The following is a 57,671-nucleotide window of genomic DNA, read 5'->3' as shown; positions in this document are numbered from 1 at the left end:
GCCGCGACATTCCGTGGCTGGTGGATCTCTACCAGCAGGGCCGGCTGAAGCTCGACGAACTGATCTCGGGCCGCTGGCGCCTCGACCAGATCAACGAAGCCATCGCCGACACCAGGTCAGGCGGCGCGCGGCGCAACGTGATCCTGCTGACCTGATGACGGCCCGCCCGCCCCTTCCTCTTGCCAGAAATATCCCCGCCGGAGGCTCCCGCGGCCGCCCCCCGGCGCGGCGGCTCGGACAGGGGCGCGGCGCATGAAACTCTCCGATCTCGACATCATCGTGACCGCGCCACCCGCGCCGGGCTGGGGCGGGCGCTACTGGATCTTCGTCAGGCTGACCACCGCCTGCGGCATCACCGGCTGGGGCGAATGTTATGCCAGCACGGTCGGCCCGGACGCGATGCGGGCGGTGATCGCGGACGTGTTCGCCCGCCACATGCAGGGCGAAAACCCCGAAAACGTCGAGCTGATGTTCCGCCGGGCCTATTCCAGCGGCTTCACCCAGCGCCCCGACCTCACGGTGATGGGCGCCTTCTCGGGGCTTGAAATCGCCTGCTGGGACATCCTCGGCAAGGCCCGGGACCGTCCGGTCTGGGCGCTGCTCGGCGGGCGGATGAATGACCGCATCCGCGCCTATACCTATCTCTACCCCCTGCCCCATCACGACAGCGCCGCCTTCTGGACCTCGCCCGCGATGGCCGCCGAGGCCGCCACCGCGCGCGTGGCCGACGGCTATACGGCGGTGAAGTTCGACCCGGCGGGCCCCTACACGATCCGGGGCGGCCATATGCCGGGGCGGCGCGACATCGCGCTTTCCGCCGATTTCTGCCGCACCATCCGCGATGCGGTGGGCGACCGGGCCGACCTGCTGTTCGGCACCCATGGCCAGTTCACCCCGGCGGGCGCGATCCGGCTGGCCAAAGCACTGGCGCCCCATGACCCGCTGTGGTTCGAGGAGCCCGTCCCCCCCGACGATATCGCGGGCATGGCGCGGGTGGCCCGCGCCACCTCGATCCCGGTTGCCACCGGCGAACGGCTGACCACGCTGGCCGAATTCGCCGCCATCCTGCGGGCGGGCGCCGCCGAGATCCTGCAACCGGCCCTGGGGCGCGCCGGCGGGCTGTGGCAGGCCCGAAAGATCGCCGCCCTGGCCGAGGCGGCGGGGGCGCAGCTGGCGCCGCATCTCTACGCGGGGCCGGTCGAATGGGCCGCGAACATCCATCTCGGCATCGCCATCCCGAACATCCTGATGGCCGAAACCATCGAGACCCCGTTCCACGATGCGCTGATCGGCGGCGCCATCCGCGTCGAGAACGGGTTCGTCGCGGCACCGACGGCGCCCGGCCTGGGCATCGAACTGGACGAGACCCTGGCCCGCGCCCATCCGTTCGGCGGCACGGGGCTGCATCTGGAAATGCAGGAGGCACCCTGCGACTACGAAACCGGAAATGCGTTCCAGGGCGGCGCCCCCGCGCGGTGAACCTTCGGGAATTGCGGGGAAATCCGCCAGTCCGGAAATCCGTACTGGTCGGCGTTTTCGGGACGGTGCTAAATAGTGTACCAAATTCGATGGTCTGGTAGGCATATGAACGATTCACCGTCTTTCCAGTGCGCCGTGGGCACACCGTCCGAAATGAGGGCCTGCGCCAGGGACGCCGCCGCGTTTCTGAAAACGCTCGCCCATGAAGGGCGGCTGATGATCCTGTGTTACCTGTATGACGGCGAAAGATCGGTCGGCGAACTCGAAGCCCTGCTGGGATTGCGGCAGGCGGCCGTAAGCCAGCTGCTGGCCCGGCTGCGCGACGCGGATCTGGTGCGGACGCGCCGCGAGGGCAAGACGATATTCTATTCGCTCGCCGATCCGGCCGTGGCACAGGTCATCGACCTGCTCCATGCGCTCTACGGCTCCAGATCGCTGCGGGATCAGTCCGACAGGTAACCCGCCACGACCTGCAACAGCCGGAACGCGGTGCCGGCATCGCTGCCCGCCACGGCCAGGAATTCGTCGGCCCCCAGCCGCAGGCACCGCAGGTCGGTTTCGGCGATCAGGCTCAGCGCCCGTTTCTCGCCCCGGATCAGGCTCAGCTCACCCACCAGCGCCCCGGGACCGACCGTCGAGATCCGCTCGCCCCGCGCCCCGTCCGCGGCGGGGCGATAGATCCCCGCCTCGCCCTCGATCAGCAGGTAGGCGCCATCGCGCGGCGCGTCGCCCTTGCGGAATATGACCTCGCCCGCCGGGGCATCGAACCAGCGGGCGCCAAAGGCCAGCAGGCGCAATTGCCGCCGGCCCAGCGTCGCGAACAGCTCGCACCGTTCCAGCGCCCTCAGCTTTTGCGCCAGGTCGGCCCCCGCCGCGCTGTCCGGCGGGGTATCCGCGGCCGCAGCCCCGCCCTGCAGGCGACCGCGGCGCAGCTCGAAAAAGGCGTCGTAATCCTCGGGGCAGGCGATGGTTTCGTCGAGGCGGATAAAGGTCGTGTCCGGCAACAGCGCCCGCAGCCGTTTCAGCGCGGCATCGCGGTCGGCGCTCTCGCGCCCGGCCAGAACCCGGTTCAGCACCAGGATGTCGGGGCGCCGGATCGCGGCGCGGGCCAGGGCCAGCGGCTCGGCCAGCGCCACCGGCAGCCCGGCACCGCCACGGTGCAGGTCCATGTCCAGCGCCAGCCCGCCCACCGCGTTGCGCAGACCGTGTTCCCCCAGCACCCGCCCCACCAGCGCGCGCACCGCGTCGGCACTGCCGGTCGCGACATCGCGCACCCGCCCGAACAGCAGGTTTTCCATCACCGTCAGCCCCGGCGCGTAGGTCCCGAAATCCAGCGGGTCGAACAGCGCCGACAATTCACGCTGCATGACGCCCGCGTGGCTTTTGCGGATCTCCAGAACCCGCGCCATGATCTCTTCGGGAAAGGCGGGGCCGATCTGCTGCGCCGAGTATCGGAAGGGCAGGAACAGCAGGACCGCGATGTCATCGGGCGTCAGTTTCTTGTCGTCCCCCGCGCGCACCCGCGCCACCAGCGCCAGTGCGGCCCGGTAGGTTTCCGGGTCGAGCCCGAGCCGGCGGAACAGCAGATGGTCGGTGCCGTCGCGACCAAAGGTCTGGTGCAGAACGTCGATCAGGTCGCAGGCCAGCGCGATCAGGTCGCGGTCGAGCCCGGTTTCGCGCAGCCGGGCGAGAAAACCGGTCTGCCCCGCCAGCATCGCGGGTGACAGCCGGTGGCGGGGCACCGCGAACAGCAGGTTTTCCGACACCGGCAGGGCGAGGTTGTAGCGGTCGTCGCGGAAGAACAGCACCTGCCGGTCCAGTTTCGCGTCGGCCACCGCCTGCTGCATCTCGCCGCGCAGGCCCACCAGCCGCGCGACAAGATCGGGATGCGCGGCGGCCTCCGGGCGCATGGACAGCCCGCGATCGAACAGGGCGCCGCCAGCGCCGATGCCGTCGATCAGCCGCAGCGCCCAGCCATCCAGTTCGGCCATGGTGTCGAACCCGGCCAGCGTCGGGTCGGTCCAGTCAGCGGCGGTATCGTCGGCACTGTTGCCGGCGCGGCGCGCCTCGGCGGCGCGGGCCGGATCGCCGGGTGTTGCATCGGCCGGATACCTGCGCAGCGGCATCAGCAGGTTGTCGCGGAAACTGCCGCCGAACAACAGCGGCCGTGGCCCGGCATAGCCGATGCGCGCCGCGATCACCGCCTGCGGCACCTCCGCCAGATCCTGCCCGCCGATCAGCAACTGCCCCGCCGCCGGCGGCACCTCGCGGGTCAGCAGCGCGGCCAGCGCCAGGCGGTCTTCCTCGTCGGCCGAGGCCACGGCGACCGTCGTTCCCGCCGTCACCGCCACGTCGAGCCCGTCGAGCACGGTATTGCCGTCGAGATCGCGCACGGTCACGCCGCGCAGTTCGATGTCGCCGTCCAGCCGCTGCGGCGGGCCGCCGGTTTCCGCGAACCGGTCGGCCCCGGCCAGCCCCGGCGGCGCGAACCGGTCGGTGATCACCTGCCAGCGCATCCGCATTTCCTGGGTCTGGTTGTACCAGGCCAGCAGTTCCTTCCACGGGCTGGACAGGTCCTTGTAGGCGGCCAGCGCCGCGACCAGCGCGCCCAGCGACACCGCCCCCCTCAGCACGAGATAGCCGCCCACCGAGAAAAAGAAGAACGGTGTCAGCTGGGTGATGAAATTGTTGAGGAACTTCATGAAGAATTTCTTGCGGTAGATATCGAACCGGATCTCGTAGAGATGCCCCAGCCGGTCCGATATCTGCGCCAGGCGGTGCCGCCAGCCGCCATGCACCCGCAGCGCCGCCGCACCGGCGGCGGTTTCGCCGATCTCGCCGGCCAGTTGGCGCACCTGCCCGATGCGCTGCTTGTTCAGCCGGTTGATCCGCCGTTGCAGGCGCGGGATCAGCCAGGCCTGCAACGGGATCAGCGCACAGGCGGCCAGGCCGAACCAGACGCTCTGGACGAACAGGAACCCCAGGATGGTCAGCATCTGCCCCGCCTGCAGCACCGGCTGGCTGACCGCATCGCCCATCAGCCCGCCCATCGGTTCGGATTCGGCGGTGATCATCGACACCAGTTCGCCTTCGCTGACGCGCTCCAGGTAGGGCGCCGGAAAGCGCAGGATGCGCATGATCAGCAGGTAGCGGAACCGCCGCAGCAGGCGTTCGGCCAAAACCCCCTTGCGGGTGTTGATGCGCATCTTGAGCAGCCCGTGCACGAGCACCGCCAACAGGAACAGCCCGCAGAGCAGCCACAGGAAATGTTCCCGCGACAGGTCGTGGCCCAGCACCGCGACCGTCGCGTCGGGCGCGCCGATGGCATCGTTGATGATCCGCTTGGGCAGTTCCAGCGTCAGGTAGAGCAAAGGGAACAGGGTCGCGGTCAGAACCAGCAATGCAATCTGATCGCGTTTCGAATGCTTCCAGATGAAACCGAACAGCGTTGAGTCCATTGTTCAAATCCGGTAGCGAAAATGCCCTGCCCGCGCCCCAAATCCCCCGGAACGCGGCAGAAACAGCCTAGCAGCCCCGGACCGCGCACGGCAAACCCTTTCCATTTGCAGGCCGCGGCGGTTGTCCCTAGACTTTCCCCAAGACCTTTGCATTGAGAGTTTTCACAGATGGGTTCCGGCGTTTTCGCTGTCGTGCTGCTGATCGGCCTGTTTCAGGTCAAACACCTGATCGCCGATTTTTTCCTGCAGACGCCGCGCATGTTGTGCCGCCGCGCGATCTATCTGCATCCGGGCCGGGCCGAACATGCCGGGCTGCACGGGATCGGCAGCGCGATCGTGCTGGCGCTGTTCGGAACGCCGGTCGGGCTGATACTGGGCATCGTCCTGGCGGAATGGGTGGTGCATTACCATGTGGACTGGGCCAAGGGCCGCTTTGTCGAAACCCGCAAGCTGACGCCGGCCTCGGCGCTTTACTGGTATGCCACCGGCACCGATCAGGCCCTGCACCAGCTGACCTACCTGGCCATCGCGGCGGTCTGGGCGGCCTGCTGTCTCTGAGGGTCGACCCGGTCGCATCCGGGCCGTTCAAACTGCCGGCCCGCCGGGCGATACTCCGGCCTCAGACCGCGGCGCTCGGACGCGCCCTGACCCGCCCATACCAATCCAGCGTGGCGCCGTGCTCGGCGGGGATCGACACGCGGACCACGCGGGCGAACTCGATGAACACGAAGGCCGAGATATCGGCCAGCGAAAACCGGTCCAGCGCCAGGTAGGGGCTGTCCTGCAACCGCTGCTCCAGCATGTCGAGGAACAGCCCGATCCGCGCCATCCCGCGTTCCGCCAGTTCAGGGATCTGGTCGAAATCCGCCGGGCCGGGCAAGGCGCGGCCCTTCATGTGGCGGTTGGAGTTGCGAAACGCCTCGGCCACCGGCATCGCGCCCTGCTGTTCGGCAATCGCGTTCCAGTTCAGCACCTGTGCCCGTTCTTCCGGCCCCTCGCCCATCAGCGGCGGGTCGGGGAACATCTCTTCGAGATAAAGCGCGATGGCCACGTTTTCCGTCAGCACGTTGCCCGCCCCGGTCACCAGCACCGGGAGCGTGGCGCGCGGGTTCACCGCGCGAAACTCGGGCGTCAGCTGCTCGCCCTTGGCGATCGAGATGTCGCGGGTTTCGATCTGCACCCCCTTTTCGGCGATGAACATGCGCGCGCGGCGCGGATTCGGCGCGGTGGAACAGTCGTAAAACAGCATGTCGGTCTCTCCGTTATTGTCGCCCCCGGCGGCGCCTGTCGCCCGCCGATCCCGGTCACCCGGCAAGCTCGGCCGCAACCGCGCGCGCGATCACCCGTTCCTCGTCGGTCGGGATCACCAGGATCTCGGTGGCGCCGGTGCCGATGCGGGTTGCGCTGGCGTCGTTGGCGGCCGGGTCCAGATCCAGCCCGAGAAACCCCATCCCCTCGATCACGCGGGCGCGGACCGGGGCGGCATTCTCGCCGATACCGCCGGTAAACACCACGCCGTCCAGCCCGCCCAGCACCGCCGCCATCGCGCCCAGTTCGCGGCGGATACGGAACACATAGTAATCGATCGCTTCGCCCGCGCGCGGGTCGTCGCTGCGCAGCAGGGTGCGCATGTCGTGGCTGATCCCTGACAGCCCCTTCAACCCGCTGTCGTGATAGAGCATCCGGGCGATTTCGTCCCGGCCCAGCCCCTGATCCATCAGGTAGAGCAGGACGCCGGGATCGAGCTGCCCGCAGCGGGTTCCCATCGGCAGGCCGTCGAGCGCGGAAAATCCCATGCTCGAGCCGACCGAATGCCCGCCTTGCACCGCACACATGGACGCCCCGTTGCCCAGATGCGCGATCACCACCCGCCCGGCCGCCAATGCGGGCCAGTCGCGCCGCAACACGCCGGTGATATAGTCGTAGCTCAGCCCGTGAAACCCGTAGCGGCGCACGCCTTCGTCATAGAATTTGCGCGGCAGGGCAAAGGCGTCGTTGACGAACGGGTGGCCCTTGTGGAACCCGGTGTCGAAACAGCCGACCTGCACCGCGTCGGGAAAGGCGGCCTGCGACGCGGCGACGGCGGCGAGGTTCTGCGGCTGGTGCAGCGGCGCCAGCGGCACCAGCGTCCGAAGCTGCGCCAGCGTCTCGGGCGTAAGCAGCATCGGCGCGCCGAAGCTCTTGCCGCCATGCACGATGCGATGCCCGACACCGGCGACGCGGCGCCCGGCCAGCACCGGCCCGGCCGCCTCCAGGATCACCGCCATCGCGGTTTCATGATCCGCCGGCCCGATCTCTGCCGGCGACTGCCCGGCCAGTTCGAGACGTGCCAGCGGGCCGAGATTTTCCACCTGCCCCGACATCAGCAGGTCGGGCTCGGGCGCGGTGTCGTAGATCCCGAACTTGATCGACGAACTGCCCGCGTTCAGGGTCAGGATCGCGGTCATGCCGGGCGCGTCCCGGCCACCCGCGCCGCGTGCAGCGCCGCCACCGCGCAGGAGACCAGCCGGGATTTTTCGTCATCGGCGCGGCTGGTCAGGATGATCGGGCATTTCGCCCCCATCACTACGCCGCTGCTCTGGGCATGGGCGAGGAAGGTCAGTTCCTTGGCCAGCATGTTGCCCGCCTCCATGTTGGGCGCCACGAGGATCTCGGCGCGGCCCGCCACCAGCGACCGGATGCCCTTGGTCGCCGCGGCGCCCAGGTCCACGGCGTTGTCCATCGCCAGCGGCCCGTCCACCAGCCCGCCGGTGATCTGGCCGCGCTCGGCCATCTTCGACAGCACCGCCGCGTCCAGCGTCGAGGGGATCGCGGGGTTCACCGTCTCGATCGCCGAAAGCACGCCGACCTTGGGTTCGGCCAGCCCCAGCGAATGCGCCAGTTCGATCGCGTTGCGGATGATGTCGGCCTTGGTCTGCAGGTCGGGCGAGATGTTGATCGCGGCGTCGGTGACCATCAGCAGGTGATCCAGCCCCGGCACATCCATCACGAAGACATGACTCAGCCGGCGACCGCCGCGGCGCAGGCCGCCGTCGCGCCTGACCACCTCGCCCAGCAGGATATCGGTGTGCAGATGCCCCTTCATCACCGCCGCCGCCTGCCCCGCGAGCACCATCTTCACCGCCTCCTGCGCGGCCAGCCGGTGATCACGGATATCGAGCAGCCGATAGGGCGAGATATCCAGCCCTTCGGCCTGTGCGGCCTCGGCGATGCGGTCGGCATGACCGATCAGCACCGGGTCGATCAGCGTGCGCCGCGCCGCCAGCACCGCGCCGGCCAGCGCGTCGGGCGATTCCGGCGCCACCACGGCGGTGGGGAGCGCCGGCAGCGGTTCGGCGGCATCCAGCAGCCGGTCGAAATGCTCGTGGCTGCGCAGGGTCAGGCCCGGCACCTCGCCGGCGCGGACGGCCACCGGAACCCGCGGCGCGATGACCTCGGCCTCGCCCTCGACCACGCGCGTGCCATCGGCGTTTTCGACCCAGGTGTCGAACCGCACCAGCCCGTCCTCGCCGATCGCCGCGATCCGCACCGTCGCGGTCAGCACGTCGCCGGGATGGGCACGACCGACGAAGCGCAGCGTCTGCGACCGGTAGAGCGTGCCGGGGCCGGGCAGGTCACAGCCCAGCACCGCCGAGATCAGCGAGGCGACCCACATGCCGGGGGCGACCGCCTCGGGCGTGCCGTCGCCATCGCCATCCTCCTTCGGCAGGTGCATCGGGTTGAAATTGCCCGAAGCGTTGGCAAAGACGTAGAAATCGGATGCGGCGCAGGTCCGGCTCTGGCTGGCGGTCATCGCGACCTCGAGCCGGTCCAGCGGGACGTTTTGCAACAGATCGTTCATGGGCCGTCCCCCCTGGTTCAGCGGCGATAGATGAAACACCGCCCCGGCACCGCCCCGGCGGGCAGTTCCTGTTCGGCCAGGCCCGTGAAATACATCCGGTCCGACGACACCATCAGCCCGCCCACGGCCAGCAGCGGCTCGACCAGCGGCGAGATCTGCCGCGCGAAGGCATCGTTCTTGGCCAGGTTGTGCCCGCCCAGATCGGCGTGGATCAGGCTCGCCGTCGCGCCGAACCGACCCAGCGCGGCAGGCAGCGTTTCGGTCACGTCGCCGAGGATCGTGAAATCGTCGCCGGGCGTCGAATCGGGATGCGACGCAACCGCGCGTTCGAACACATAGATCGGGCGGCCGGCGATCTTTTCGCGCATGTGATGATAGGTGCGCCCGTTGCCCAGGCCCAGTTCATAGACCGGCCCCGGCAGCGCCGCGGTCTGCGCAATGGCGTAATCGAGGCAGGCGCGCTGCGACACCATCCGGTCGATGAAGACATCCAGTCGGCTCATGCGCGGCATCCTTTCCCTGCGGCCTGCGTGCATCCCGTCATGCCAAGAAAGCCGGGGCAAGTATAGGCCCGTGAACCGTAACGGTTTCACAACCGGAGTTTCGGTTTGACGAACCCCGCACGGCCAAGCGAAAGTTGCGCCAGGAGGGCGCGGGAATGTCACGCGACGGCAACGGGATCACGGGCGGCGATGCGCCGCTGCTGACGGTCGAGAACCTGAGCATCGGGTTCGGCGCGGCCGATCCGGTCGTGCGCGGCGTGTCGTTTACCCTGCGGCCGGGCGAGACGCTGGCGCTGGTCGGCGAAAGCGGGTCGGGCAAGACCGTCACCTGCCGCGCGATCCTGCGCATCTTGCCGCGCACCGCGCGTATCCGGTCCGGCCGGGTCCTGCTTGGCGGGCGGGCGGGCGGCGTCGAGCTGACCGGCCTGCGCGAACGGCGCATGCGCGATATCCGCGGCGACGCGGTGTCGATGATCTTCCAGGAACCGATGCGGTCGCTGTCGCCGCTGCACAGGATCGGCAACCAGGTGTCCGAAGTGCTCTGGCTGCATCGCGGCGCCAGCGGGAAAGAGGCAAAGCGCAAGGTTCTGGACACTTTCGAACGGGTCGGGTTCCCCGACCCGGAGCGCGCCTTCCGATCCTATCCGTTCGAACTGTCCGGGGGGATGCGGCAGCGCGCGATGATCGCCATGGCGACGGTGTCGGAACCCGACCTGCTGATCGCGGACGAACCCACCACCGCGCTGGACGTGACCACGCAGGCGCAGGTCCTGGGGCTGATGGGCGACCTGCAACGCGAAACCGGCATGGCGATGATCCTGGTGACGCATGACCTGGGCGTGGTGGCCAACATGGCCGAACAGGTGGTGGTGATGCACAAGGGCCGGGTGATGGAATCGGGCAGCGCCGCCGCGCTGCTGGGCGCCCCGGCGCATCCCTATACCCGGCAGCTGTTCGATGCCGCACCGGCGATACCGGCCCAGACCGGGCTGGCACCGCCGCTGGCCCGCGACGACCTGATCCTGCAGATGAAATCGGTCAGCAAGACCTACAGGCTGCGCGGCGGGTCGGCCTGGTCGCCGGACATGCTGATCCATGCCTGCCGCGGGGTGGACCTGAGCCTGCCGCGCGGCAAGACGCTCGCCATCGTCGGCGAAAGCGGTTCGGGCAAGACCACGGCGGCGCGGATCGCATTGGGGGCGGAACCGCCCGATCCGGGCGGCGAGGTGCTGTTCGGAGCCGAACCGGGGGCCGAGCCGCTGCCGGTCCACACCATGACCCGCGCCCAGCGCACCGCGTTCCAGAAACAGGCACAGATGGTGTTCCAGGACCCCTATTCGTCGCTCAGCCCGCGAATGCGCATCCTCGATGCGCTGGTCGAACCGCTCGACATCCACCGGGTCGGCACCCGCGCCGAACGGCGCGACCGCGCCACCGAGATGCTCGGGCTGGTCGGGCTGGATCCGGGTATGCTGAAACGCTATCCGCACGCCTTTTCCGGCGGGCAGCGGCAACGGCTGTCGATCGCGCGGGCGCTGATGCTGGACCCGGCGCTGCTGGTCTGCGACGAACCGACCTCGGCGCTGGATGTGAGCGTGCAGGAACAGATCCTGGCGCTGCTCGAGGATATCCGCGACCGGATGGGGCTGAGCTATCTGTTCATCAGCCACGACCTGGCGGTGGTGGCCCGGATCGCCGACGAGGTGGCGGTGATGCGGCAGGGGCTGGTGGTGGAACAGGCGCCGCCCGACACGTTGTTCCACAATCCGCGCCACCCCTACACGCAGGCGTTGATCGCGGCGCAACCGGAACCCGATATCGACCGCCCGATCGACCTGAAACTGGTGGCACAGGGGGCGGGCGCACCGTCGAACTGGCCAGAACCCTTCCGATTTTCCGACGGCGTGATACCTTCACTCGCGCAGATCGAACCCGGCCACAAGGTGCGATGCCATGAATGACCTGACCCGACGAACCCTGCTTGGCGCGCTTGCCGCGCTGCTGCCCCTGCCGCTGATCGCGGCGCCTCCCGAACCTGTCGAGGGCGCGTTCTGGGCCGAGGAGGTCAGGAACGAACACCTGCCGCCGGTGTCCGAGCGCCTGCCGGCCACGCCGCTGGTGGTCGATCTGCCCGCCAAGGGCCGGACCACCGGCACCCCCGGCGGCACGCTGCACACGATGGTCACCAGCGACAAGGACATCCGGCAGATGGTCGTCTACGGCTATGCCCGGCTGGTGGGATACGACCAGGATTATCAGCTGGTGCCCGACCTGCTGCTGGATGCCGAAAACGACGGCGACAGGAAATTCACGCTGCGCCTGCGCCCCGGACACCGCTGGTCCGACGGCGCGCCCTTTACCTCGGCGGATTTCGAATACTGGTGGAAGGACGTGGCGAACAACGAGCTGCTCAGTCCGTCCGGCCCGCCCGATTTCCTGCGCATGGACGGCAAGCTGCCGCAGGTCAGCTTTCCCGACGAGACGACCGTGATCTTCGAATGGGAACAGCCGAACCCGAATTTCCTGGGCACGCTGGCCCAGGCCCGGCCGCCCTTCATCTACCGGCCGGCGCATTTCCTGAAACAGTTCCACGGCGATTACGCCGATCCCGCCGCGCTGGAAATGCTGGTCGCCGAGGCGCGGGTCAAGAGCTGGCCGGCGCTGCACAACAAGCGCGACAACCTCTACAAGTTCGACAATCACCAGCTGCCGACGCTGCAACCCTGGATGAATGCAAGTTCCGGCAAGAAGGTGCGCCACCTTTTCGTGCGCAACCCCTATTACCATCGCATCGACAGCACCGGGCAGCAGCTGCCCTATATCGACGTGGTGGAGATGGAGATCGTCGGCAGCGGTCTCGTCGCGGCCAAGTCCAACGCGGGCGAAAGCGACCTGCAGGCGCGCGGCCTGGGCTTTCGCGACATCCCGATCCTGCGCAAGGGCGAAGCCGATGGCGGCAATTACCGGACCCTGCTCTGGGCGTCGGGCGTGGCCTCGCAGATCGCGATCTATCCCAACCTGAACTACGAGGACGATGGCTGGCGCAGGGTGCTGCGCGATGTCCGGGTGCGCCGCGCGCTGAGCCTCGGGATCGACCGCGAGGCGATCAACCGGGCGCTGTTCTTCAAGCTGGCCAAACCCGGCGCGATGACCGTGCTGCCGGCAAGCCCGTTCTTCGACCAGGCCAACCGCGACGCCTGGGCGGCGTTCGACCCCGCGGCGGCCAATGCGCTGCTGGACGAGGCCGGCCTGTCCGACCGCGATCCCCGGGGCATCCGGCTGCTGCCCGATGGCCGGCCGATGGAAATCGTGATCGAAACCGCGGGCGAGCGGCAGGAGGTCGAGAACGCCCTGCAGATTGTCACCGACACCTGGCGCGAGATCGGTGTCAAGCTGGTGATGCGCCCGCTGGACCGCGACATCCTGCGCAACCGCATCTTTGCCGGCAATTGCATGGCGGCGGTCTGGTTCGGCTGGGATAACGGCATCCCGCAGGCGTCGACCTCGCCCGACTACCTCGCCCCGCGACACCAGGATTTCTTTGCCTGGCCGAAATGGGGGCAGTTCTATCAGACCAATGGCGACGCCGGAGAAGCCCCGGACATGCCCGACGCCCAACGATTGCTGGAGCTGTCCCATGACTGGGAACGCGCCAGTTCGGATGCGGAACGCGGCGCGGTCTGGCGCGAGATGCTAAAGATCCACGCCGACCAGGTCTATGGCATCGGCATTCTCGCCGAGGCGCCGCAACCGGTCGTGGTCAACAACGGGCTGCGCAACGTGCCCGAAAAGGCGATCTGGGCCTGGGACCCCGGCGCGCATTTCGGCATTCACCGCATTGACGAGTTCTATTTCGATCCGGCCGGCGCCAACTGATGAGCCTGCTGCGCTATGCCATCTACCGCTTCGGCACGATGCTGCTGACGCTGCTGGTGGTGTCGGCGCTGGTTTTCATCATCATCAACCTGCCACCCGGCGACTACCTGTCCAACCAGATCGCCGAATTGCGGGCCACCGGCCAGTCCGCCGGGGTCGCCAAGGCCGAATTCCTGCGCAAGGAATACGCGCTGGACCGGCCGCTGTGGCAGCAATACCTGATCTGGATCGGCTTCATGCCCGGCCCGCACGGGTTTTCCGGGCTGATCCAGGGCAATTTCGGCTGGAGCTTCGAGTTCGACCGGCCGGTGGCCGAGATCGTCGGCGAAAGCCTGTGGCTGACGGTGCTGGTCAATCTCGCCGCCGTGCTGTTCGTCTATCTGGTCGCGCTGCCGCTGGGCGTGCTGGCGGCGGCACGGTCGCGCACCTGGGTCGACTATACCTCGGCCTTTGTCGGCTATCTCGGCCTCGCCACACCGAATTTCCTGCTGGCGCTGATCCTGTTCTACTACGGGCACAAGCTCTTTGACCTGCCCATCGGCGGGCTGATGGACCCGCGGTTCGAAGGCGAGCCGATGTCGTTCGACAAGATGAAGTCGATCCTCGTGCACCTGATCGTGCCCACATTCGTGATCGGCACCTCCGGCGCAGCGGCGATGATGCAGCGGCTGCGCGCCAACCTGCTGGACGAGCTGGGCAAACCCTATGTGGAAACCGCCGTGGCCAAGGGCCTGAGCCCGCCGCGAATGCTGGTGAAATACCCCCTGCGCGTGGCCTTCAACCCGTTCGTGGCCGATATCGGCAACCTGCTGCCGTCGATGGTGTCGGGCTCGGTGCTGGTGTCGGTGGTGCTGGGCCTGCAGACCATCGGCCCGACCCTGCTGACCGCGCTGAAGACCCAGGACCAGTTCCTGTCCGGTTTCGTGCTGATGTTCGTCGCCCTGCTGACACTGGTGGGCACGATGATCTCGGACGTGCTGCTGGTGCTGCTGGACCCGCGCATCCGCTACGAGGGGCGGGATACATGACCACGCTCCCCGATGGCCGCTATGTGGACGACGCGCCCTATGATCCGCAGGCCAGCCTGCGGTCGCCCGAACGGCGGGATCTCGACGCGCCCAACTGGCTGCTGATCTGGCGCAAGTTCCGCACCCACAAGCTGGGGCTGGTGTCGGGGATCTTCCTGCTGGTCAGCTACCTGATGCTGCCCTTTGCCGGTTTCATCGCCCCCTACACGCCGAACGAACGCCATTCCGAACATCTCTTTGCGCCGCCGCAGATCGTGCGGTTCCTGCATCAGGGCGAACTGGTCGGCCCCTATGTCTATCCGGTGACCGCCGAGGCCGACATGGAGACCTTCCAGTGGAAATTCGTCCCCGACACCACGCGGCCGATGAAGCTCGAGTTTTTCTGCGCGGGCGACGGCTATCGGCTGGCGGGGCTGATCCCGACCGACACCCACCTGTTCTGCGCGCCCGAGGGGGCGACGGTGTTCCTGTGGGGGTCGGACCGGCTGGGGCGGGACGTGTTTTCGCGCATCCTGTATGGCGCGCAGCTGTCGCTGACGGTCGGCCTGATCGGAATAACGGTGTCCTTCCTGCTGGGGATCGGGTTCGGGTCGATGGCCGGTTATTTCGGCGGCAGGATCGACTGGGTGATCAACCGGGTGATCGAGGTCCTGCGATCGCTGCCCGAACTGCCGCTGTGGCTGGCCCTGTCGGCGGCGGTTCCGTCGAACTGGGGGCCGGTGGCGGTGTTCTTCATCATCTCGCTGATCCTGGGCATCCTCGACTGGCCCGGGCTGGCCCGCGCGGTGCGGGCCAAGTTCCTGGCCCTGCGCGAAGAGGAATATGTGCGGGCCGCCGAGATCATGGGCGCCTCGTCGGGCCGGGTGATCCGCAAGCACCTGCTGCCCAATTTCATGTCGCATCTGATCGCCTCGGCCACCCTGTCGATCCCGGCGATGATCCTGGGCGAAACCGCGCTGTCATTCCTGGGCCTGGGGCTGCGGGCGCCGGCGGTCAGCTGGGGGGTGATGCTCAACGACGCGCAGAACCTCGCCTCGATCGAGATCTATCCCTGGACGGCGATCCCGATGCTGCCGATCATCGTCGTGGTGCTGGCCTTCAACTTTCTGGGCGACGGGCTGCGCGACAGCCTCGACCCCTATCAGCAGTAACACGGGGCAGAGAACGCATGGACAAGGACAGGCTCGACGCGCTGCGCGCGAAATATTCCGGCACCGGCGGGGCCGACATCTTCGACCCGAAGTTCCGGCGGGTGGCGGATGTGCAGTTCCGGCCCGACGGCAGCCGCACCCTGCCCTATGGCGGCATCCCCACCCTTCTCGATGCGCCGCAGGCGCCGGGCCCCGAAGGGCTCGAGGCCGTGCTGGTCGGCGTGCCGATGGACCTGGGCGTGACCAACCGCAACGGGGCGCGGTTCGGGCCGCGCGCGGTGCGGGCGCAGGAACGGGTCGGCCCCTACAACCATGTGCTGGACACGGTGCCGACGGCCGAACTGGACGTGGCCGATATCGGCGACGTTCCGTTCCGGTCGCGGTTCGACCTGGCGATGTGCCATGCCGACATCGAAACCTTCTATCGCCGCATCCGCGACAGCGGCGCGATCCCGGTCTCGGTGGGCGGCGATCATTCGATCACCGGGCCGATCCTGAAGGGCCTGGCCGAGGGTGCGCCGGTTGGCTGCGTCCATATCGACGCCCATGCGGATACCTCGGGCAACTACGAACACAGCAAGTTCCACCATGGCGGCCCGTTCCGGCAGGCCGTGCTGAACAATGCCCTTGACCCGGAACGCACGATCCAGATCGGCATTCGCGGCAGCGCCGAATACCTGTGGGAGTTTTCCTATGACACGGGCATGACCGTGATCCATGCCGAGGAATTTGCCGAGATGGGCGTGAAGGCCGTGCTCGAAGCCGCCCAGCGGGTCGTGGGCGACGCGCCGTTCTACATCTCGCTCGATGTCGATGCGTTCGACCCGGCCTATGCGCCGGGGACCGGCACGCCCGAAGTGGGCGGGCTGACCCCGCGCGAGGTGCAGGCGCTGCTGCGCGGGCTGGCCGGACTGCCGGTAATGGGCGGCGACGTGGTCGAGATCGCGCCGCAATATGATGCGACGTCCAACACCGCCCATGTGGGCACCCAGATGGTGCATGAAATCCTGTCGCTGGTCGCCGTGCGCAAGCGCGAAACCGGCCTCTAGCACCGGCGCGGCGGCAGCGGTCAGACCGGACGGCCGAGCAGCCGCCGCACCAGCACGAAGAACAGCGGCACGAACAGGATGCCCAGCACGGTTGCCGAAAGCGTGCCGCCCAGCACGCCCGAGCCGATCGCGTTGCGCCCGCCGGATCCCGCGCCGGTGCTCAGCACCAGCGGCAGCACGCCCAGCGAAAACGCCATCGAGGTCATGATGATCGGCCGGAACCGCTGCCGGGCGGCCTCGCGCACCGCCTGCACCGCCGGTTCGCCCGAATTCATCCGGTCGCGGGCAAACTCGACGATCAGGATCGCGTTCTTGCCGGTCAACCCGATCACGGTCAGCAGCCCGACCTGGAAGAACACGCCGTTTTCGAACCCGCCCAGCCATGCGCCCGCCAGCGCGCCCAGCACCCCGATCGGCATGGCCAGCATCACCGCGAACGGGATCGACCAGCTTTCGTAGAGCGCGGCCAGGCTGAGGAACACCGCCGCCAGCGACAACGCATAGAGCAGCGGCGCCTGCGCCCCCGATTGCCGTTCCTCGTAGCTCAGCCCGGTCCAGGCCACCGCGTAGCCGGGCGGCAGGTCGCCCACCAGGCGTTCCATTTCGGCCATCGCCTCGCCGGTGGACACGCCCGCGGCGGGCGAGCCCTGGATGCGCATCGACGGCATCCCGTCGAACCGCGACAGCCCCTGCGGGCCAAAGCTCCAGCCCCCGGTGGTGAAATTCGAGAACGGCACCAGCCCGCCGGTGGCGTTGCGGATGCGCCAGCGTTCGATATCCGACGGCGCCGACCGCGCCCCTGCCTCGCCCTGCACATAGACACGCTTGATCCGGCCCTGGTCGACGAAATCGTTGACGTAACGCCCGGCCCAGGCCACCGACAGCAGGTTGCCGACCTCGCTGGCCGACACCCCCATCGCCCCCGCCGCGCGCCAGTCCACGTCGAGCCGGTACTGCGCCGCGTCCTCGAGCCCGGACGGCCGGACCGACCCGATCAGCGGGCTCTGGGCGGCCGCGCCCAGCAACTGGTTGCGCGCCGCGAGCAGCTGTTCATGGGTCTGGCCGCCGCGGGCCTGCAGATAGAAATCGAAACCGCTGACATTGCCCAGTTCGGTCACCGCCGGCGGGACGATCGGAAACACCAGCGCATCGCGTATCCCCGACAGCGCCGCGAAGCCGCGCCCAGCCAGCGCGCCGACGCTCTTGTCGGGGGTTTCGCGTTCGGACCAGTCCTTGAGCCGCACGAAGGTCATGCCCACGTTCTGCCCCTGCCCGCCGAAGCTGAACCCGACCACGCCGAACATCGATTCCACCGACTCCGATTCCACGTTCAGGAAATGGTTCTCGACCTGCTCGACCACCTCCAGCGTGCGCTCGGCGGTCGCGCCGGTGGGGGCCTGGATCAGCGTGAACATGATCCCCTGGTCCTCGTCGGGCAGGAACGCCGTCGGGGTCTTCTGGAACATCCAGACCATCGCGGCCACCATCATCGCATAGATCAGGCCCACCCGCAGCGGCCGCGTCACGATACCGCCGACCGCGCCGGCATAGCCCCGCGTCAACGCCGCGAAACCGCGGTTGAACCAGCCCAGCGGCCCTCGCGCCTCGCCGTGGCGCTTGGGTTTCAGGATCGACGCGCACAGGGCCGGGGTCAGGGTGATCGCCACCACCACCGACAGCGCCATCGCCGAGACGATGGTGATGGCGAATTGCTGGTAGATCACGCCCGTTGAACCGCCGAAAAAGGCCATCGGCACGAACACCGCCGACAACACCATCGCGATCCCGACCAGCGCCGGGGTGATCTGGCCCATGGATTTGTGGGTGGCCTCGCGCGGGCCCAGCCCCTCGTCCTCCATGATCCGTTCCACGTTCTCGACCACGACGATGGCGTCATCGACCAGCAGGCCGATCGCCAGCACCATCGCCAGCATGGTCAGCGTGTTGATGGTGAACCCGGCCATCGCCAGAATGCCGAAGGTTCCCAGCAGCACCACCGGCACCGCCAGCGTCGGGATCAGCGTGGCGCGCAGGTTCTGCAGGAACAGAAGCATCACCAGGAACACCAGCCCGATCGCCTCGAACAGGGTCTTCTGCACCTCGTGTATCGAGATCTCGACAAAGGGCGTGGTGTCGAAGGGGATCACATATTCCACGTTCTCGGGAAAGAACTCGGCAAATGATTCGACTCGTTCCTTGACCCGCTCGGCGGTATCCAGCGCGTTGGCGCCCGAGGACAGCTGGATCGCCATGCCCGCCGACGGCTTGCCGTTGAACCGCCCGATGGTGGAATAATCCTCGGCCCCAATCTCGACCCGCGCCACGTCCTTGAGCAGCACCAGCCCGCCATCGGTGGCGGCGCGCAGCACGATCTGTTCGAAATCCTCGGGCGTGGACAGCAGCGACTGCGCGGTGATCGTGGCGTTCAGCTGCTGGCCCGGGACGGTGGGCCTCTGCCCGAACTCGCCGGCGGTGATCTGGGTGTTCTGGGCCGAGACCGCGTTGATCACATCGGTGGGCGTCAGTTCATAGGCCGCCAGCCGCGCCGGGCTGAGCCAGATGCGCATGGCATATTTCGAACCGAAGACCTGCACCTCGCCGACGCCTTCGATCCGGCTGATATCGTTGACCAGGTTGGTCGACATGTAATCGGCCAGGTCCACCTGTTCGAGCGCGCCATCGGTGGAAATAAGCGCCACCACCATCAGGAACCCGGACGAGGACTTGCGCACGCCGACCCCCAGCCGCTGCACGATCTCCGGCAGCAGCGGCGTTGCCTGCGCCAGCTTGTTCTGCACCTGCACCTGCGCGATGTCCGGATCGGTGCCGGTATCGAAGGTCAGCGTGATCGACGCACCTCCGGTCGCGGTCGAACTGGATTCGATATAGCGCAGCCCGTCCAGCCCGGTCATCTGCTGTTCGATCACCTGGGTGACCGTGTTGGCCACGGTTTCGGCGGAGGCGCCGGGATAGGAGGCGCTGATGCTCACCGTCGGCGGTGCGATCCGGGGATATTGCGCCACCGGCAGCGACAGGATGGACAGCACCCCGACGCCCATGATCAGGATCGAGATCACCCAGGCGAACACCGGTCGGTCGATGAAGTAACGCGCCATGTCGTCGGTCCCGCCCGCCTAGTTTCCGGTCTCGCCAGGCGCGGCCTGTTCTTCCGGTGCAACGGTCATGCCGACGCCGATCTTCTGCAGGCCCTCGACGATGATGCGGTCCCCATCCGCCAGGCCATCGGTGACGATCCAGTGCGGCCCCTGGTCGCCGAGGATGGTCAGGTCGCGCTGCTCGACGGTGTTGTCGGCACTCACCACCATCGCCACCGGTCGGCCCCGGCGATCGCGGGTGACGCCCTGCTGGGGCGCCAGGATCACATCCCGGGCCACATATTGCGGCATCTCGACCTGCACATACATGCCCGGCAGCAACAGCTGTTCGGGGTTGGGAAAGGTCAGCCGCAGCACCACGACACCGGTCAGTTCGTCGACATAGGGCTCGGCCGCGGTCAGCAGCCCGATCTGGTCATAGGTGCCACCATCGGCCAGCCGCAGGGTCACGCTCTGGTCGGCCTCGTCGAGGCCTGCATCGCCCAACCCGCGCCGGGCGCGAATGACCTCGGCCGCCGACTGGGTAACGTCCACATGGACCGGGTCGATACTGCGGATCACCGCCAGCGCGGCCGCCTGTCCCCGCGTCACCAGCGCGCCCTGCGTGGTCAGCGACCGGCCGACGATCCCCGACAGCGGCGCGCGGATCGTGGTGTGATCCAGGTCGATCTGCGCGGCGAGCAGCTGCGCCTCGGCCACCTGCAACGCCGCCGCCTTGGCATCGCGGTCCGATTTCGCGTCATCGACATTCTGTTCGCTGGCAACCTTGCGGTCGAACAGGGTCTGCAGCCTCCTGGCCTCGCTTTCGGCGGCGTCGAGATTGGCCCTGGCCTGTGCCACCGACGCCGACGCCGCGGCCACCAGCGCCGCATAGCTGGCGTCGTCGATCTTGTAGAGCGGGTCGCCCTTTTCGACCTCGCTGCCCTCGGTGAACAGCCGATCGGTGACGATACCGTCGACCTGCGGGCGCACCTCGGCCCTGCCCGAAGCGACGATCCGCCCCGGCAGCGTGGCGGTGATCGTCACGTCCTGCGCGGCCAGCGTCTGCACCGTGACTGCGGCGGGCGGGCGGGCTCCACCACCGTCCTGCGCCCCGGCGGGGCAGGCCAAAATCGTCAGCACGGCGATTGCCGCCAGTCGGCCCCGACCGATCATCTGGGTTCTCCTTCGGGTTCGCGTCCTGCCCGTTTGCCGATATCCGTGTATCCTGACAAGCCTTTTCGCCCGTGCTAGGCTCTGCACGACGACACAATGACTGTGCTTCTTGTGCTCGGGCGCAGGAAATGTTAGCGCAAACATAATTGCCGCCCCGCAACCGGAAAGGAAGCCGGCACATGGATCTGCATCCGAAACTGGCCGAGGTAACCGACCGCATCAGGACCCGCAGCGCGCAAAGCCGGGCCGCCTATCTCGACCGCATGGCGCAGGCACGCGACAGCGGCCCCGCCCGCGCGCACCTGTCCTGTTCGGGACAGGCGCATGCCTATGCCGGCGCGGGTGACGATCAACAGGCGCTGGCCACCGGCAAGGCGGGCAACCTGGCCATCGTCACCGCCTATAACGACATGCTGTCGGCGCACCAGCCCTTTGAGCGGTTTCCGGCGCTGATCCGCGATGCGGCCCGGTCGGTCGGCGGCACCGCGCAGGTGGCGGGCGGTGTGCCCGCCATGTGCGATGGCGTCACCCAGGGCGCCGCCGGGATGGAACTGTCGCTGTTTTCCCGCGATGTGATCGCCATGGCCGCCGCGATCGCGCTGAGCCACAACACCTATGACGCCGCCGTGTTCCTCGGCGTCTGCGACAAGATCGTGCCGGGGCTGGTGATCGCCGCGCAGAGCTTTGGCCATCTGCCGGCGGTGTTCCTGCCGGCCGGTCCGATGGAAAGCGGGCTGGCCAATGACGAAAAGGCAAAGGTGCGCCAGAAATTCGCCGCCGGAGAGGTCGGGCGCGACGTGTTGATGGCCGCCGAGATGGCCGCCTATCACGGGCCGGGCACCTGCACCTTCTACGGCACCGCCAATACCAACCAGATGCTGATGGAGTTCATGGGCCTGCACCTGCCGGGCTCCAGCTTTGTCACCCCGAATACGGGGCTGCGCGACGCGCTGACCGCCGCAGGCGCGCGGCGGGCGCTGTCGCTTTCGGCGCTGGGCAACGCCTATACGCCGGTCTGCGACATCCTCGACGAACGTGCCTTCGTCAACGGGATCGTCGGGCTGAATGCCACCGGCGGGTCGACCAACCTGCTGATCCACCTGATCGCCATGGCCGCCGCCGGGGGTATCCGGCTCGACTGGGAGGATTTCGCCGACATCTCGGAGGTGGTGCCGCTGATGGCGCGGGTCTATCCCAACGGGCTGGCGGACGTGAACCATTTCCACGCCGCCGGCGGGCTGGCCTATGTGATCGGCGGGCTTCTCGATGCCGGGCTGCTGCATCCCGACACCCGCACCGTCGCCGGCACCGGGCTGGCGCATTATGTGGCCGAACCCAAGCTCGGCCCCGACGGGCTGCGCTGGGAGGCCGGGCCGCGCGAAAGCCACAATGACCGGATCCTGCGCCCGGCCAACGACCCGTTCCAGCCCACCGGCGGGTTGAAACGGCTGACCGGCAACCTGGGCACCGCCGTGATCAAGGTCTCGGCCGTCGCCCCCGAACATCGCGTGGTCGAGGCGCCGGTGCGGGTGTTCCATGACCAGGAGGCGGTCAAGGCTGCCTTCAGGGCGGGGGAACTGACCGGCGATCTTGTCGCGGTGGTCCGGTTCCAGGGTCCAAAGGCGAACGGGATGCCCGAACTGCACAGCCTGACCCCGATCCTGTCGGTCCTGCAGGAACGCGGGCAGAAGGTGGCGCTGGTCACCGACGGGCGCATGTCGGGCGCATCCGGCAAGGTGCCCGCTGCGATCCATGTCTGCCCCGAGGCGCTGGACGGCGGCCCCATCGCGCGGCTGCGCGACGGCGACCTGCTGCGCGTCGATGCCGAACGCGGCCGGATCGAGATCCTGACCGAGGGCGTGATGAACCGCGACCCCGCGACCTGCGACCTGTCGGGCAATGACCGGGGCTGTGGCCGCGATCTGTTCACCGGGTTCCGCCAGGCGGTCGGCGCGGCCGATGCCGGTGCCACCGTGTTCAGGTTCTGAGCCGTGCTGGCACCTCGCGAAGCCTCACGCCGCAGCCGGGAAATCTGCCGGCTCGCGCCGGTCGTGCCGGTGCTGGTCATCGACGACGTGGCCGCCGCGCGGCCGCTGGCCGAGGCGCTGATCGCCGGCGGCCTGCCGGTGCTCGAGGTCACGCTGCGCACCCCCGCCGCGCTGGAGGTGATCCGCGAAATGGCACAGGTCAGGGGTGGCGTGGTCGGGGCCGGAACCCTGATCACCCCGGACGACGTGCGGGCCGCCAGGGCAGCCGGCGCCAGTTTTGGCGTATCGCCCGGCGCGACCGACGCCCTGCTCGACGCCTGCGAGGCCGAGGACCTGCCGCTATTGCCCGGCGCCGCCACCGCGACCGAGGCAATGGCCCTGCTCGCGCGCGGCTATGACATGCTGAAGTTCTTTCCCGCCGAGGCCTCGGGCGGGGCGCCTGCGCTGAAGGCCATCGGCGCACCGCTGCCGCAGATCTCGTTCTGCCCCACCGGCGGCATCACCGCCGCGAATGCGCCCGATTACCTGCGCCTCGCCAACGTGGTCTGCGTCGGCGGCAGCTGGGTCGCGCCGGGCGACGCGGTGGCATCCGGCGACTGGGCGCGGATCGAAACGCTCGCCCGCGCCGCCGCGTCACTGCCGCGCTGACCGTCAGGAACCGGGGCGCATGGCCGCGCGCGCGCCCCGCGTTGCCGCGCGTTCCCGCCACAGCGCAAACAGACCCGATCCCACCACGATCGCCGCGCCCAGCAATGTCAGCGGGTCGGGCCAGTGGTCAAAGACCAGCCAGCCCAGCACCAGCGCGCAGAGCAGCCCTGTATAGCGGAACGGCGCGGTAAAAGACACCTCTGCGGACCGCATCACCAGCACGCTGAACAGGTAACCGAAAAAAACGAACAGCACCGATCCGGCCAGCAACGCGGCGCTGCGCCCGCTGACCGGGGTCCAGTCCTCGGTCAGCGACAGCACCGCCGCGAATACCAGCACCGCCACCGAGGCGGACAGCGTCACCAGCATCGACGGCACCCGCGCCGACATCCGCCGCACGCTGAGGTCGCGCACGGTGACGCATCCCACCGCCGCCAGCGCAAAGAGCGCATGGGTATCGAACCCCTCGGGGCCGGGGCGGACGATCAGCAACATGCCGCCAAAGCCGATCAGGATCGCCAGCATCCGGCGCCAGCCGACCGGTTCGCCCAACACTAGCGCCGCGCCGAGCGTCACGGTGAGCGGCAGCATCTGGAGCACCGCCGTGACATTGGCCAGCGGCATGTTGATCAGCGCGGTCAGGAAGAAATAGGCCGCCGCCGCCTCGGCCGCGCTGCGCAGTCCGATCAGGGCCCAGTCGCGACGCGGCAGGCGCACCCGCAGCGCGCCGCAATGGCGCGCCAGCGCATAGATCAGCACCACCGCGCCCAGCCCGCGCAACGTGAGGATCTGGAACAGCGGCATGTCGCCGCCGATCGCCTTGATGCAGGTATCGTTGATGGTGAAGGCGGCCATGCTGGCCATCATCAGCGCGGCCCCGCGCAGATTGTCGGTCATCTGCATGGGCTCAGATCCCCTTGACCCCGGCCAGGGACAGGCCGAAATGGCGCCGCAGTGCCGCGTCGATGGCGCCATCCTTCATCCTGTGGGTCAGCCCCTGCTGCGACGGTTTCGATTTGTTGTCGCCGTGGATGCTGCGCAGGAAGGCGGGCGTGGTGATGTCCGACCAGGTGTTGAAATGCTGCGCCATCCTGCGGTGGTTGAACCGGTAGGGATTGTGCGGATACCCCACGGGCGCCACCAGCGTGGTGCCGGTCGACAGCGGCGCGCGTTCGCAGGCATCGAACACCTCGGTGCCGCCCTGTCCGTCGCGGCGCAGGTAGAAGCCGCGATTATGGGCAATGGCAAAGGGCGTGTCGGGGCCGTGCAGCTGCATCAGTCCCTTGGCCAGCCGCTTGGTGCGGGCGACGAAATCGCCGTCCAGCGCATCGTCATCGTCGAGCCGGAACAGGATGCGGTGGGTGGCCCCGTCCAGCGGCACCGCGTCATAGCCGCGCTGCAACAGCCTGTAATGCACGCCGGTGCCGACGGCGATGCAATGGACGTTCGGCAGAGGTTCGATCAGATCCAGCAGCCGCCCCAGCCAATGCTCGGGCATCGCCTCGGCGGTCAGCACGACCGCCTGGAAATCGGGGTCGGACTGGCGGATGAGCGACGGCAGGCACAGCTTTTCGAACAGGCGGAACCGCAGCGCCATCCGGTCGGGCGAAAACAGATGCGCGGCGGTTTCCTCGAGCGTGGCGAAACGCTCGGAATAATAGGTGGGGGTCAGCACCGAAAAGCGCAGCAGCCCGATCATCCTGGTTCTGGGTTCCATGACCACCTCTGCCCGATTTCCCGCGCAGCAAACACAAGCCGCCGCGGGAAGGGAAGCCCCGTCGCGACGGCGAAACGATTTTCCGCCGGCCCCAACGAAAAACCCCGGCGCAACGGGGCGCCGGGGTCGGTATCATGTCCGGGTTTCGATCAATCCCGGTTTTCGGGCGTCTCGACCAGCGTATCGCCAAAGGGATCGCCCATCGTGTCCTCGGCGGGCGCGGCCAGGGCCGCGGCGGCCTCGGCCTCTTCGCGGCGGGCCTCGATCACCACGTTGTCGCGATCCTGCGCGATCCGGCGCACCCGCTGGGTGGCACCGCCGGTCCCGGCCGGGATCAGGCGGCCGACGATCACGTTTTCCTTCAGGCCCACCAGCTTGTCCTTCTTGCCCTGAACCGAGGCTTCGGTCAGCACGCGGGTGGTTTCCTGGAAGGACGCCGCCGAGATGAAGGACCGCGTCTGCAGCGACGCCTTGGTGATGCCCAGCAGGATCGGTTCGCCCTGTGCCGGGCGGGCACCCTGCGCCAGCGCCTTTTCGTTGGCGGTGTCGAATTCCTGCTTGTCGACATGTTCACCCTTGAGCAGCGTGGTGTCGCCGCTTTCCAGGATCTCCCATTTCTGCAGCATCTGCCGGACGATCACCTCGATATGCTTGTCGTTGATCTTCACGCCCTGCAGACGATAGACATCCTGCACCTCGTCGATCATGTAATCGGCGAGCGCCTCGACACCCATGATCGACAGGATGTCATGCGGCGCGGGATTACCGTCCATGATATAGTCGCCCTTCTGCACGAAGTCGCCTTCCTGCACCGGGATATGCTTGCCCTTGGGCACCATGTATTCGGCCGGTTCCATCGACTCGTCGGCGGGTTCGATGCTGATGCGGCGCTTGTTCTTGTAGTCGCGCCCGAACCGCACATAGCCGTCGATTTCGGCGATGATCGCGTGATCCTTGGGACGGCGCGCCTCGAACAGTTCCGCCACCCGCGGCAGACCACCGGTGATGTCCTTGGTCTTGGCGCCCTCGCGCGGGATCCGCGCCACCACGTCGCCGGCCTGCAGCTGCTGGCCATCTTCGACCGACAGGATCGCGTCCACCGACATCGGGTAGGTCACGGGATTGCCGGCCTCGTTGCGCACCGGTTCGCCGTCCTCGCCGACCAGGATGATCTCGGGCTTGAGATCGTTGCCCTTGGGCGCGGCGCGCCAGTCGATCACGATCTTCTGGGTCATGCCCGTCGCATCGTCGGTTTCATCGCGCACGGCGATGCCGCCCACGAGGTCGACGAACTTGGCGGTGCCGGCCTTTTCGGCGATGATCGGCAGGGTGTAGGGATCCCATTCGAACAGCTTGTCGCCACGGGCCACCTTGTCGCCGTCCTTGACGAACAGGCGCGTCCCGTAGCCCAGCTTGTGGCTGGCACGTTCCTCGCCGTTCTCGTCGCGGATGACGAGCTTCATGTTGCGGCCCATCACCAGCACTTCACCCGCCGCGTTTTCCAGCGTGTTGGCGTTCTCGAACGCGACAACACCCTGCTGGCTGGCTTCGAGGAAGGATTGCTGCCCGCCCTGCGCGACACCACCGATGTGGAAGGTCCGCATGGTCAGCTGGGTGCCCGGTTCCCCGATCGACTGCGCGGCGATGATGCCGACGGCCTCGCCGGTGTTCACCATGGTGCCACGGGCCAGGTCGCGGCCATAGCACATGGCACAGACGCCTTCCTCGGCCTCGCAGGTCAGCGGCGACCGGATGCGCGCCGACTGCACGCCGGCCTCGTCGATGGTGTCGGACATGCGTTCGTCGATCAGCTGACCGGCCGCAACGATCACCTCGTCGGTGCCCGGACGCAGGATGTCGTCGGCCGCGACGCGGCCCAGCACGCGCTCGGCCAGCGATGCCACGACCTCGCCGTCGTTCACGGCCGCTTCGGCCGTGATCGCCCGCTCGGTGCCGCAATCCTGCTGGCGCACGATGCAATCCTGCGCCACGTCCACCAGGCGCCGGGTCAGGTAGCCCGAGTTCGCGGTCTTCAGCGCGGTATCCGACAGGCCCTTGCGGGCGCCGTGGGTCGAGTTGAAGTATTCGAGAACGGTCAGGCCTTCCTTGAAGTTCGAGATGATCGGCGTTTCGATGATGTCGCCGTTGGGCTTGGCCATCAGGCCGCGCATCCCGCCCAGCTGTTTCATCTGCGTGACCGAGCCCCGCGCGCCGGAATGGGCCATCATGTAGACCGAGTTCGGTTCCTTGTCGGAGCCGTCATCGTCCTTGGCCACGGCCGAGATGGTGTTCATCATCGCATCGGTGACGCGGTCGTTGCATTTCGACCAGGCATCGACAACCTTGTTGTATTTCTCACCCTGGGTGATCAGGCCGTCCATGTATTGCTGTTCGAAATCCTTGACCTGGCCGCGGGTGTCCTCGACGATGCCCCATTTGTCCTCGGGGATCACCATGTCGTCCTTGCCGAACGAGATGCCGGCCTTGAACGCTTCGCGGAAGCCCATGACCATGATCTGGTCGCAGAAGATGACCGATTCCTTCTGTCCGCAATAGCGGTAGACGGTGTCGATCACCTGCTGCACCTCTTTCTTGCGCAGCAGCTTGTTGACCAGGTCGAACGGCGCCTTGACGTTTTTCGGCAGCAGCGCGCCCAGCCGCACGCGGCCCGGCGTGGTCTCGTAGCGTTTGAGAACCTCGTTGCCTTCCTCGTCGATCTGCGGGATGCGCGCGGTGATCCGCGAATGCAGGTGCACCTCGCCCGCGTTCAGCGCATGTTCCACCTCTTCGATCGAGCCGAACACCTTGCCTTCGCCCTTCATCCCCTCGCGGTCGAGGGTGACGTAGTAGAGCCCGAGGATCATGTCCTGCGACGGCACGATGATCGGGCTGCCATTGGCCGGCGACAGCACGTTGTTGGTCGACATCATCAGGACCCGCGCTTCCAGCTGCGCCTCGAGGCTCAGCGGGACATGCACGGCCATCTGGTCACCGTCGAAGTCGGCGTTGAAGGCCGAACAGACCAGCGGGTGCAGCTGGATCGCCTTGCCTTCGATCAGCGTGGGTTCGAAGGCCTGGATGCCCAGCCGGTGCAGCGTCGGCGCCCGGTTCAGCATGACCGGATGTTCACGGATCACCTCGTCGAGGATGTCCCAGACCTCGGGACGTTCCTTTTCGACCAGCTTCTTGGCCTGTTTCACCGTCGAGGACAGGCCCTTGGCCTCGAGCCGCGAATAGATGAACGGCTTGAACAGCTCCAGCGCCATCTTCTTGGGTAGCCCGCACTGGTGCAGCTTGAGTTCCGGACCGGTCACGATCACCGAACGGCCCGAGAAATCCACGCGTTTGCCCAACAGGTTCTGCCGGAACCGGCCCTGTTTGCCCTTGAGCATGTCCGAGAGCGATTTCAGCGGCCGCTTGTTGGCGCCGGTGATGACCCGACCGCGACGGCCGTTGTCGAACAGCGCATCGACCGATTCCTGCAACATCCGCTTTTCGTTGCGCACGATGATGTCGGGCGCGCGCAGCTCGATCAGCCGCTTGAGACGGTTGTTGCGGTTGATGACCCGGCGATAGAGGTCGTTGAGGTCGGACGTGGCGAACCGGCCGCCGTCGAGCGGCACCAGCGGGCGCAGTTCCGGCGGGATCACCGGGATCACGGTCAGCACCATCCATTCCGGGCGGTTGCCGGATTCGATGAAATGCTCGACCACCTTCAGGCGCTTGATGATCTTCTTGGGCTTCAGTTCGCCGGTGGCTTCCTTGAGATCCTCGCGCAGGCGCTCGGCCTCGCTTTCGAGGTCGATCTTGGCCAGCATCTCGCGGATCGCCTCGGCGCCGATATTGGCGCTGAACGCGTCCATGCCATAGGCGTCCTGGGCGTCCATGAACTCTTCTTCGGTGAGCATCTGGCCTTCGCTCAGGTCGGTCAGGCCCGGGTCGATCACCACATAGTTCTCGAAATAGAGCACGCGTTCCAGATCGCGCAGCGTCATGTCCAGCATCAGGCCGATGCGGGACGGCAGCGATTTCAGGAACCAGATATGCGCAACGGGTGCTGCCAGTTCGATATGGCCCATGCGTTCGCGGCGCACCTTCTGCAGCGTCACCTCGACGCCGCATTTCTCGCAGACGACGCCGCGGTATTTCATGCGCTTGTATTTGCCGCACAGGCATTCATAGTCCTTGATCGGACCAAAGATGCGCGCGCAGAACAGCCCGTCGCGTTCCGGCTTGAACGTGCGGTAGTTGATGGTTTCCGGTTTCTTGATCTCGCCGTAGGACCACGACAGGATCCGTTCCGGGCTCGCCAGCGAAACCTTGATCTCGTCGAACACCTTCGGCGGTGTCAGCGGGTTAAACGGGTTGTTGGTCAGTTCCTGGTTCATTTTGATACCTCAAATTCGTGCGGATGGCCGGGGTGGCGGTGGGGTAGAACCCCACCCTACGGGGCGCCGTAGGGTGGGTTTTCAACCCACCTTCACTCGTCGACCTCCGCATCCAGGAGTTCCATGTTCAGGCCGAGGCCGCGGACTTCCTTCACCAGAACGTTGAACGATTCCGGCACGCCCGCTTCGAAGTTGTCTTCGCCCTTGACGATCGATTCATAGACCTTGGTCCGGCCTGCCACGTCATCCGACTTGACGGTCAGCATCTCCTGCAGGGTGTAGGCGGCGCCATAGGCTTCGAGCGCCCAGACCTCCATTTCCCCGAAACGCTGGCCACCGAACTGCGCCTTGCCGCCCAGCGGCTGCTGGGTCACCAGGCTGTAGGGCCCGGTCGAACGCGCGTGGATCTTGTCGTCCACCAGGTGGTGCAGTTTCAGCAGGTACTTGATGCCCACGGTCACCGGGCGCGCGAACTGTTCGCCGGTCCGGCCGTCGAACAGGACCGACTGGCCCGAGGTGTCGAACCCGGCGCGGATCAGCGCGTCGTTCACGTCGGCTTCCTTGGCGCCGTCGAAGACCGGGGTCGCGATCGGCACGCCACGGGTGACGTTGCCCGCCGCCTCGACCAGTTCGGCTTCGTCCATGTTCGAGATACCCTCGTCATAGACATCCTCGCCATAGGCGTGGGCCATCGCTTCGCGCACCGGGGTCAGGTCGCCCGAGCGGCGGTAATCGCCCAGCGCGTCGTCGATCCGCAGGCCCAGGCCGCGCGCGGCCCAGCCCATGTGGGTTTCGAGGATCTGGCCGACATTCATCCGCGACGGCACGCCCAGCGGGTTGAGGCAGAAATCGACCGGGGTCCCGTCGGAGAGGAACGGCATGTCCTCCATCGGCACCACTTTCGAGATCACGCCCTTGTTCCCGTGACGGCCGGCCATCTTGTCGCCCGGCTGCAGCTTGCGCTTCACCGCCACGAACACCTTGACCATCTTCATCACGCCCGGCGGCAGGTCGTCGCCGCGGCGGACCTTTTCGACCTTGTCCTCGAAACGGGCGTCGAGCGCGCGTTTCTGCGCCTCGTACTGCTCGTTTAGAGCCTCGACCACCTGCGCGTCGGCCTCCTCCCCGAGCGCCAGTTGCCACCACTGGCCGCGGGTCAGCGTGTCCAGCAGTTCCTCGGTGATCTCGGAACCGGACTTGACGCCCTTGGGCCCCTTCACCGCGGTCTTGCCGAGGATCAGCCCCCGGAGACGGGCATAGATGTTGCGATCGAGGATCGCCATCTCGTCGTCGCGGTCGCGGGCGAGCCGTTCGATCTCTTCCCGTTCGATCTGAAGCGCCCGCTCGTCCTTGTCGATGCCGTGGCGGTTGAACACGCGAACCTCGACCACGGTGCCGAAATCGCCCGGCTTGACCCGCAGCGAGGTGTCGCGCACGTCGCTGGCCTTTTCACCGAAGATGGCGCGCAGGAGCTTTTCTTCCGGCGTCATCGGGCTTTCGCCCTTGGGGGTGATCTTGCCCACCAGGATGTCACCCGGTTCGACATCGGCGCCGATATAGACGATGCCGGCCTCATCGAGGTTGCGCAGCGCCTCTTCGCCCACGTTCGGAATGTCGCGGGTGATCTCTTCCGGCCCCAGCTTGGTATCGCGGGCGGCAACCTCGAATTCCTCGATATGGATCGAGGTGAACACGTCGTCGCGCGCGATGCGTTCCGAGATCAGGATCGAGTCCTCGTAGTTGTAGCCGTTCCACGGCATGAACGCGACGACCACGTTCTTGCCCAGCGCCAGTTCACCCATGTCGGTGGACGGACCGTCGGCGATCACCTCGCCCTTGCGGACGGTGTCGCCCACCTTCACCAGCGGCCGCTGGTTGATGCAGGTGTTCTGGTTCGACCGCTGGAACTTGCGCATCCGGTAGATGTCGACCCCGGCATCGCCCAGTTCCAGATCCTCGGTGGCGCGGATCACGATCCGCTGCGCGTCGACCTGGTCGATGATGCCGGCCCGGCGGGCCTGGATGGCCGCGCCCGAGTCGATGGCAACCTTGCCCTCGATCCCGGTGCCGACCAGCGGTGCCTCGGCGCGCAGCAGCGGCACCGCCTGGCGTTGCATGTTCGACCCCATCAGCGCGCGGTTGGCGTCGTCGTTCTCGAGGAACGGGATCAGCGAGGCGGCAACCGACACCAGCTGTTTCGGGCTCACGTCGATCAGGTCCACGTTTTCACGCGGCGCCAGCGTGTAGTCGCCGGACTGGCGGGTGCTGACCAGTTCGTTGATGAAATTGCCGTTCTCGTCCAGCGTCGCGTTGGCCTGCGCCACGGTGTGACGCATTTCCTCGGTCGCGGACATATAGTGGACCTCGTCGGTCACATGCCCTTCGTTGACCACGCGATACGGGGTTTCGATGAACCCGTATTTGTTGACGCGGGCAAAGGTCGCGAGGCTGTTGATAAGACCGATATTCGGGCCTTCCGGCGTCTCGATCGGGCACATCCGGCCATAGTGGGTCGGGTGCACGTCGCGCACCTCGAAGCCGGCGCGTTCGCGGGTCAGGCCGCCCGGCCCGAGCGCCGACAGACGCCGCTTGTGGGTGACCTCGGACAGCGGGTTGGTCTGGTCCATGAACTGCGACAGCTGGCTCGAGCCGAAGAATTCGCGCACCGCGGCCGCGGCCGGCTTGGCGTTGATCAGGTCCTGCGGCATGACGGTGTCGATCTCGACAGAGGACATGCGTTCCTTGATCGCGCGCTCCATCCGCAGCAGGCCGACGCGATACTGGTTTTCCATCAGCTCGCCGACGGACCGCACCCGGCGGTTGCCCAGGTGGTCGATGTCGTCCACGTCGCCCTTGCCGTCGCGCAGTTCCACCAGCGCCTTGATGCAGGCGACGATGTCTTCGCGGTCCAGCGTGCGCTGGGTGTCCGGCTTGTCGAGCGCGAGGCGCATGTTCATCTTGACCCGGCCCACGGCGGACAGGTCATAGCGTTCGTTGTCGAAGAACAGCGTGTCGAACAGCGCGCTGGCGGCCTCGACGGTGGGCGGTTCGCCCGGGCGCATGACGCGGTAGATGTCCATGAGCGCGGTTTCGCGGTTCATGTTCTTGTCCTGCGCCATGGTGTTGCGCATGTAGGGGCCGACATTGATGTTGTCGATGTCCAGAACCGGGATGTCGGTGATGCCCGCATCGATCAGGTCCTTGACGGTGCCGCCGATCAGGTCGCCGTCCTTGTCGTATTCCAGCGTCAGCTCGTCCCCGGCTTCGACATAGATCGCGCCGGTTTCCTCGTTGATGATGTCACGGGCGACGAATTTGCCGACGATATGGTCGAACGGTACCAGCAGTTCGGTGACGGAACCGTCCTTCAGCCATTCGTTCACCTTGCGCGGCGTGACCTTCTTGCCGGCCTCCGCGATCACCTCGCCCGAACCCGCATCGACCAGATCGAAGGTCGGGCGGGTGCTGCGCACGCGGTCGGGGAAGAACGGCGTGGCCCAGCCGCGGGACTTCTCCAGCCGATAGCTGACAGTGTTGTAATAGGCATCCATGATGCCTTCCTGGTCGAGGCCCAGCGCATAGAGCAGCGTGGTCACCGGCAGCTTGCGGCGGCGGTCGATCCGGGCAAAGACGATGTCCTTGGCGTCGAATTCGAAATCCAGCCACGACCCGCGATAGGGGATGATCCGGCAGGCGAACAGCAGCTTGCCCGAGCTGTGGGTCTTGCCCTTGTCATGGTCGAAGAACACGCCGGGCGAGCGGTGCATCTGCGACACGATCACGCGTTCGGTGCCGTTGACGATGAACGTGCCGTTGGGCGTCATCAGGGGCATGTCGCCCATGAACACGTCCTGTTCCTTGATGTCCTTGACGGATTTGGCGCCGGTATCCTCGTCGACATCGAACACGATCAGCCTCAGCGTCACCTTGAGCGGCGCGCTGTAGGTCATGTCGCGCTGCTGGCATTCCTCGACATCGTATTTCGGCTTTTCCAGCTCGTATTTCACGAATTCCAGCACGCTGGTCTCGTTGAAATCCTTGATCGGAAAGACCGACTGAAACACGCCCATGATGCCCTCGCCATCGGTGGGCTGGGGCGCATCGCCGGAATTCAGGAACAGATCATACGAGGATTTCTGGACCTCGATCAGGTTCGGCATCTCCAGCACTTCGCGGATCTTGCCGTAATACTTGCGAAGACGTTTCTGGCCGATGAAGGACTGAGCCATTTCGGTTGTCACCTTTTCCAGTTTCTCACCGGTCAGGGATGCCGCCGGGCCCCGGCAACCTTGACCATACGAGACAGCGCGTCCGGATCAATTCATGGCCGCCGTCCCGAAGGGCGGCCTCCCGATCCGATGAACCTCGCCTTGGAAAGGGCTCGCGCGGCAAAGCCCTTTCCGAGACAGGTTCGGCTGGGCCCGGAATCCTCCGGGCCCAGCCTGTGAACCGTCAGGGTAGGATGGGGTTGAACCCCATCCTACGCGAGTTCGACCTCTGCGCCAGCTGCTTCCAGCTTGCCCTTGACTTCTTCGGCTTCCTCTTTCGAGACACCTTCCTTGATCTTGCCGCCGGCCTCGACCAGTTCCTTGGCCTCTTTCAGGCCCAGGCCGGTGATGCCGCGCACTTCCTTGATCACGTTGATCTTGGAGGCGCCGGCATTCTTCAGCACGACGTCAAATTCGGTCTTTTCCTCTTCGGCTGCGCCACCGGCGTCGCCTGCGGGACCGGCCATCATCACTGCGCCGCCGGCGGCGGGCTCGATGCCGTATTCGTCCTTGAGGATGGTTTTCAGTTCCTGGGCTTCCAGCAGGGTCAGACCAACGATCTCTTCTGCCAGTTTCTTCAGATCAGCCATTGTATCAGCTCTTTCCGTTTTGATGTGTGTTCCAACGTCGGGGCAACGGCCCCACGCCGGTCATTCAGTGCCAACCGCCTACGCAGCTTCCGCCTTCTCTTCGATGGTCGAAAGGATGCTTGCGATGTTGCTTGCAGGTGCGCCAATCGCGCCGGCGATATTCGAGGCAGGTGCGCCGATGCAGCCGACGATGGAAGCGATGAGCTCCTCGCGCGACGGCATCTTGGACACGGCTTCGACGCCTTTGCGGTCCAGTGCATTCTCACCCATGGCCCCGCCAAGGATCTCGAACTTCTTGTTCTCCTTGGCAAAGTCCTCGGCCACCTTGGCTGCCGCCACGGGGTCCTCGGAATAGGTCAGCACGGTCATCCCCGTCAGCAGGTCAGACATGCTTTCACACGGCTTCCCCTCGAGGGCGATCTTGGCGAGCCTGTTCTTGGCAACACGCACGGCCCCGCCCGCATCGCGAGCACGCGCGCGCAGGTCCTGCATCTCGGCAACTGTCAGACCGACGTAGTGGGCAACCACCACGACGCCAGAGCTTTCGAAGATCTGGCCGAGTTCCTCGACCACTTTCTCTTTCTGGGCTCTATCCACAGTTTCACTCCAATCTGGGGGTTTCCCCCCGGCTCTCGTTTTCCCCGGATCGCTCCGGGGGTCGGGTCCAATTTCAGGGTCCCGAGCCAAAACCGCCCGAAGGGCGAAAAGGTCTCGTTTCCCATCTCAGGAAGGAATTATTCCCGGGCCGAAGCCCGCGAACCCTCCGTCTCGGACAGGACGGGGGCACCAGGGCGTCCCCGCCATTTGAGGCCGAAACCTCAAATTCTCTTCCGGGCCGGGCCGGTGCAGGGCACCGGCCGTTTCGCCCGCGTCACGATCCGCGCAGCGGATCGCGCGTCATTCGCCCGTGGCGCTGGCCACGTCGATGCTGACGCCCGGACCCATGGTCGAGCTCAGCGCGATCTTCTTCATGTAGGTGCCCTTGGCGCCCGAGGGCTTGGCCCGCGCGACGGCACCGACAAAGGCTCGCACGTTTTCGGCCAGCTTGCCGGCGTCGAACGACGCCTTGCCGACACCCGCGTGAACCACACCGGCCTTTTCCACCTTGAACTGGACTTCGCCGCCCTTGGCGTTCCTGACCGCGTCAGCCACGTCCATGGTCACGGTGCCGACCTTGGGGTTCGGCATCAGGTTGCGCGGACCCAGCACCTTGCCCAGACGGCCGACGATCGGCATCATGTCCGGGGTCGCGATGCAGCGGTCGAACTCGATCGTGCCGCCCTGGATGGTTTCCATCAGGTCCTCGGCGCCGACGATATCCGCACCGGCCTCTTTCGCCTCGTCGGCCTTGGGGCCGCGGGCGAACACGGCGACGCGCACGTCCTTGCCGGTGCCGTTGGGCAGGCCGACGACGCCGCGCACCATCTGGTCGGCGTGACGCGGATCGACACCGAGATTGACGGCGATCTCGACGGTTTCATCGAATTTGGCCGTTGCGTTGCCCTTGACCAGGGCGACGGCGTCTTCGACGCTCAGGTTTTCCTTGCCGGCAAAGGCTTCGCGGGCGGCGCGGACACGTTTTCCAAGTTTCGCCATCTTACTTCACCTCGATGCCCATGGAGCGCGCGCTGCCCAGAATGATCTGCATCGCGGCGTCGATATCATTGGCGTTCAGGTCTTTCATCTTCGCTTCCGCGATTTCCTTGACCTGAGCGACGCTCACCGTGCCCACGGTTTCGCGACCGGGGATCTTGGCGCCGGATTTCAGCTTGGCCGCCTTTTTCAGGAAATAGGACGCCGGGGGCGTCTTGATGTCCATGGTAAAGGACTTGTCCTGATAGTAGGTGATCACGGTCGGGCACGGCGCGCCCGGTTCGAGATCCGCGGTCTTGGCGTTGAATGCCTTGCAGAATTCCATGATGTTGATGCCGCGCTGACCCAGCGCCGGACCGACCGGCGGGGAAGGGTTCGCTTGACCGGCGGGGACCTGAAGCTTCATGGTCCCGGCGAGTTTCTTGGCCATTGGCCTTCTCCTTCTTCAACACAGGGCCGGGCGCGCCCGTCCTGCTTTGCGTTGCCGTGGTCCGGTCCGGGCGCCGCGGCGCCCTCGCCTCCCACGTCTCACATCGCGGTCACGACTGTTTCGTCACCTGCGTGTATTCCAGTTCGACCGGGGTTTCCCGGCCAAAGATCGACACCGTCACCTTCAGGCGCTGGTTGTCGTCGTCCACTTCCTCGACCATGCCGTCGAAATCCTCGAACGGCCCGTCATTGACCTTGACCTTCTCGCCGACCTCGAAATGGATCAGTGTGCGCGGCGCTTCCTCGCCTTCCTGAACGCGGTTCAGGATCTGGTTCACCTCGGCGTCCCGCATCGGCATCGGGCGGCCCTGCGGCCCCAGGAATCCGGTGACCCGGTTGATCGAGTTGACCAGGTGATACCCGCGGTCGGACATTTCCATATGCACCAACACATAGCCCGGCATAAACCGGCGCTCGGCGGTCACCTTCTTGCCCCGGCGCACCTCGATCACCTCTTCGGTGGGCACCAGGACCTCGTCGATTTCATCCTCGAGCCCCTGCTCGGCGACCGACACCCTGATCTGCTCGGCGATCTTCTTCTCGAAATTCGAGAGAACGCTTACCGAGTACCATCGTTTCGCCATGAAGCTCGTCACCCTTCTTCGCCGGCGCCACCGATCGGCGGATGCCGGAATTCCGTCTTTTTGCAAGCGGTTGAACCGCCACGCCCCGCAACAAAAATCGGCGCGCAACACGAATCGCCGCGCGCCCATTCACCGAGTCAGCGGGTGACCTACTCCCACATGGTGAAATGTGCAAGGGGCAGACGCGGGAATGTGAACGATTGGCGCGGTGCGGATTGCGCCGCCGGGTCAGCCGAACAGGTTCAGCACGCCCTGCAGGCCGGAGCGGATCAGCAGATCGACCAGCGCAAAGAACACCGCCGTCAGCGCGGCCATGATGAACACCATCACCGTGGTCAGCATGACCTCGCGGCGGGTCGGCCAGACGACCTTGGCGATCTCGGCGCGGACCTGCTGAATGAACTGGATCGGGTTGACGGTTGCCATCTGTGAACTCGCTTCGTCGGAACGAACAGCCACATATAGGGCTGCGCCGGCTAATTCAAGGCCGCTCTGGCACCCGGTGCGCGGCGGGTCCGGTCTTAACCATTTGCTAACCATGCCGGCGCTACCCATTGAAGGCCGGGCAGAGGGGGCGAGACATGCTGGCGCGGGCCTATACCGTTGCGTTTCAGGGGGTCGAGGCCCGGCTGGTCGAGGTGCAATGCGCGGTCACCCCCGGCCTGCCCGCTTTTTCCGTGGTCGGCCTGCCCGACAAGGCGGTGTCGGAAGCCCGCGACCGCGTGCGCAGCGCGCTGGCCGCGCTGGCCATCGCGCTGCCGTCGAAACGGATCACCATCAACCTGTCACCCGCCGACCTGCCCAAGGAGGGCAGCCATTTCGACCTGCCGATCGCGCTGGCCCTGCTGGCGGCGCTTCAGGTCGTGCCGGCCGAGGATGCCGAGGCCACCGTGGCGCTGGGCGAATTGTCCCTGGACGGCGCGCTGGTGCCGGTGGCGGGTGCCCTGCCCGCGGCGATGGCCGCCGCCGACGAGGACCGGGTGCTGCTCTGCCCGCGCGCCTCGGGCGCCGAGGCGGCCTGGGTGGGCGCGACACAGGTCCTGGCCGCGGAGAGCCTGCATGACGTGATGCGGCATTTCACCGGGCAGGTGCCGATCACCCCGTCGCAACCCGGTGAGGTCCGGGCCGGTCCCGCCCCGCGCGACCTGCGCGACGTGAAAGGACAGGAACGCGCCAAGCGCGCGCTGGAGATCGCCGCGGCCGGGCGGCACCACCTGATAATGGTGGGCACGCCCGGCTCGGGCAAATCCATGCTCGCGGCGCGGATGCCGGGCATCCTGCCGCCGATGACGCCCGCCGAGGCGCTGGAAACCTCGATGATCCAGTCACTTTGCGGGTTGCTCGACGATGGCGGGATCAGCCGCGCGCGCCCATTCCGCGAACCGCATCATACCGCGTCCATGGCCGCCATCGTCGGCGGCGGACGGCGCGCCATGCCCGGCGAGATCAGCCTGGCCCATAACGGCGTGCTGTTCATGGACGAATTTCCCGAGTTTCCGCGCAACGTGCTGGAAACCCTGCGCCAGCCGATCGAAACCGGCGAGGTGATGGTGGCCCGTGCCAACGCCCATGTGAAATATCCCTGCAAGTTCATGCTGGTCGCCGCGGCCAACCCATGCAAATGCGGCTATCTCAGCGACCCCGCCCGCGCCTGCGCCCGCGTGCCCGGCTGCGGCGACGATTATCTCGGCCGGATTTCCGGCCCGCTGATGGACAGGTTCGACCTGCGGATCGAAGTGCCGCCGGTGGGGTATGCCGATCTCGACCTGCCGGCCGACGGCGAATCGTCGGAAACGGTCGCGGCGCGGGTGGCCGGGGCGCGCGCGATCCAGACGGCCCGTTACGGTGACGCGATGGAGCTGCGGCAGAATGCCGACGCCCATGGCACGGTCCTCGAACAGGTGGCCACCCCCGATGCCGAGGGCCGGGACTTGCTGTCGCGCGTGGCCGAAAAGCTGGGCCTGTCGGCGCGCGGGTTTCACCGGGTGCTGCGCGTGGCCCGGACCATTGCCGACCTGGCCGGGTCCGACACGGTGCGCCGCCCGCATGTGGCCGAGGCGCTGAGTTTCCGCCTGACCTCGTCGTCGGCCTGACCGGTCAGGCCAGCCGCGCCTCGATCGCGTCCCAGATCATCCCGGCCACGTTGCTGCCGTCGAACCGCTCGAGTTCCTGGATGCCGGTGGGCGAGGTCACGTTGATCTCGGTCAGCCAGTCGCCGATCACGTCGATACCGACGAACACCTGCCCCTTTTCGCGCAGCAGCGGCCCGATGGCGGCGCAGATCTCCAGGTCACGGTCCGACAATCCGGTCTTTTCGGGGCGCCCGCCCACATGCATGTTCGACCGGGTTTCCCCCTCGGCCGGAACCCGGTTGATCGCGCCCGCCGGTTCGCCATCGACGAGGATCACCCGCTTGTCGCCCTGCGCCACCGCGGGCAGGAATTTCTGCACGATCAGGGGTTCGCGCGAAAACCCCGTGAACAGTTCATGCAGCGATGTCAGGTTGCGGTCATTCGCGTCCAGTCGGAACACCCCCGCCCCGCCATTGCCATAAAGCGGCTTCAGGATGATATCGCCGTGGCGCGCCTTGAAGGCGCGGATGGTTTCCAGATCGCGGGCCACGGTGGTCGGCGGCGTCAGGTGCGGAAAATCGAGAACCAGCAGCTTCTCGGGGTAGTTGCGCACCCAGAACGGATCGTTGACGACCAGCGTGTCGCCGCGCAGCCGGTCCAGCAGGTGGGTCGAGGTGATGTAATGCATGTCGAACGGCGGGTCCTGGCGCAGCCAGACCACGTCGAAATCGGCCAGGTCGACCTGGCGCAGCGGACCCAGCACCGCCGGTTCGCCCGCCACCCGCTGCACCGTCATGTCCTGGCCGCGCGCGGTGATCCGGCCTTCGTCATAGGCCAGGTGGTCAGGGCCGTAGAAGAACAGGTCATGGCCACGCGCCTGGGCCTCTTCGGCCAGCCGGAACGAACTGTCGGCGTTGACGTCCACCCCGCTGATCGGGTCCATCTGAAAGGCGATCTTCATGCAGCGTCCCCCGTTGATGCGTCAGCATACATGGCGCAGAGGCCGCACGGGTTCAATGACGATCAACCCTGTCCGAACGCGTTTTCGATGATCTCGTAGGCCCCGGTGCCGTCGACCAGCGCCACGTCGATGCGCATGTCGGTGAGCTGCCCGGCCGGTTCGCCGGCCAGAAACAGCTCTGCCGCGGCGCGGATGCGGCGCATCTGGGCGGGCCGGAGGCTTTCTGCCGCCCGCGCGATACTGCGGCTGTGCTTGACCTCGACAAAGACCAGCCCGCCGGGATTGCGGCCGGAATTTCGAAGGACGAGGTCGATCTCGCCGCCCCCGCCGCGCCAGCGCCGTTGCGCGACGGTGAACCCGCGGCGTTCATAATCGAGCGCGATACGCCGTTCGGCCGCGTCGCCCGCGTGATGGGCCATGCGCCCCCGCGCCACCTTGTCCATCCGGTCAGTCCTTCGCCAACTTCAGCGCCATCTGGTAGATCCGGCGCCGGGGCTGACCATGCGCGCGGGCGACGATTTCCGCCGCGTCGCGCACCGATTGCGTTTCCAGCGCCGCCAACAGATCGGATTCTATGTCCGTTTCACTAACGGTTTCTGAACGCGCGCGATCGACCAGCAGCACGATTTCGCCCTTGGGCGCGGCACCGGACAGGTCCCCGGCAAGGCTGGCCAGCGTCCCGCGCCGGACCTCTTCGAATTTCTTGGTCAGTTCCCGGCACATCACCGCCTCGCGATCGCCGCCCAGCACGGCGCCCAGGTCCGCGAGACAGGCGGCAATCCGTTTCGGCGATTCGTAGAAGACAAGCGTGCCGGGCACCTCGCGCAGTTCCTCGGCCCGCGCGCGCCGCGCCGCTGCCTGCGACGGCAGGAACCCGGCAAAGAAAAACGCGTCGGTCGGCAACCCAGCCAGCACCAGCGCCGTCAGCGCCGCCGATGGCCCCGGCGCGGCGGTCACCATGAACCCGGCCTCGGCCGCCGCGCGCCCCAGATCATAGCCGGGGTCGGCGATCAGCGGCATTCCCGCTTCGGACGCATAGGCAACCGACTGCCCCGCGGCGAGCGCGGCGAGCAACCGGGCCCGCGCGCCGCCACCCGAGTGGTCATGGTAGGACAGCAGCCTGCGCCCGCCCAGCGGCACGCCGTGGATCTCCATCAATCGCCGCAGGCTGCGGGTGTCTTCGGCCGCGATCACATCCGCCGAGGCCAGCACATCGAGCGCGCGCAGGGTGATGTCCCGCGCGGTTCCGATCGGGGTCGCGACGAAATAGAGACCCGGCGCAAGGGGAACGATCTGGTGATTCAACGCTGGACCCGCCTCAACTGACGTTTATTATCCCAAGGCAACAAAGCGCGGCGCGCCGCCGCCGGAGACAGGGAGTTTCGCGATCATGTTTGCCGTTTTCAAATCCCGCCGCAAGGTGGTGCTCGCCGTGGCGGCGCTGGCATCCGCCGCTTTCCTGAGCGCCTGCGACGTGGGCATCGGCGGCGGCGGCGGCGGGCCACGCATCGACACGTCCAAACCGGTGCCGGTGGCGCTGCTGGTGCCGCGCGGCTCGGCCCAGGCCGGCGATTCCGCCATCGCGTCGAACCTGGAAAACGCGGCGCGCATGGCGATCGCCGATCTTCAGGGCGTGCAGATCGACCTGCGCGTCTATGACACGGCAGGCAATGCCGCGACGGCGGCATCGGCCGCCACGCAGGCGGCAAATGACGGGGCGCAGATCATCCTCGGGCCGGTCTATGGCCAGGCCGCCAACGCCGCCGGGCTGGCGGTGAAGGGGCGCAACATCAATGTGCTCGCCTTCTCCAACAACCCGACGATTGCCGGCGGCAATGTCTTCGTGCTGGGCAACACGTTCGAGAACACCGCCCAGCGCCTGACCTCGTTTGCCGCCCGCAACGGCAAACGGAACCTGCTGGTGGTGCATGGAACCGACGTGGCCGGGCTGGCCGGGCTGGAAGCGATCCGGCGCGGCGTCGGCGGCACCGGCGCCAAGATCGTGGGCACCGTGCCATATGACCTGTCGCAACAGGCGGTGATCGCCGCGGTGCCGCGCGTGCGCGACGCGGCTTCGACCAGCGGCGCCGACGCGGTGTTCCTGACCTCGACAACCGCCGGGGCGCTGCCCCTGTTCGCCCAGATGCTGCCCGAGGCGGGCGTGTCACCGGCGATCACGCAGTATATCGGGCTGACCCGGTGGGACATCCCGTCCCAGACGCTGGCCCTGCCCGGCGTGCAGGGCGGCTGGTTCGCGTTGCCCGATCCTGGGATGACGCAGCGGTTCCAGGCCCGTTACTCGAGCGTCTACGGCGCCGCGCCGCACCCGATTGCCGGGCTGGGCTATGACGGCATCGCCGCCATCGGCGCATTGGTCAAGGCGGGCAAGGCCAACGCGCTGACCGGCGCGGCGCTGACCCAGGGTGCCGGGTTCCAGGGTGTCAACGGCATCTTCAGGCTGCGCCGGGACGGAACCAACCAGCGCGGCATGGCGGTGGCCACGATCCGCAATCAGCAGGTGGTGGTGATCGATCCGGCACCCGCCAGCTTCTCCGGTGCCGGTTTCTGATCCGGCGCCAGCCGGGGGGGCCGCGGTCCTGACGCTGCCGTCGGTGCCGGCCCCCCTGATCTGCGCACCTGACACGATCTTCGATGCCGGGGCCGTGATGGCACGCATCGACAGCGACGACGCCGCATCGGCCGCGGATCTGCGCGACGCGACGATCCGCGCCCTGCGAGACGCCAATAATGCCGGCCGCGCCGCCATCGCGAGCGCCTTTGCCGAGGCGCCGTTCGATGCGCGCGCCCTGACCCGTGCCCAGACATGGCTGACCGACTGCCTCGTCATCACCGCGGTGCACATGGCCACGAACGAAATGCACAAGGCCCCGAACCCGACCACCAGCGAACGGATCGCGGTACTGGCCGTCGGCGGGTATGGCCGTGGCGAAATGGCCCCGTTCTCGGACGTGGACCTGATGTTCCTCACCCCCTACAAGATCACGCCCTGGGCCGAGAGCGTGATCGAATCCGTCCTGCACATCCTTTGGGGGCTGCGGCTCAAGGTCGGCTATTCGACCCGCACCATCAATGACTGCGTCCGGCTGGGCCGCGACGATTTCACTATTCGCACCGCGATGCTGGAACAACGGTTCGTGACCGGTGACGCGCCGCTGGCCGAGGAACTGGCCGCGACCCTGCAAAAGGACCTGTTTTCGGGCTCGGAGCGCGAGTTCATCGCCGCCAAGCTGGAAGAACGCGAAATCCGCCACCAGCGGCAGGGCGAACGCTACATGGTCGAGCCCAACGTGAAAGAGGGCAAGGGCGGGCTGCGCGACCTGCAATCGCTCTACTGGATCGCCAAATATATCCACGGCGTGCAGACCGCCGCCGAACTCGTGCCCCTGGGCGTGTTCCACGCCGATGAATACGAAAGCTTCGCGCAGGCCGAGAACTTTCTCTGGGCGGTGCGGTCGCATCTGCACCTGATCGCGGGACGGGCCAGCGAGAAACTGGCCTTCGACGTGCAGGTCGAGGTGGCCGCGCGGATGAAATACGAGGATCGCGCCGGGCGCCGGGCGGTCGAGATCTTCATGCAGGACTATTTCCGCCAGGCCACCGCCGTGGGCGACCTGACCCGCATCTTCCTGACCAAGCTGGAAGCCGATCACCTGAAGGCCGAGCCGCTGCTGGAGCGTATCTTTCGCCGCCGCCGCCGGGTCAGGCCCGGCTATGTGGTGATCCACAACCGGATCGCGATCAAGGATGACGCGGCATTCCTCACCGATCCGCTCAACCTGCTGCGGGTCTTTGACGAGGGGCTGCGCACCGGGATGCTGATCCACCCCGACGCCATGCGGCTGGTGCGTTCCAATCTGCACCTGATCGACGATACCATGCGCGCGGACCCCGAGGCCCGGCGTATCTTTCTCGGCCTGCTGCTGAAACACGGCAACCCCGAACGCGCCCTGCGCCGGATGAACGAACTGGGCGTGCTCGGCGCCTTCATCCCCGAGTTCGAACCGATCGTGGCGATGATGCAGTTCAACATGTATCACAGCTATACGGTGGACGAACACACGATCCAGACCATCGCCACGCTGGCTCAGATCGAGAAACGCGAACTGGTCGAGGAACTGCCGATCGCGTCGGGTATCCTGGAGGAGGGCGTCAACCGCAAGGTGCTGTATATCGCGCTGCTGCTGCATGACATCGGCAAGGGCCGGCCCGAGGATCATTCGATCCTGGGCGCGCAGATCGCCCGCAAGGTGGCCCCGCGGCTGGGCCTCGGCAAGGCCGATTGCGAAACGGTGGAATGGCTGGTGCGCTATCACCTGCTGATGTCGGACATGGCGCAGAAGCGCGATATCTCGGACCTGCGGACCGTGCGCGATTTTGCCAAGGCGGTGCGCGTGGTCAAGCGGCTCGACCTGCTCACCGTTCTCACCGTGTGCGACATTCGCGGCGTGGGTCCGGATACCTGGAACAACTGGAAGGCCACGCTGCTGCGCGGGCTGTATTCCCAGACCCGGACGGCACTGGAAAGCGGGCTGGAGGCGATCAACCGCGAAAACCGCGATGCCGAGGCCAAGAAGGCCCTGCGCAAGGCGCTGGAGGACTGGTCCAAGGCCGACCTCAAGCGCGAGATCGGCCGTCACTATTCGCCCTATTGGCAGGGGCTGCCGCTGGACGCGCAGAAAGAATTTGCCGAGATGCTGCGCGAACACACGGAACTGGACGACCCGTCGGCGATACAGGTGCGGCTGCACCCGGACGAGGATCGCGACGCCACCCGCGCCTGTTTCGTCATGGACGATCATCCCGGCATCTTTGCCCGTCTTGCCGGGGCGCTGGCGGCGGTCGGCGCCAACGTGGTCGATGCGCGGTCCTATACCACCCGCGACGGCTGCGTGACGGATGTGTTCTGGTTGCAGGACGGCAACGGCCATCCCTTCGAGGCCAGCCGCCTGCCCCGGCTGAAAACGATGATCCGCAAGATCCTCCAGGGCGAGGAGCCCGCCCGCGATGTCCTGAAATCCCGTGACAGGGTCAAGAAACGCGAAAAGGCGTTCCGGGTGCCCACCCATATCACCTTTGACAACGACGGATCGGAACGCCACACGATCATCGAGGTGGATACCCGCGACCGGCCCGGCCTGCTGCACGATCTCGCGCGGACGCTCACGGCCGAGCGGGTCAATATCGTGCGCGCGGTGATCGCCACCTACGGGGCGCAGGCGGTCGACAGTTTCTATGTCAAGGACATGGCCGGGATGAAATACCACCTGCCGTCGCGGCGCCAGGCGCTGGAACGGAAACTGCGCGCCGCGATTGCCGAAGGCGACAAGCGGGCGAAAGAATAGCGCCCCCGCCACGCCACGAGCGGCAATGGCGGCGCGGCAGGCCAGCCCGGGTGCCCCTGCATCCGGACAACAGGAGAACCCGCCCATGACCGACCGTCAGCCAGACGCCCCCGCAATTCCCGACGACGCGGCGCAGCGTCGGGCGGTTCCGCCGGTGATCTGCTACCCGTCCGGGAACCTGCCCCGCCCGGACCTGGCCGGCTATCGCGCGGCCGCGGAACGGGCGCAGAAGAGCGGCGAAATCCTGATACCTCCGCGTGAGGCCGGGTGTTTCGAAGTGCCGGCGGGGCATGTGTTCCGCATCACCTGCACCGGCGGCCCTCAGGTCGGCGACCTGAACCTGTGGAACCCGCATGACCTGATCGAGCGGTTCTATTCCGGCAAGACGCGGGCGCTGCATGGCAGCCATGTTTCCGAGGGCGACCGGCTGTGGAGCGGCTTTCCCCACCTGCGCCCGATGGCCACGATCCTGCGCGACACGCTGGGCTGGTATGGCATCGACGCCTTTGGCGGCGCAGTGCATGACGTGATCGGCACCCGCTGCGATCCCTATTCCGGCAACCTGCTGGCGGGCACGCAATACCACCATTGCTGCCATTCCAACCTGACCCGGGCGCTGGCCGGACATCTCGGCATCACACCAGCCGAGGCGGAACCTCATGTGCATGACGTGCTGAACGTGTTCATGTGCACCGGTTTCACCCGCGATACCGGGCAGTATTTCATGAAGGCCAGCCCGGTCCGGCCCGGCGATTATCTCGAGTTTTTCGCCGAGATCGATCTGCTGGGATGCCTGAGCGCCTGCCCGGGCGGCGATTGCGGGGCGGAACATTCATCGGATGCCGCCGCGTGTTTCCCGTTGCTGGTCGAGATTTTCGCGCCGTCACGGCCACCCGGCGGCTGGCAGATCCCGCCGCGAAACGGATACGACCGCAGTCACGGCGCCGGGTAGGGCTCCCGCCCCTTTCCGCCGCATCGCAGATGCGACGCAAAGCGTTGGGCCGGGCAGCGCGCGCGGGGCGCGCGCGCTGCCGTCGGTTCTCAGTCGCCGGTTGTCAGTCACCGGTAAAGGCGGCTTCCAGCGCGATCTCGACCATGTCGCCAAAGCTGCGTTCGCGCTGATCGCTGGGCAGTGCCGCGCCGGTCAGCAGGTGGTCGGACACCGTCAGCACGGCGAGCGCACGGCAATTGTGACGCACGGCCAGCGTGTAGAGCTCGGCGGCTTCCATTTCGACCCCGAGAATGCCGTGACGCACCATCTGTTCGTTCAGATCGGGGCGTTCGTCATAGAACACGTCCGAGGAATAGATGTTGCCCACATGGGTCGGCACCGTGCGCCGCCCAGCGGCGTCGGCGGCGGCGCGCAGCAGCCCCCAATCGGCGCAGGGCGCAAAGTTCAGGTCGCGGAATATGCCGCTCGACGGCGAGTTCACCGTTGTCGCGGTCATTGCCAGCACCACGTCGCGCAGGGCGACATGTTCCTGCATGCCGCCGCAGGACCCGATCCGGATCAGGGTGCGCGCACCATAGTCGCGGATCAGTTCATTGGCGTAGATCGACAGCGACGGCATCCCCATCCCGCTGCCCTGGATCGTCACCGGGTGCCCGTTCCAGGTGCCCGTGAACCCCAGCATGCCGCGCACCTCGTTGACCAGCCGCGCATCTTGCAGAAAGGTTTCGGCGGCCCATTTCGCGCGATAGGGATCGCCGGGCATCAGGACCGTTTCGGCAATGTCGCCCGGCGCGGCACCGATATGGATGGTCATTGCCGGCCCGCTCAGATCAGGAGATCGGCGAGATCCGCCCCGGCGTCGAGCGCATCGACGATCCATTGCGGCCGCCGCCCGCGCCCGGTCCAGGTGCGCGACGGATCATCGGGATGGCGATATTTCGGAGGAAGTTTCCGGGGTTTCCCTGCCGGTTTTGCATCGCCGAGCAACTGGTCCAGATCACACCCGTATTCGGCCGCCGTCTGTTTTATAGCCTTCAGCGCGTCTTTCCGATTGCGCAATTCGGCGGCGACCAAGGCCTTGTCTATGTCACCCTTGAGCTTTTCCGGTTCCGTCTTCGACATCTTTTGCAGGTCTATTGTCATGCTTCCTCCGGTAATTCCCAAAATGGCAGAAATGAACTCCTGCCTGTCGGGAAATTCGATACCGATAATTTCCGGCAATTCCAGCCCGAATTGGAAACTCTTCGTGATCCGGCGGAAATAATGCCTATTCGGCTGCAATTGCGCGGGGGTCCGCCAATTGCACGATATCCGCCATGATTGTATTCAACTCGAAATCCTTTGGCGTATAGACCTTGGCCACGCCCATCGAAATCAGCCGTTTCGCATCCTCGTCGGGGATGATTCCGCCGACGATGACCGGCACATCCGACAACCCCGCGGCGATCATCCGCGCCATCAAGTCCTCGACCAGCGGCACATGGCTGCCCGACAGGATCGACAGCCCGACCACATGCGCCCGGTCTTCGAGCGCGCGGGCCACCAGTTCCTCGGGGGTCAGGCGAATACCTTCATAGACGATGTCCATGCCGCAGTCGCGGGCGCGGAACGCGATCTGTTCGGCGCCGTTGGAATGGCCGTCCAGCCCGGGCTTGCCGACCAGGAATTTCAGCCGCCGGCCCAGACTGTCGCTGACCGCATCCACCGAGGCGCGCAGCTCTTCGAGACCCTCGGTCTTGTTCGAGACCGAACCGGACACGCCGGTCGGGCCGCGATAGGTGCCGAACACCTTGCGCATCTCTTCGGCCCATTCGCCGGTGGTGGCCCCGGCCCTGGCCGCCGCGATCGACGGCTCCACCACGTTGTCGCCATTTCTGGCCGCCGTGCGCAGGGCGGCGAGCGCCGCCTGAACCGCCGCCTCGTCCCGTTCCGAGCGCCATTCGTTCAACCGGTCGATCTGTTCCTGTTCCACCGCCGGGTCGACCACCATGATGCCGCCATCCTCGGTCTGCAGGGGCGACGGTTCGCCCTGCGTCCAGCGGTTCACCCCGACCACGACGGTTTCACCCGCCTCGATCCGGTTCAGCCGTTCGGCATTGGATTCGACCAGCCGCGATTTCATGTATTCGATCGACGCGACCGCCCCACCCATCGAGGCGAGGTTGGCCAGTTCGGCGCGCGCGCCCTCCTTCAGTTCCTCGACCTTGGCGTCGACGACCGGGCTGCCGTCGAAGAGGTCGCCATATTCAAGCAGGTCGGTTTCATAGGCCAGGATCTGCTGCATCCGCATCGACCATTGCTGGTCCCACGGGCGCGGCAGGCCCAGCGCCTCGTTCCAGGCCGGAAGCTGCACGGCACGGGCGCGGGCCCGTTTCGACAGCGTCACCGCCAGCATCTCGATGAGGATGCGATAGACGTTGTTTTCCGGCTGCTGTTCGGTCAGGCCCAGCGAATTCACCTGGACCCCGTAGCGGAAGCGCCGGAATTTCGCGTCTTCAACGCCATAGCGCTGTTCGCAAATTTCGTCCCAGAGATCGACGAAGGCGCGCATCTTGCACATCTCGGTGACGAAACGGATGCCCGCGTTCACAAAAAACGAGATCCGCCCCACCAGCGCCGGGAAATCCGCCGGATCGACGCGCGGACGCAGTTCATCGAGCACCGCCTGCGCGGTCGCGAGCGCAAAGGCCAGTTCCTGTTCCGGTGTCGCGCCGGCCTCTTGTAGGTGATAGGAACACACGTTCATCGGGTTCCATTTCGGCACGTTGACATAACAGTATTCCGCCACGTCCGCGATCATCTTCAGGCTCGGCTTCGGCGGGCAGACATAGGTCCCACGCGACAGGTATTCCTTGATCAGGTCGTTCTGGACCGTGCCCTGCAGTTTCGAGACATCCGCACCCTGTTCCTCGGCCACCGCGATATAGAGCGCCAGCAGCCAGGGCGCCGTGGCGTTGATGGTCATCGAGGTGTTCATCCGCTCCAGCGGGATCTGGTCGAACAGCATCCGCATGTCGCCGAGATGGCAGATCGGCACCCCCACCTTGCCGACCTCGCCACGGGCAAGAACGTGGTCGCTGTCATACCCGGTCTGGGTCGGCAGGTCGAACGCGACCGACAGCCCGGTCTGGCCCTTTTCCAGGTTGCCGCGATAGAGCGCGTTCGATGCCTGGGCGGTGGAATGGCCGGCATAGGTGCGGATCAGCCAGGGACGATCGGCCTGGCGCGCATCGTTTCCGTTCGGGCTGTTTTTCTGCATCTGCGTCATCTCGGGCCTCGCGATTCGCCTTGCGCAACATAATTTCAACAGGACCGTCTAGATCGCAATTTTCCGTGGCTGTCAATTCTCTGCATTGCGGCATCGGAGCATCGCTGCGATTGTGATGCCCCGTCTTTGGTGGCAGGGTACGGCCATGACCCGAACCGTGGAATTGCCGCTCTGGCTGCTGGTCCTGATCCTGCTGTTCGCGGCGGTGACCTTTGCGTCGCATTTCCTGTTTCCATCGGTGCGATGGTTCTTTCGCCGCCGGCTGGAACGCGCCGTCGCGCGTGTGAATGAACGGTTGGAACGCCCGATCCAGCCGTTCAAGCTTGCGCGGCGCTACGACACCATCCAGCGGCTGATCTATGACCCGCAGGTGATGAAGGCGATCACCGACCATGCAAGAGAAGAAGGCGTGCCGGAAAACGTCGCCTTCGAATCCGCGCGCCGCTATGCCCGCGAGATCGTGCCGTCCTTTTCCGCATCGCTGTATTTCGGCTTTGCGATCCGGCTGGCGCGTTTTCTCGGCAATGCGCTCTATCGCGTCCGGCTGGGTCACCTGGACGAGAACGCGCTGCGCGCCATCGACCCCGATGCCACCGTGGTGTTCGTGATCAATCACCGCAGCAACATGGATTATGTGCTGGTGACCTACCTGGCCGCGAACCGGTCGGCCCTGTCCTACGCGGTGGGCGAATGGGCGCGGGTCTGGCCGCTCAGCCGGCTGATCCGGTCGATGGGCGCCTATTTCATCCGCCGGAAATCGCGCAGCGAACTCTATCGCAAGGTGCTGGCCGCCTATGTGCGGCTGGCCAACGAAGGCGGCGTGACCCAGGCCATGTTTCCCGAGGGCGGATTGAGCCTGACCGGCAAGCTGATGCCGCTGAAGCTGGGGCTGCTGAAATACATACTCGACGATTTCGACCCCGAGGGGCGCGATGTGGTGTTCGTTCCGGTGGCGCTCAACTACGACCGGGTGCTCGAGGACGAGATCCTGACCCAGGCCGCGCGCGAGGGCAATCGCCGGTTTCGCGCCGGGATCGGCATTGTCGCGCGCAGCGCGCTGTCGCTGCTGGGGCTCTGGGTGATGCGCCGCTATCACCGGCATGGCTATGCCGGTGTGAATTTCGGCAGGCCGCTGTCGCTGCGGGCGTTTTCCGGCGACCGTTCGGGCGATCTGACCGTGCCGATGGCCCGCGAACTGCATCGGCGCCTGTCCGGCATCATCCCGATCACGCCGGTGCCGGCGCTGGCCTGGCTGCTGCAGGCAAGGGGCGCCATGTCCCGCGATGCGATCAGGGCCGAGATGCCGGCGCTGCTGACCGGGCTTAGTTCCGCCGACACTCCGCCGCCCCCGTTCCGGATCGAAACCGCGATCGAACTGGGCCTGAAACGGATGCAAGAGCGCGGCCTGATCATCGAACGCGACGGCCGGCTCGAACCGGCCGCGGACAAGGCCCATCTGCTGGAATTCTACGCCAACTCCATCCGGCACCTGATGCCATCCGCGCCCGGGCCGGATATGGGCGCGGGAAAAAATGCTGCGCAAGCAAAACAGATTTCTGCAACCGCAAGGTCATAAAGTTTCAAAACTTGCATTCTGTCTATTGCATTGTTGCGCGTCTGTTTCTATTCCGAATTCAGGACCGCGATTCTGCATCGCGGCAAGACCTTTAGAAAGGAGGCCATCATGGCTCTGGACACCGAGGGAGGCATCGCCCCTTACGAGGCGCCCGAGAAAGACCTCTATGAGATGGGCGAACTGCCCCCGCTGGGCTATGTGCCGAAACAGATGTACGCATGGGCGATCCGCCGCGAACGTCACGGCGAGCCGGACACCGCGATGCTGCAGGAGGTCGTGGATGTCCCGAAGCTGGACAGCCATGACGTGCTGGTTCTGGTGATGGCCGCCGGCGTGAACTACAACGGTGTCTGGGCGGCGCTCGGCACGCCGATCAGCCCGTTCGACGGTCATGGCCAGCCCTATCACATCGCCGGGTCCGACGCGGCCGGCATCGTCTGGGCGGTCGGTGACAAGGTCAAGCGCTGGAAGGTCGGCGACGAGGTTGTCGTTCACTGCAACCAGGACGATGGCGACGACGAGGAATGCAACGGCGGCGACCCGATGTATTCAACCAGCCAGCGCATCTGGGGCTACGAGACGCCCGACGGATCGTTTTCGCAGTTCACCCGCGTGCAGGCGCAGCAGCTGATGCCGCGCCCCCGGCACCTGACCTGGGAAGAAAGCGCCTGCTACACGCTGACGCTGGCCACGGCCTATCGGATGCTGTTCGGCCACGAACCGCATGACCTGAAACCCGGCCAGAACGTGCTGGTCTGGGGCGCTTCGGGCGGGCTGGGGTCCTATGCGATCCAGTTGATCAACACCGCCGGGGCGAACGCGATCGGCGTGATCTCGGACGAAAGCAAGCGGGATTTCGTGATGGGGCTCGGCGCCAAGGGCGTCATCAACCGCCGCGATTTCAGCTGCTGGGGGCAGCTGCCCAAGGTGAACACGCCGGAATATGCCGAGTGGTTCAAGGAAGCCCGCAAGTTCGGCAAGGCGATCTGGGACATCACCGGCAAGGGCGTCAATGTCGACATGGTGTTCGAACATCCGGGCGAAGCGACCTTCCCGGTTTCGACCTTCGTCGTGAAGAAGGGCGGCATGGTGGTGATCTGCGCGGGCACCACCGGTTACAACCTCACGCTCGACGTGCGTTACATGTGGATGCACCAGAAGCGCCTCCAGGGCAGCCATTTTGCCCATCTCAAGCAGGCAAGCGCCGCCAACAAGCTGATGCTCGAACGCCGGCTCGACCCCTGCATGTCCGAGGTGTTTTCCTGGGCGGACCTGCCACAGGCGCACATGAAGATGCTGCGGAACGAACACAAGCCCGGCAACATGGCCGTGCTGGTGCAGTCGCCCCGCACCGGCCTGCGGACCATCGAAGAGGTGCTCGACACCGGCCGTTAACCTCCGCGTCAGATTTTGCACCGATCCTGACCCCGGCGAATCGCATAGGCGACCCGCCGGGGTCAGTGCTTTTGGGGCCGGTCATTAGGTTTCAGGGGCTTGGAAGCGCGCCTATCGCCATAATTGGGGAGTGGAAAGCGGCGAATTTCCTAACAAAACGGCTCGTGCTATAGTTGTGTTAATCTTTCATTAACCACTGAGGGGAGACTCTGGCGATGAACAACGAATGGATACTGGACGTTCTCGCGGATCTCAAAGCCTTTGCTTCGGCAAACGGTCTCGGGACGCTGGCCGAGCAGCTGGATGACACCACGCTGATCGCCGCTGCAGAGATCACGTCCCAAAGGGAAGAGGCACAATCGCGGGTCAATGCCGGCGGATATCAGCTTGGATCAGATACTGGAGGTCTTGGACGCCACCAGCGCGCTTGAGGAACTTCAGGATGTCATCGAGGCGCTGCGCGGCGCGTTCGGTGTGGACCACATGGTCTATCACTGGGTCGACAGCGTCGGTGAACAATACGGGTGCGGCACCTATTCGGACGAATGGGTCGAACGCTATACCGCACAGAACTATCTGCGCATCGACCCGGTCATTCTGGGCTGTTTCCAGCGGTTCCACCCGGTGGACTGGAAACGGCTCGACTGGTCGGGAAAGGCCGCCAGGACCTTTCTGGCGGATGCGCAGGAACACGGGGTCGGGAACCAGGGATTCTCGATCCCGATCCGGGGCCCCAACGGCCAGTTCGCGCTGTTTTCCTGCAGCCACAATTGCGACGATCAGACCTGGTCCCGATTCACCGCGACGCGCAGCCGCGACCTGATCCTGATTGCCCATTACTTCAACCGGAAGGCGCTCGAATTCGAACCGAACCGGCAGCCGGAACAGTCCCGCGCGCTGTCCCCGCGCGAAGTCGACGCGATGACGCTGCTGGCGATGGGATACAGCCGCGCACAGGTTGCCGACACGCTGTCGATCTCGGAACACACGCTGCGCGTCTATATCGAAAGCGCCCGGTTCAAGCTGGGCGCGCTGAACACCACCCACGCCGTTGCCCGCGCCATGAGCCGCGGCCTGATCGTGGTCTAGCGCCCGGGCCGTGAATGGGCCGTTAACCGGCCGGAAACCCCTTCGTGCGCCGCGCTGACGCGGTGTTAACCACTATCTGCCTAGGGTCTTGCAGCTACGGATCGAAGGGGATCATGAAATGCTGCGCTATATCTACGGCCGCGACCTGCACAAGTTTCCGAAACTCGCCCGCACCATGTTCGAGGACCGGGCCGACCAGTTCCGCACCCGGCTCGGGTGGGATGTCTTTGTCGATGACCAAGGACAGGAACGGGACCGGTACGACCGGCTCGACCCGCTCTATGTGATCTGGGAAAACGCCGATGGCGGTCATGGCGGGTCGATGCGGTTTCTGCCCACCACCGGCCCGGTGATGGTGAACGACGTGTTTGGCCACCTGACCGGCGGCAACCCGGTTTCCAGCCCGATGATCTGGGAATGCACCAGGTTCTGCCTGTCGCGCAACGCCGGGTCCAACGTGGCAGCCGCGCTGATGCTGGCGGGGGGCGAAATCATGGAAGGTTTCGGCATCCGCCATTTCGTCGGCGTCTTTGACGCCCGCATGGTGCGCATCTATCGCGCGATCGGATCCTCCCCCGAGGTGCTGGGCTCGGAAGGCGAGGGCCGCGACCGGATCAGCGTCGGCCTGTGGGCGTTTTCGGATGAGGCCAAGGCCCGCATCGCCAGCCGCGCCGGGATCTCGCCCGACATGTCGCGGATGTGGTTCGATCACGCCTTTGGCCCGGCGCGCGAGATGGAACTGGCGCTGACCGCCTGAGGCGCAGTTTCCGGGCATCCGGCTATGGGCAAGCGGGTGGTGCGGCGCTAGGGTCGCGCCATGACCGCCTCGCCCATCACCTATTCCGAAGACCAGGCCGCCGCCCATGACGGCATCGCCGAGATCCTGCGCGGCGCCGGTATCGATATCGACGATGGCGGGCTGGTCCCGCCGGCCAGGGCCGGCGCCGGCGTGGTCGCGGTGATCGGCAAGGCAGGGTCCGGCAAGACATTGCTTCTGGCCGATCTCTGCCGCGCCCTGCAAGACGCCGGGGCCGAACTGGTTTCCGGCGACTATGAAAGCCGCCGCGCAAAGGAACGGCGGACGCTGGCGGTTCTCGCCCCGACGAACAAGGCGGCCAGCGTGCTGCGCATGCGCGGGGTGCCGGCGACCACGATCCACCGCATCCTCTATACGCCGGTCTATGACCCGGAATACGAACGCATCGCGGAATGGCTGGCCGGCAATGGCGACCGCCCCGAGATCGACGGGCTGACCGATGCCGCGCTGGATCGCGCCGCCGCCTTTTATGCGACCAACAAATCGATCCCCGGCGCGCTTGCCGCCGCCGGCCTGCGCGGCTCGGATTTCATCACCGGCTGGAAACGGCGCGACGATCCGCTGGATATCGGGTTCGTGGACGAGGCCTCGATGCTCGACGACCGCCAGTTCGAGGATCTCAAGGAGATCTTTCCGACGCTGGTGCTGTTCGGCGATCCCGCGCAGCTCGCGCCGGTGCAACAATCCGGCGGCATGGTGTTCGATGCCCTGCCCGCCCCGCGCAAGCTGGAACTGCGCCGCGTCCACCGCCAGACCGCCGACAACCCGATCCTCGATCTCGCCCATGCGCTGGGCGATCCGGCGCTGGAGTTTCACGATTTCGAGCGGATGATCGAGGACAAGGCCCGCCATGACGACCGCGTGGTCTGGGGTCAGCGGGTCGAGGTCGACCTTATGGCGCGCTCGCCGGTGCTGGTCTGGCGCAACGCGACGCGCATCCGGCTGATCAACGCCTTCCGCAGGGTCCATGACGCGCCCGACACCGGCCTGTTGCCCGGCGAACCGCTGATCTGCGACGGCATCGAACTGCCGGTGAAACATCGTCGCAAGCGGCTCGATCTCGAAGCGCGGGGGCTGATCAAGGGGGCCCAGGTGATCTATCGCGGCCCCGGACGCGCCGCCGGGTTTTCCCGCCTGCATGTGATCGGCGCGGAGGAACCGCAGGTTTCGGTGGCGTCGATCGTCAAGATCGAACGTCCCGACGAGGACGAACCGCTGATCCCCTTTGCCGCGAATATGGGCGCCACCTTCCTGCACGGGGCCGCGGTCACCATTCACAAGGCGCAGGGGTCGCAATGGGACACGGTGCAGGTTTTCGCGCCGGATCTCTATGTCGCCGCCCGCATGGGCCGCAGCGAGGCGGGGCAGCCCCTGTGGAAACGGCTGGCCTATGTCGCGATCACCCGCGCCCAGGACCGGCTGATCTGGGTGGTGCGCAACCGGCTGGCGAAACCCACCGAGGCCCTGAACATCGACGATCTGCGCATAACAGCGCCCGCAACCTTCAAATTGGAGACGACCGAGCCATGAAAACGATCCTGATCACCGGTGCCAGCTCCGGCATCGGCCGCACCACCGCCGAGCTGTTTCTCGATGAGGGTTGGACCGTCGGGCTGCTGGCCCGTCGCGGTGCGCTGCTCGAGGAGATGGCCGGCGGGCGCCCCAACGCGGTGCCGCTGGAGGCCGATGTCACCGACCCGCAGGCGATCGAGGCCACCTTTGCCACCTTCATCGACCGGGCCGGGCGGCTGGACGTCCTGTTCAACAATGCGGGGATCTTTACCCCTTCGGCGCCGATCGACGAAATCGCGCTCGACGATTGGCACCGGGTGGTGGCGGTGAACCTCACCGGCATGTTCCTGTGCGCGCGGGCGGCGTTCGCAGCGATGCGGCGGCAGGCGCCGCAGGGCGGGCGGATCATCAACAACGGCTCGATCTCGGCCCATGTGCCGCGGCCGGGGTCGGTGCCCTACACCACGACCAAACATGCGATCACGGGGCTGACGCGGTCGCTGTCGCTGGACGGGCGACCGTTTGATATCGCCTGCGGACAGATCGACATCGGCAATGCGGAAACGCCGATGGTGGCGGCGCTGAACGACAAGCTGCTGGCCGACGATCCGCAGGCCGAGCCGCAGCAGGTGATGAGCGTTGACGACGCGGCGCGCTCGATCCTGCACATGGCCGCGCTGCCGCCCGAGGCAAATGTGCAGTTCATGACCGTGATGGCCACCAAGATGCCCTATATCGGGCGTGGCTGAGCCCGGTCCGCCATGAATCTCCCGCGCGGGCACCGGTTCGGCATCGAACGGCGCATCGCGGAGGATGCCGCGCCGCATGGGCTGATCGTGATGGGGGCGCTGCATCCCGGCCGGGCGCAGGCAAAAGGGCCCGATAGCGGCACGTTGGTCCTGCTCGGCGCCGGGCCCGGGTTCTGGCCCGTTTATGCCGCCTCGCAAGAGGCAGCCGACGGCGCGCCCGATCCGGTCGACCGCTGGTCCGTCCGCGTGATCGGCGCCCTGGCGCGGGACCACGCGGCGCGGGCGCTGTTCCCGTTCGGCGGGCCACCCTACCAGCCGTTCATCGACTGGGCGCTGAAATCGGGACGCGCCTTTCCCAGCCCGGTGGGAATGCTGGTGCATGACACCGTGGGGCTGATGATTTCCTATCGCGGCGCGCTGCATTTCGAGACCGAATGGCCGATCGGGGCCGCCGCCGCCCCCTCACCCTGCGAAACCTGCGCGGACCGGCCCTGCACGACCGGCTGCCCGGTCGGCGCGCTGTCCGGTCACGCGCCATACGATCTTGCCCTGTGCCACGATTTTCTGGACACTGGTGCGGGACAGGACTGTCTCACCCATGGTTGCGCGGCACGCCGGGCCTGCCCGGTCAGCGCCGGGGCCGGGCGCGGGCAGGCCCAGTCGGCCCATCACATGAAGGCGTTCCACGACCCATGGCACGAACCCTGATCCTGACCCGCCACGCGAAATCCAGCTGGGACGACCCGATGCTGCCCGATCACGACCGCCCGCTGAACGGGCGCGGGCAGCGCAGCGCCCGGGCCATCGGGACCTGGATGCGCGACCGGGGCTGGCTGCCGGACCAGGCGATCTCGTCGACCTCGCGGCGGACGCGGGAAACCTTTGCCGGGCTGGCGCTGGATCTCGACGCCAGCTTTACCGGCGATCTCTACCATGCCAGCGCGGGCGAGATGTTCGAAACGCTGCGCGGCGCCGGCGGCGAAAGGGTGCTGATGC

At 66.5% G+C, this 57,671-nt stretch carries 47 protein-coding genes (2 of these 47 running past the window's edge); 24 read left to right on the top strand and 23 right to left on the bottom strand.

Annotated features, from left to right (window positions below):
• The 3 genes from C6Y53_RS10855 to C6Y53_RS10845 all read left to right on the top strand — a co-directional run.
• Positions 1-155, top strand: the 3' portion of a protein-coding gene (locus C6Y53_RS10855) for an alcohol dehydrogenase catalytic domain-containing protein (protein ID WP_106472454.1). The gene continues 934 nt to the left of window position 1, outside the view; 155 of the gene's 1,089 nt are visible here — the last part of the coding sequence; the start codon falls outside the window, past its left edge; the stop codon is at positions 153-155.
• A 97-nt stretch (positions 156-252) separates the two neighbouring features.
• Entirely contained in the window at positions 253-1,479 is a 1,227-nt protein-coding gene (locus C6Y53_RS10850) for a mandelate racemase/muconate lactonizing enzyme family protein (RefSeq protein WP_106472453.1), read from the top strand.
• Positions 1,480-1,584: 105 nt separating this feature from the next.
• Positions 1,585-1,938 (top strand): ArsR/SmtB family transcription factor, encoded by a 354-nt coding sequence (locus C6Y53_RS10845; protein WP_106472452.1) that lies wholly within the window; start codon positions 1,585-1,587, stop codon positions 1,936-1,938.
• Here C6Y53_RS10845 and C6Y53_RS10840 read toward each other — a convergent pair.
• Positions 1,923-4,937 (bottom strand): cyclic nucleotide-binding domain-containing protein, encoded by a 3,015-nt coding sequence (locus C6Y53_RS10840; protein WP_211299354.1) that lies wholly within the window; start codon positions 4,935-4,937, stop codon positions 1,923-1,925. The two genes, C6Y53_RS10845 and C6Y53_RS10840, sit on opposite strands and share 16 nt — an antisense overlap.
• Before the next feature lie 168 nt (positions 4,938-5,105).
• On the opposite strand from C6Y53_RS10840, the gene C6Y53_RS10835 reads away from it, so the two are divergent.
• A complete protein-coding gene (locus C6Y53_RS10835) occupies positions 5,106-5,495 on the top strand; it encodes a DUF3307 domain-containing protein (RefSeq protein WP_106472451.1) in 390 nt (129 codons plus the stop codon).
• 61 nt (positions 5,496-5,556) lie between these two features.
• Here the strand turns inward: C6Y53_RS10835 and C6Y53_RS10830 are convergent, their stop codons facing one another.
• From C6Y53_RS10830 to C6Y53_RS10815, 4 genes are read right to left on the bottom strand one after another with little or no spacing between them, the layout of a single operon-like run.
• Positions 5,557-6,186, bottom strand: coding sequence for a glutathione S-transferase family protein (locus C6Y53_RS10830; RefSeq protein WP_106474050.1), 630 nt, complete (start codon positions 6,184-6,186; stop codon positions 5,557-5,559).
• Between the two features lie 55 nt (positions 6,187-6,241).
• On the bottom strand, positions 6,242-7,384 hold the full coding sequence (locus C6Y53_RS10825; protein ID WP_106472450.1) for an acetate/propionate family kinase: 1,143 nt from the start codon (positions 7,382-7,384) through the stop codon (positions 6,242-6,244).
• Positions 7,381-8,778 (bottom strand): bifunctional enoyl-CoA hydratase/phosphate acetyltransferase, encoded by a 1,398-nt coding sequence (locus C6Y53_RS10820; protein WP_106472449.1) that lies wholly within the window; start codon positions 8,776-8,778, stop codon positions 7,381-7,383. The genes C6Y53_RS10825 and C6Y53_RS10820 overlap by 4 nt, the downstream gene beginning before the upstream one ends.
• A gap of 17 nt (positions 8,779-8,795) precedes the next feature.
• Positions 8,796-9,281, bottom strand: a complete 486-nt coding sequence (locus C6Y53_RS10815) for a class I SAM-dependent methyltransferase (RefSeq protein WP_106472448.1) — start codon at positions 9,279-9,281, stop codon at positions 8,796-8,798.
• A gap of 155 nt (positions 9,282-9,436) precedes the next feature.
• Here C6Y53_RS10815 and C6Y53_RS10810 point away from each other — a divergent pair, with 155 nt between their 5' ends.
• The 5 genes from C6Y53_RS10810 to speB are packed head-to-tail and all read left to right on the top strand — an operon-like array spanning position 9,437 to position 16,385.
• Complete coding sequence (locus tag C6Y53_RS10810) at positions 9,437-11,242, top strand: ABC transporter ATP-binding protein (protein ID WP_106472447.1); 1,806 nt, start codon at positions 9,437-9,439, stop codon at positions 11,240-11,242.
• Positions 11,235-13,157 carry an ABC transporter substrate-binding protein gene (locus C6Y53_RS10805; protein WP_106472446.1) on the top strand — a complete coding sequence of 641 codons (1,923 nt, stop codon included), beginning with the start codon at positions 11,235-11,237 and terminating at the stop codon, positions 13,155-13,157. Before C6Y53_RS10810 ends, C6Y53_RS10805 begins: the two co-directional genes overlap by 8 nt.
• The gene (locus C6Y53_RS10800; protein ID WP_106472445.1) at positions 13,157-14,185 is read left to right on the top strand and encodes an ABC transporter permease; all 1,029 of its coding nucleotides are present in this window, start codon (positions 13,157-13,159) and stop codon (positions 14,183-14,185) included. The genes C6Y53_RS10805 and C6Y53_RS10800 overlap by 1 nt, the downstream gene beginning before the upstream one ends.
• A complete protein-coding gene (locus tag C6Y53_RS10795; RefSeq protein ID WP_106472444.1) occupies positions 14,182-15,336 on the top strand; it encodes an ABC transporter permease in 1,155 nt (384 codons plus the stop codon). The genes C6Y53_RS10800 and C6Y53_RS10795 overlap by 4 nt, the downstream gene beginning before the upstream one ends.
• Positions 15,337-15,353: 17 nt before the next feature.
• Entirely contained in the window at positions 15,354-16,385 is a 1,032-nt protein-coding gene (speB, locus tag C6Y53_RS10790) for an agmatinase (RefSeq protein WP_106472443.1), read from the top strand.
• 20 nt (positions 16,386-16,405) lie between these two features.
• Here the strand turns inward: speB and C6Y53_RS10785 are convergent, their stop codons facing one another.
• Together C6Y53_RS10785 and C6Y53_RS10780 are read right to left on the bottom strand one after the other, a co-directional pair.
• Positions 16,406-19,501: an efflux RND transporter permease subunit gene (locus C6Y53_RS10785; RefSeq protein WP_106472442.1), complete on the bottom strand. Its 3,096-nt coding sequence runs from the start codon at positions 19,499-19,501 to the stop codon at positions 16,406-16,408.
• Between the two features lie 18 nt (positions 19,502-19,519).
• Positions 19,520-20,656 (bottom strand): efflux RND transporter periplasmic adaptor subunit, encoded by a 1,137-nt coding sequence (locus C6Y53_RS10780; protein WP_106472441.1) that lies wholly within the window; start codon positions 20,654-20,656, stop codon positions 19,520-19,522.
• Positions 20,657-20,835: 179 nt separating this feature from the next.
• Between C6Y53_RS10780 and edd the strand changes: the two genes are divergently transcribed.
• The gene (gene edd, locus C6Y53_RS10775) at positions 20,836-22,644 is read left to right on the top strand and encodes a phosphogluconate dehydratase (RefSeq protein WP_106472440.1); all 1,809 of its coding nucleotides are present in this window, start codon (positions 20,836-20,838) and stop codon (positions 22,642-22,644) included.
• Positions 22,645-22,650: 6 nt separating this feature from the next.
• On the top strand, positions 22,651-23,292 hold the full coding sequence (gene eda, locus C6Y53_RS10770; protein ID WP_106474049.1) for a bifunctional 4-hydroxy-2-oxoglutarate aldolase/2-dehydro-3-deoxy-phosphogluconate aldolase: 642 nt from the start codon (positions 22,651-22,653) through the stop codon (positions 23,290-23,292).
• 3 nt (positions 23,293-23,295) lie between these two features.
• On the opposite strand, the gene C6Y53_RS10765 is transcribed toward eda, so the two are convergent.
• The 10 genes from C6Y53_RS10765 to secE all read right to left on the bottom strand — a co-directional run bounded on the left by C6Y53_RS10765 (position 23,296) and on the right by secE (position 37,347).
• Entirely contained in the window at positions 23,296-24,189 is an 894-nt protein-coding gene (locus tag C6Y53_RS10765; RefSeq protein ID WP_106474048.1) for a DMT family transporter, read from the bottom strand.
• 10 nt (positions 24,190-24,199) lie between these two features.
• Positions 24,200-25,009 (bottom strand): glycosyltransferase, encoded by an 810-nt coding sequence (locus C6Y53_RS10760; RefSeq protein WP_106472439.1) that lies wholly within the window; start codon positions 25,007-25,009, stop codon positions 24,200-24,202.
• 149 nt (positions 25,010-25,158) lie between these two features.
• On the bottom strand, positions 25,159-29,397 hold the full coding sequence (rpoC, locus tag C6Y53_RS10755; RefSeq protein WP_106472438.1) for a DNA-directed RNA polymerase subunit beta': 4,239 nt from the start codon (positions 29,395-29,397) through the stop codon (positions 25,159-25,161).
• 92 nt (positions 29,398-29,489) lie between these two features.
• Positions 29,490-33,626, bottom strand: a complete 4,137-nt coding sequence (gene rpoB / locus C6Y53_RS10750) for a DNA-directed RNA polymerase subunit beta (RefSeq protein WP_106474047.1) — start codon at positions 33,624-33,626, stop codon at positions 29,490-29,492.
• Positions 33,627-33,877: 251 nt separating this feature from the next.
• On the bottom strand, positions 33,878-34,255 hold the full coding sequence (gene rplL, locus C6Y53_RS10745; protein WP_106472437.1) for a 50S ribosomal protein L7/L12: 378 nt from the start codon (positions 34,253-34,255) through the stop codon (positions 33,878-33,880).
• A gap of 78 nt (positions 34,256-34,333) precedes the next feature.
• Positions 34,334-34,852, bottom strand: coding sequence for a 50S ribosomal protein L10 (gene rplJ, locus C6Y53_RS10740; RefSeq protein ID WP_106472436.1), 519 nt, complete (start codon positions 34,850-34,852; stop codon positions 34,334-34,336).
• Positions 34,853-35,152: 300 nt separating this feature from the next.
• Positions 35,153-35,851 (bottom strand): 50S ribosomal protein L1, encoded by a 699-nt coding sequence (gene rplA, locus C6Y53_RS10735; RefSeq protein WP_106472435.1) that lies wholly within the window; start codon positions 35,849-35,851, stop codon positions 35,153-35,155.
• Between the two features lies 1 nt (position 35,852).
• Complete coding sequence (rplK, locus tag C6Y53_RS10730; protein WP_106472434.1) at positions 35,853-36,278, bottom strand: 50S ribosomal protein L11; 426 nt, start codon at positions 36,276-36,278, stop codon at positions 35,853-35,855.
• Positions 36,279-36,387: 109 nt separating this feature from the next.
• Complete coding sequence (gene nusG, locus C6Y53_RS10725; protein ID WP_106472433.1) at positions 36,388-36,921, bottom strand: transcription termination/antitermination protein NusG; 534 nt, start codon at positions 36,919-36,921, stop codon at positions 36,388-36,390.
• A 228-nt stretch (positions 36,922-37,149) separates the two neighbouring features.
• Positions 37,150-37,347 (bottom strand): preprotein translocase subunit SecE, encoded by a 198-nt coding sequence (gene secE / locus C6Y53_RS10720; RefSeq protein ID WP_106472432.1) that lies wholly within the window; start codon positions 37,345-37,347, stop codon positions 37,150-37,152.
• 155 nt (positions 37,348-37,502) lie between these two features.
• Here secE and C6Y53_RS10715 point away from each other — a divergent pair, with 155 nt between their 5' ends.
• Positions 37,503-39,014 (top strand): YifB family Mg chelatase-like AAA ATPase, encoded by a 1,512-nt coding sequence (locus C6Y53_RS10715; protein ID WP_106472431.1) that lies wholly within the window; start codon positions 37,503-37,505, stop codon positions 39,012-39,014.
• A 4-nt stretch (positions 39,015-39,018) separates the two neighbouring features.
• On the opposite strand, the gene gshB is transcribed toward C6Y53_RS10715, so the two are convergent.
• The 3 genes from gshB to rsmI form a co-directional block, all read right to left on the bottom strand.
• Positions 39,019-39,954, bottom strand: a complete 936-nt coding sequence (gene gshB, locus C6Y53_RS10710; protein WP_106472430.1) for a glutathione synthase — start codon at positions 39,952-39,954, stop codon at positions 39,019-39,021.
• 62 nt (positions 39,955-40,016) lie between these two features.
• The gene (locus C6Y53_RS10705) at positions 40,017-40,397 is read right to left on the bottom strand and encodes a YraN family protein (protein ID WP_106472429.1); all 381 of its coding nucleotides are present in this window, start codon (positions 40,395-40,397) and stop codon (positions 40,017-40,019) included.
• Between the two features lie 4 nt (positions 40,398-40,401).
• Positions 40,402-41,259 carry a 16S rRNA (cytidine(1402)-2'-O)-methyltransferase gene (gene rsmI / locus C6Y53_RS10700; RefSeq protein ID WP_106472428.1) on the bottom strand — a complete coding sequence of 286 codons (858 nt, stop codon included), beginning with the start codon at positions 41,257-41,259 and terminating at the stop codon, positions 40,402-40,404.
• Positions 41,260-41,344: 85 nt separating this feature from the next.
• Between rsmI and C6Y53_RS10695 the strand changes: the two genes are divergently transcribed.
• The 3 genes from C6Y53_RS10695 to C6Y53_RS10685 all read left to right on the top strand — a co-directional run bounded on the left by C6Y53_RS10695 (position 41,345) and on the right by C6Y53_RS10685 (position 46,269).
• On the top strand, positions 41,345-42,523 hold the full coding sequence (locus tag C6Y53_RS10695) for a penicillin-binding protein activator (RefSeq protein WP_106472427.1): 1,179 nt from the start codon (positions 41,345-41,347) through the stop codon (positions 42,521-42,523).
• 97 nt (positions 42,524-42,620) lie between these two features.
• Positions 42,621-45,317 carry a [protein-PII] uridylyltransferase gene (locus C6Y53_RS10690; protein ID WP_244614805.1) on the top strand — a complete coding sequence of 899 codons (2,697 nt, stop codon included), beginning with the start codon at positions 42,621-42,623 and terminating at the stop codon, positions 45,315-45,317.
• Positions 45,318-45,402: 85 nt separating this feature from the next.
• Positions 45,403-46,269 carry an urea carboxylase-associated family protein gene (locus tag C6Y53_RS10685; RefSeq protein WP_106472425.1) on the top strand — a complete coding sequence of 289 codons (867 nt, stop codon included), beginning with the start codon at positions 45,403-45,405 and terminating at the stop codon, positions 46,267-46,269.
• Between the two features lie 103 nt (positions 46,270-46,372).
• Here C6Y53_RS10685 and deoD read toward each other — a convergent pair whose 3' ends face one another.
• Genes deoD through C6Y53_RS10670 form a run of 3 tightly spaced genes read right to left on the bottom strand, consistent with a single transcriptional unit; the run spans position 46,373 to position 49,537 of the window.
• Positions 46,373-47,083 carry a purine-nucleoside phosphorylase gene (gene deoD, locus C6Y53_RS10680; protein ID WP_106472424.1) on the bottom strand — a complete coding sequence of 237 codons (711 nt, stop codon included), beginning with the start codon at positions 47,081-47,083 and terminating at the stop codon, positions 46,373-46,375.
• An 11-nt stretch (positions 47,084-47,094) separates the two neighbouring features.
• A complete protein-coding gene (locus C6Y53_RS10675; RefSeq protein WP_244614804.1) occupies positions 47,095-47,550 on the bottom strand; it encodes an H-NS histone family protein in 456 nt (151 codons plus the stop codon).
• Positions 47,537-49,537 carry a protein meaA gene (locus tag C6Y53_RS10670; RefSeq protein ID WP_106472422.1) on the bottom strand — a complete coding sequence of 667 codons (2,001 nt, stop codon included), beginning with the start codon at positions 49,535-49,537 and terminating at the stop codon, positions 47,537-47,539. Before C6Y53_RS10670 ends, C6Y53_RS10675 begins: the two co-directional genes overlap by 14 nt.
• 145 nt (positions 49,538-49,682) lie before the next feature.
• Between C6Y53_RS10670 and C6Y53_RS10665 the strand changes: the two genes are divergently transcribed.
• The 9 genes from C6Y53_RS10665 to C6Y53_RS10625 all read left to right on the top strand — a co-directional run.
• Positions 49,683-51,113, top strand: a complete 1,431-nt coding sequence (locus C6Y53_RS10665; RefSeq protein WP_106472421.1) for a 1-acyl-sn-glycerol-3-phosphate acyltransferase — start codon at positions 49,683-49,685, stop codon at positions 51,111-51,113.
• A gap of 108 nt (positions 51,114-51,221) precedes the next feature.
• Entirely contained in the window at positions 51,222-52,508 is a 1,287-nt protein-coding gene (ccrA, locus tag C6Y53_RS10660) for a crotonyl-CoA carboxylase/reductase (RefSeq protein ID WP_106474046.1), read from the top strand.
• Between the two features lie 215 nt (positions 52,509-52,723).
• Entirely contained in the window at positions 52,724-52,939 is a 216-nt protein-coding gene (locus C6Y53_RS10655) for a hypothetical protein (protein WP_106472420.1), read from the top strand.
• Entirely contained in the window at positions 52,878-53,597 is a 720-nt protein-coding gene (locus C6Y53_RS10650) for a helix-turn-helix transcriptional regulator (protein WP_106472419.1), read from the top strand. The genes C6Y53_RS10655 and C6Y53_RS10650 overlap by 62 nt, the downstream gene beginning before the upstream one ends.
• 118 nt (positions 53,598-53,715) lie before the next feature.
• Complete coding sequence (locus C6Y53_RS10645) at positions 53,716-54,354, top strand: acyl-homoserine-lactone synthase (RefSeq protein WP_106472418.1); 639 nt, start codon at positions 53,716-53,718, stop codon at positions 54,352-54,354.
• A 60-nt stretch (positions 54,355-54,414) separates the two neighbouring features.
• Positions 54,415-55,944: an ATP-dependent DNA helicase gene (locus C6Y53_RS10640; RefSeq protein ID WP_106472417.1), complete on the top strand. Its 1,530-nt coding sequence runs from the start codon at positions 54,415-54,417 to the stop codon at positions 55,942-55,944.
• On the top strand, positions 55,941-56,675 hold the full coding sequence (locus tag C6Y53_RS10635; RefSeq protein ID WP_106472416.1) for an SDR family oxidoreductase: 735 nt from the start codon (positions 55,941-55,943) through the stop codon (positions 56,673-56,675). Before C6Y53_RS10640 ends, C6Y53_RS10635 begins: the two co-directional genes overlap by 4 nt.
• A 12-nt stretch (positions 56,676-56,687) precedes the next feature.
• Positions 56,688-57,383 (top strand): ferredoxin, encoded by a 696-nt coding sequence (locus tag C6Y53_RS10630; protein ID WP_106472415.1) that lies wholly within the window; start codon positions 56,688-56,690, stop codon positions 57,381-57,383.
• Positions 57,368-57,671, top strand: partial view of a SixA phosphatase family protein gene (locus C6Y53_RS10625; protein ID WP_106472414.1) — the 5' portion only. Its footprint extends 194 nt past the window's final position; only the first 304 of its 498 coding nucleotides appear in the window; its start codon is at positions 57,368-57,370; its stop codon lies beyond the right edge, outside the window. Before C6Y53_RS10630 ends, C6Y53_RS10625 begins: the two co-directional genes overlap by 16 nt.

Source organism: Pukyongiella litopenaei, from assembly GCF_003008555.2.
Taxonomy (GTDB): domain Bacteria; phylum Pseudomonadota; class Alphaproteobacteria; order Rhodobacterales; family Rhodobacteraceae; genus Pukyongiella; species Pukyongiella litopenaei.
Note: the sequence above shows the minus strand (reverse complement) of the source record. Positions and strands in the feature narration are given on the sequence as shown.

Excerpts from the sequence above, each read along its gene's own strand:
- C6Y53_RS10665 (WP_106472421.1), top strand. The coding sequence starts at position 49,683 with ATGACCCGAACCGTGGAATTGCCGCTCTGGCTGCTGGTCCTGATCCTG.
- deoD (WP_106472424.1), bottom strand. The coding sequence starts at position 47,083 with ATGACCATCCATATCGGTGCCGCGCCGGGCGACATTGCCGAAACGGTC.
- C6Y53_RS10785 (WP_106472442.1), bottom strand. The coding sequence starts at position 19,501 with ATGGCGCGTTACTTCATCGACCGACCGGTGTTCGCCTGGGTGATCTCG.
- C6Y53_RS10835 (WP_106472451.1), top strand. The coding sequence starts at position 5,106 with ATGGGTTCCGGCGTTTTCGCTGTCGTGCTGCTGATCGGCCTGTTTCAG.
- C6Y53_RS10705 (WP_106472429.1), bottom strand. The coding sequence starts at position 40,397 with ATGGACAAGGTGGCGCGGGGGCGCATGGCCCATCACGCGGGCGACGCG.
- C6Y53_RS10810 (WP_106472447.1), top strand. The coding sequence starts at position 9,437 with ATGTCACGCGACGGCAACGGGATCACGGGCGGCGATGCGCCGCTGCTG.
- C6Y53_RS10690 (WP_244614805.1), top strand. The coding sequence starts at position 42,621 with ATGGCACGCATCGACAGCGACGACGCCGCATCGGCCGCGGATCTGCGC.
- C6Y53_RS10685 (WP_106472425.1), top strand. The coding sequence starts at position 45,403 with ATGACCGACCGTCAGCCAGACGCCCCCGCAATTCCCGACGACGCGGCG.
- C6Y53_RS10715 (WP_106472431.1), top strand. The coding sequence starts at position 37,503 with ATGCTGGCGCGGGCCTATACCGTTGCGTTTCAGGGGGTCGAGGCCCGG.
- C6Y53_RS10840 (WP_211299354.1), bottom strand. The coding sequence starts at position 4,937 with ATGGACTCAACGCTGTTCGGTTTCATCTGGAAGCATTCGAAACGCGAT.
- rplK (WP_106472434.1), bottom strand. The coding sequence starts at position 36,278 with ATGGCCAAGAAACTCGCCGGGACCATGAAGCTTCAGGTCCCCGCCGGT.
- C6Y53_RS10805 (WP_106472446.1), top strand. The coding sequence starts at position 11,235 with ATGAATGACCTGACCCGACGAACCCTGCTTGGCGCGCTTGCCGCGCTG.
- rpoC (WP_106472438.1), bottom strand. The coding sequence starts at position 29,397 with ATGAACCAGGAACTGACCAACAACCCGTTTAACCCGCTGACACCGCCG.
- edd (WP_106472440.1), top strand. The coding sequence starts at position 20,836 with ATGGATCTGCATCCGAAACTGGCCGAGGTAACCGACCGCATCAGGACC.
- C6Y53_RS10640 (WP_106472417.1), top strand. The coding sequence starts at position 54,415 with ATGACCGCCTCGCCCATCACCTATTCCGAAGACCAGGCCGCCGCCCAT.
- nusG (WP_106472433.1), bottom strand. The coding sequence starts at position 36,921 with ATGGCGAAACGATGGTACTCGGTAAGCGTTCTCTCGAATTTCGAGAAG.
- speB (WP_106472443.1), top strand. The coding sequence starts at position 15,354 with ATGGACAAGGACAGGCTCGACGCGCTGCGCGCGAAATATTCCGGCACC.
- rplA (WP_106472435.1), bottom strand. The coding sequence starts at position 35,851 with ATGGCGAAACTTGGAAAACGTGTCCGCGCCGCCCGCGAAGCCTTTGCC.
- rpoB (WP_106474047.1), bottom strand. The coding sequence starts at position 33,626 with ATGGCTCAGTCCTTCATCGGCCAGAAACGTCTTCGCAAGTATTACGGC.
- C6Y53_RS10815 (WP_106472448.1), bottom strand. The coding sequence starts at position 9,281 with ATGAGCCGACTGGATGTCTTCATCGACCGGATGGTGTCGCAGCGCGCC.
- C6Y53_RS10650 (WP_106472419.1), top strand. The coding sequence starts at position 52,878 with ATGCCGGCGGATATCAGCTTGGATCAGATACTGGAGGTCTTGGACGCC.
- C6Y53_RS10820 (WP_106472449.1), bottom strand. The coding sequence starts at position 8,778 with ATGAACGATCTGTTGCAAAACGTCCCGCTGGACCGGCTCGAGGTCGCG.
- C6Y53_RS10645 (WP_106472418.1), top strand. The coding sequence starts at position 53,716 with ATGCTGCGCTATATCTACGGCCGCGACCTGCACAAGTTTCCGAAACTC.
- C6Y53_RS10850 (WP_106472453.1), top strand. The coding sequence starts at position 253 with ATGAAACTCTCCGATCTCGACATCATCGTGACCGCGCCACCCGCGCCG.
- C6Y53_RS10765 (WP_106474048.1), bottom strand. The coding sequence starts at position 24,189 with ATGACCGACAATCTGCGCGGGGCCGCGCTGATGATGGCCAGCATGGCC.
- C6Y53_RS10635 (WP_106472416.1), top strand. The coding sequence starts at position 55,941 with ATGAAAACGATCCTGATCACCGGTGCCAGCTCCGGCATCGGCCGCACC.
- C6Y53_RS10630 (WP_106472415.1), top strand. The coding sequence starts at position 56,688 with ATGAATCTCCCGCGCGGGCACCGGTTCGGCATCGAACGGCGCATCGCG.
- ccrA (WP_106474046.1), top strand. The coding sequence starts at position 51,222 with ATGGCTCTGGACACCGAGGGAGGCATCGCCCCTTACGAGGCGCCCGAG.
- C6Y53_RS10830 (WP_106474050.1), bottom strand. The coding sequence starts at position 6,186 with ATGCTGTTTTACGACTGTTCCACCGCGCCGAATCCGCGCCGCGCGCGC.
- rplL (WP_106472437.1), bottom strand. The coding sequence starts at position 34,255 with ATGGCTGATCTGAAGAAACTGGCAGAAGAGATCGTTGGTCTGACCCTG.
- gshB (WP_106472430.1), bottom strand. The coding sequence starts at position 39,954 with ATGAAGATCGCCTTTCAGATGGACCCGATCAGCGGGGTGGACGTCAAC.
- C6Y53_RS10670 (WP_106472422.1), bottom strand. The coding sequence starts at position 49,537 with ATGACGCAGATGCAGAAAAACAGCCCGAACGGAAACGATGCGCGCCAG.
- C6Y53_RS10795 (WP_106472444.1), top strand. The coding sequence starts at position 14,182 with ATGACCACGCTCCCCGATGGCCGCTATGTGGACGACGCGCCCTATGAT.
- secE (WP_106472432.1), bottom strand. The coding sequence starts at position 37,347 with ATGGCAACCGTCAACCCGATCCAGTTCATTCAGCAGGTCCGCGCCGAG.
- C6Y53_RS10695 (WP_106472427.1), top strand. The coding sequence starts at position 41,345 with ATGTTTGCCGTTTTCAAATCCCGCCGCAAGGTGGTGCTCGCCGTGGCG.
- C6Y53_RS10655 (WP_106472420.1), top strand. The coding sequence starts at position 52,724 with ATGAACAACGAATGGATACTGGACGTTCTCGCGGATCTCAAAGCCTTT.
- C6Y53_RS10825 (WP_106472450.1), bottom strand. The coding sequence starts at position 7,384 with ATGACCGCGATCCTGACCCTGAACGCGGGCAGTTCGTCGATCAAGTTC.
- C6Y53_RS10845 (WP_106472452.1), top strand. The coding sequence starts at position 1,585 with ATGAACGATTCACCGTCTTTCCAGTGCGCCGTGGGCACACCGTCCGAA.
- C6Y53_RS10800 (WP_106472445.1), top strand. The coding sequence starts at position 13,157 with ATGAGCCTGCTGCGCTATGCCATCTACCGCTTCGGCACGATGCTGCTG.
- C6Y53_RS10780 (WP_106472441.1), bottom strand. The coding sequence starts at position 20,656 with ATGATCGGTCGGGGCCGACTGGCGGCAATCGCCGTGCTGACGATTTTG.
- C6Y53_RS10760 (WP_106472439.1), bottom strand. The coding sequence starts at position 25,009 with ATGGAACCCAGAACCAGGATGATCGGGCTGCTGCGCTTTTCGGTGCTG.